Source organism: Micromonospora sp. NPDC005203 (genome assembly GCF_042872705.1).
Taxonomy (GTDB): Bacteria; Actinomycetota; Actinomycetes; order Mycobacteriales; family Micromonosporaceae; genus Micromonospora.
On record NZ_JBIAKV010000004.1, the window covers coordinates 113,949 to 171,619 of the forward strand.

General features: G+C 70.3%; 41 protein-coding genes (2 of these 41 cut by a window edge). 18 read left to right on the forward strand and 23 right to left on the reverse strand.

The features are described 5' to 3' along the window. Together ACFYPM_RS12290 and ACFYPM_RS12295 are read right to left on the reverse strand one after the other, a co-directional pair. On the reverse strand, window positions 1–1,777 hold the 5' portion of the coding sequence (locus ACFYPM_RS12290; protein ID WP_387194703.1) for an FUSC family protein. Its footprint begins 428 nt before the window's first position; only the first 1,777 of its 2,205 coding nucleotides appear in the window; it begins with the start codon at window positions 1,775–1,777; its stop codon lies beyond the left edge, outside the window. An 85-nt stretch (window positions 1,778–1,862) separates the two neighbouring features. Beyond that, entirely contained in the window at window positions 1,863–3,689 is a 1,827-nt protein-coding gene (locus tag ACFYPM_RS12295; RefSeq protein WP_387194705.1) for an alpha-galactosidase, read from the reverse strand. 280 nt (window positions 3,690–3,969) lie between these two features. Between ACFYPM_RS12295 and ACFYPM_RS12300 the strand changes: the two genes are divergently transcribed. Further along, the gene (locus ACFYPM_RS12300) at window positions 3,970–4,392 is read left to right on the forward strand and encodes a hypothetical protein (protein ID WP_387194708.1); all 423 of its coding nucleotides are present in this window, start codon (window positions 3,970–3,972) and stop codon (window positions 4,390–4,392) included. Window positions 4,393–4,406: 14 nt separating this feature from the next. Here ACFYPM_RS12300 and ACFYPM_RS12305 read toward each other — a convergent pair whose 3' ends face one another. Continuing rightward, on the reverse strand, window positions 4,407–4,985 hold the full coding sequence (locus ACFYPM_RS12305) for a helix-turn-helix transcriptional regulator (protein WP_387194711.1): 579 nt from the start codon (window positions 4,983–4,985) through the stop codon (window positions 4,407–4,409). A gap of 53 nt (window positions 4,986–5,038) precedes the next feature. On the opposite strand from ACFYPM_RS12305, the gene ACFYPM_RS12310 reads away from it, so the two are divergent. Both ACFYPM_RS12310 and ACFYPM_RS12315 read left to right on the forward strand, forming a co-directional pair. Next, window positions 5,039–6,181 carry a serine hydrolase domain-containing protein gene (locus ACFYPM_RS12310; RefSeq protein ID WP_387194714.1) on the forward strand — a complete coding sequence of 381 codons (1,143 nt, stop codon included), beginning with the start codon at window positions 5,039–5,041 and terminating at the stop codon, window positions 6,179–6,181. Between the two features lie 112 nt (window positions 6,182–6,293). Then, window positions 6,294–7,289: a helix-turn-helix domain-containing protein gene (locus ACFYPM_RS12315; protein WP_387194717.1), complete on the forward strand. Its 996-nt coding sequence runs from the start codon at window positions 6,294–6,296 to the stop codon at window positions 7,287–7,289. A gap of 9 nt (window positions 7,290–7,298) precedes the next feature. Here ACFYPM_RS12315 and ACFYPM_RS12320 read toward each other — a convergent pair whose 3' ends face one another. After that, the gene (locus ACFYPM_RS12320; RefSeq protein ID WP_387195429.1) at window positions 7,299–7,415 is read right to left on the reverse strand and encodes a DUF6069 family protein; all 117 of its coding nucleotides are present in this window, start codon (window positions 7,413–7,415) and stop codon (window positions 7,299–7,301) included. Between the two features lie 79 nt (window positions 7,416–7,494). Then, window positions 7,495–8,874 carry a cation:dicarboxylate symporter family transporter gene (locus ACFYPM_RS12325; RefSeq protein ID WP_387194720.1) on the reverse strand — a complete coding sequence of 460 codons (1,380 nt, stop codon included), beginning with the start codon at window positions 8,872–8,874 and terminating at the stop codon, window positions 7,495–7,497. Between the two features lie 9 nt (window positions 8,875–8,883). Here ACFYPM_RS12325 and ACFYPM_RS12330 point away from each other — a divergent pair, with 9 nt between their 5' ends. The 3 genes from ACFYPM_RS12330 to abc-f all read left to right on the forward strand — a co-directional run bounded on the left by ACFYPM_RS12330 (window position 8,884) and on the right by abc-f (window position 13,293). Beyond that, the gene (locus ACFYPM_RS12330; protein WP_387194722.1) at window positions 8,884–10,590 is read left to right on the forward strand and encodes an ATP-binding protein; all 1,707 of its coding nucleotides are present in this window, start codon (window positions 8,884–8,886) and stop codon (window positions 10,588–10,590) included. After that, window positions 10,587–11,282: a response regulator gene (locus tag ACFYPM_RS12335; RefSeq protein WP_387194725.1), complete on the forward strand. Its 696-nt coding sequence runs from the start codon at window positions 10,587–10,589 to the stop codon at window positions 11,280–11,282. The genes ACFYPM_RS12330 and ACFYPM_RS12335 overlap by 4 nt, the downstream gene beginning before the upstream one ends. Window positions 11,283–11,655: 373 nt before the next feature. Beyond that, window positions 11,656–13,293 (forward strand): ribosomal protection-like ABC-F family protein, encoded by a 1,638-nt coding sequence (gene abc-f / locus ACFYPM_RS12340; RefSeq protein ID WP_387194728.1) that lies wholly within the window; start codon window positions 11,656–11,658, stop codon window positions 13,291–13,293. A 52-nt stretch (window positions 13,294–13,345) separates the two neighbouring features. Here the strand turns inward: abc-f and dnaE are convergent, their stop codons facing one another. The 5 genes from dnaE to ACFYPM_RS12365 form a co-directional block, all read right to left on the reverse strand. Further along, window positions 13,346–16,876, reverse strand: a complete 3,531-nt coding sequence (gene dnaE / locus ACFYPM_RS12345; protein ID WP_387194731.1) for a DNA polymerase III subunit alpha — start codon at window positions 16,874–16,876, stop codon at window positions 13,346–13,348. A gap of 249 nt (window positions 16,877–17,125) precedes the next feature. Next, window positions 17,126–17,665 carry a hypothetical protein gene (locus tag ACFYPM_RS12350; RefSeq protein ID WP_387194733.1) on the reverse strand — a complete coding sequence of 180 codons (540 nt, stop codon included), beginning with the start codon at window positions 17,663–17,665 and terminating at the stop codon, window positions 17,126–17,128. Window positions 17,666–17,768: 103 nt separating this feature from the next. Further along, the gene (locus ACFYPM_RS12355) at window positions 17,769–24,800 is read right to left on the reverse strand and encodes a polymorphic toxin-type HINT domain-containing protein (protein ID WP_387194736.1); all 7,032 of its coding nucleotides are present in this window, start codon (window positions 24,798–24,800) and stop codon (window positions 17,769–17,771) included. Window positions 24,801–24,913: 113 nt separating this feature from the next. Next, entirely contained in the window at window positions 24,914–28,171 is a 3,258-nt protein-coding gene (locus ACFYPM_RS12360; protein WP_387194739.1) for a LamG-like jellyroll fold domain-containing protein, read from the reverse strand. 369 nt (window positions 28,172–28,540) lie between these two features. Beyond that, window positions 28,541–31,828 (reverse strand): LamG domain-containing protein, encoded by a 3,288-nt coding sequence (locus tag ACFYPM_RS12365; RefSeq protein WP_387194742.1) that lies wholly within the window; start codon window positions 31,826–31,828, stop codon window positions 28,541–28,543. Between the two features lie 1,168 nt (window positions 31,829–32,996). Here ACFYPM_RS12365 and ACFYPM_RS12370 point away from each other — a divergent pair. The 7 genes from ACFYPM_RS12370 (at window position 32,997) to ACFYPM_RS12400 (ending at window position 39,310) form a co-directional block, all read left to right on the forward strand. Beyond that, on the forward strand, window positions 32,997–33,617 hold the full coding sequence (locus ACFYPM_RS12370) for an L-threonylcarbamoyladenylate synthase (protein ID WP_387194744.1): 621 nt from the start codon (window positions 32,997–32,999) through the stop codon (window positions 33,615–33,617). Window positions 33,618–33,819: 202 nt separating this feature from the next. Beyond that, window positions 33,820–34,161, forward strand: coding sequence for a PadR family transcriptional regulator (locus tag ACFYPM_RS12375; RefSeq protein ID WP_357245339.1), 342 nt, complete (start codon window positions 33,820–33,822; stop codon window positions 34,159–34,161). Further along, on the forward strand, window positions 34,158–35,105 hold the full coding sequence (locus ACFYPM_RS12380) for a permease prefix domain 1-containing protein (RefSeq protein ID WP_387194747.1): 948 nt from the start codon (window positions 34,158–34,160) through the stop codon (window positions 35,103–35,105). The genes ACFYPM_RS12375 and ACFYPM_RS12380 overlap by 4 nt, the downstream gene beginning before the upstream one ends. Window positions 35,106–35,227: 122 nt before the next feature. Then, window positions 35,228–36,562 (forward strand): sensor histidine kinase, encoded by a 1,335-nt coding sequence (locus ACFYPM_RS12385; protein WP_387194750.1) that lies wholly within the window; start codon window positions 35,228–35,230, stop codon window positions 36,560–36,562. Further along, window positions 36,559–37,278 (forward strand): response regulator, encoded by a 720-nt coding sequence (locus ACFYPM_RS12390; RefSeq protein WP_387194753.1) that lies wholly within the window; start codon window positions 36,559–36,561, stop codon window positions 37,276–37,278. Before ACFYPM_RS12385 ends, ACFYPM_RS12390 begins: the two co-directional genes overlap by 4 nt. Before the next feature lie 80 nt (window positions 37,279–37,358). Next, window positions 37,359–38,252 (forward strand): ABC transporter ATP-binding protein, encoded by an 894-nt coding sequence (locus ACFYPM_RS12395; RefSeq protein ID WP_387194756.1) that lies wholly within the window; start codon window positions 37,359–37,361, stop codon window positions 38,250–38,252. Further along, a complete protein-coding gene (locus ACFYPM_RS12400; RefSeq protein WP_387194758.1) occupies window positions 38,249–39,310 on the forward strand; it encodes an ABC transporter permease in 1,062 nt (353 codons plus the stop codon). The genes ACFYPM_RS12395 and ACFYPM_RS12400 overlap by 4 nt, the downstream gene beginning before the upstream one ends. 60 nt (window positions 39,311–39,370) lie before the next feature. Here the strand turns inward: ACFYPM_RS12400 and ACFYPM_RS12405 are convergent, their stop codons facing one another. The 3 genes from ACFYPM_RS12405 to ACFYPM_RS12415 form a co-directional block, all read right to left on the reverse strand. Next, window positions 39,371–40,015: a DUF402 domain-containing protein gene (locus tag ACFYPM_RS12405; protein WP_387194761.1), complete on the reverse strand. Its 645-nt coding sequence runs from the start codon at window positions 40,013–40,015 to the stop codon at window positions 39,371–39,373. 134 nt (window positions 40,016–40,149) lie between these two features. Next, the gene (locus ACFYPM_RS12410) at window positions 40,150–40,902 is read right to left on the reverse strand and encodes a YebC/PmpR family DNA-binding transcriptional regulator (RefSeq protein WP_357245360.1); all 753 of its coding nucleotides are present in this window, start codon (window positions 40,900–40,902) and stop codon (window positions 40,150–40,152) included. 234 nt (window positions 40,903–41,136) lie between these two features. Continuing rightward, window positions 41,137–41,775: an NADPH-dependent FMN reductase gene (locus tag ACFYPM_RS12415; protein WP_387194764.1), complete on the reverse strand. Its 639-nt coding sequence runs from the start codon at window positions 41,773–41,775 to the stop codon at window positions 41,137–41,139. Between the two features lie 104 nt (window positions 41,776–41,879). Between ACFYPM_RS12415 and ACFYPM_RS12420 the strand changes: the two genes are divergently transcribed. Then, window positions 41,880–42,731, forward strand: a complete 852-nt coding sequence (locus ACFYPM_RS12420) for a helix-turn-helix transcriptional regulator (protein ID WP_387195433.1) — start codon at window positions 41,880–41,882, stop codon at window positions 42,729–42,731. Between the two features lie 8 nt (window positions 42,732–42,739). Here the strand turns inward: ACFYPM_RS12420 and pdxT are convergent, their stop codons facing one another. The 6 genes from pdxT to pgsA all read right to left on the reverse strand — a co-directional run bounded on the left by pdxT (window position 42,740) and on the right by pgsA (window position 47,884). Then, entirely contained in the window at window positions 42,740–43,348 is a 609-nt protein-coding gene (gene pdxT, locus ACFYPM_RS12425) for a pyridoxal 5'-phosphate synthase glutaminase subunit PdxT (protein WP_387194767.1), read from the reverse strand. A 62-nt stretch (window positions 43,349–43,410) separates the two neighbouring features. After that, a complete protein-coding gene (pdxS, locus tag ACFYPM_RS12430) occupies window positions 43,411–44,328 on the reverse strand; it encodes a pyridoxal 5'-phosphate synthase lyase subunit PdxS (protein ID WP_387194770.1) in 918 nt (305 codons plus the stop codon). 140 nt (window positions 44,329–44,468) lie between these two features. After that, window positions 44,469–44,972, reverse strand: coding sequence for a hypothetical protein (locus tag ACFYPM_RS12435; protein WP_387194773.1), 504 nt, complete (start codon window positions 44,970–44,972; stop codon window positions 44,469–44,471). 84 nt (window positions 44,973–45,056) lie between these two features. Then, window positions 45,057–46,217, reverse strand: coding sequence for a glycosyltransferase family 4 protein (locus ACFYPM_RS12440; RefSeq protein ID WP_387194776.1), 1,161 nt, complete (start codon window positions 46,215–46,217; stop codon window positions 45,057–45,059). A 58-nt stretch (window positions 46,218–46,275) separates the two neighbouring features. Next, window positions 46,276–47,208 carry a phosphatidylinositol mannoside acyltransferase gene (locus ACFYPM_RS12445; RefSeq protein WP_387194779.1) on the reverse strand — a complete coding sequence of 311 codons (933 nt, stop codon included), beginning with the start codon at window positions 47,206–47,208 and terminating at the stop codon, window positions 46,276–46,278. Between the two features lie 46 nt (window positions 47,209–47,254). Then, window positions 47,255–47,884, reverse strand: coding sequence for a phosphatidylinositol phosphate synthase (pgsA, locus tag ACFYPM_RS12450; RefSeq protein WP_387194781.1), 630 nt, complete (start codon window positions 47,882–47,884; stop codon window positions 47,255–47,257). A gap of 250 nt (window positions 47,885–48,134) precedes the next feature. On the opposite strand from pgsA, the gene ACFYPM_RS12455 reads away from it, so the two are divergent. Beyond that, window positions 48,135–50,288 carry an elongation factor G-like protein EF-G2 gene (locus ACFYPM_RS12455; protein ID WP_387194784.1) on the forward strand — a complete coding sequence of 718 codons (2,154 nt, stop codon included), beginning with the start codon at window positions 48,135–48,137 and terminating at the stop codon, window positions 50,286–50,288. Window positions 50,289–50,301: 13 nt separating this feature from the next. On the opposite strand, the gene ACFYPM_RS12460 is transcribed toward ACFYPM_RS12455, so the two are convergent. Further along, complete coding sequence (locus ACFYPM_RS12460) at window positions 50,302–51,360, reverse strand: aldo/keto reductase (protein WP_387194787.1); 1,059 nt, start codon at window positions 51,358–51,360, stop codon at window positions 50,302–50,304. Window positions 51,361–51,457: 97 nt separating this feature from the next. On the opposite strand from ACFYPM_RS12460, the gene ACFYPM_RS12465 reads away from it, so the two are divergent. Then, window positions 51,458–51,940 carry a hypothetical protein gene (locus tag ACFYPM_RS12465; RefSeq protein WP_387194790.1) on the forward strand — a complete coding sequence of 161 codons (483 nt, stop codon included), beginning with the start codon at window positions 51,458–51,460 and terminating at the stop codon, window positions 51,938–51,940. 49 nt (window positions 51,941–51,989) lie between these two features. Here ACFYPM_RS12465 and ACFYPM_RS12470 read toward each other — a convergent pair whose 3' ends face one another. Then, complete coding sequence (locus ACFYPM_RS12470) at window positions 51,990–52,502, reverse strand: HIT domain-containing protein (RefSeq protein ID WP_357570243.1); 513 nt, start codon at window positions 52,500–52,502, stop codon at window positions 51,990–51,992. Between the two features lie 203 nt (window positions 52,503–52,705). Here ACFYPM_RS12470 and ACFYPM_RS12475 point away from each other — a divergent pair, with 203 nt between their 5' ends. Next, on the forward strand, window positions 52,706–53,434 hold the full coding sequence (locus ACFYPM_RS12475; protein WP_387194793.1) for a D-Ala-D-Ala carboxypeptidase family metallohydrolase: 729 nt from the start codon (window positions 52,706–52,708) through the stop codon (window positions 53,432–53,434). A gap of 333 nt (window positions 53,435–53,767) precedes the next feature. Here the strand turns inward: ACFYPM_RS12475 and thrS are convergent, their stop codons facing one another. Next, the gene (thrS, locus tag ACFYPM_RS12480; protein ID WP_387194796.1) at window positions 53,768–55,804 is read right to left on the reverse strand and encodes a threonine--tRNA ligase; all 2,037 of its coding nucleotides are present in this window, start codon (window positions 55,802–55,804) and stop codon (window positions 53,768–53,770) included. A 188-nt stretch (window positions 55,805–55,992) separates the two neighbouring features. Between thrS and ACFYPM_RS12485 the strand changes: the two genes are divergently transcribed. Beyond that, window positions 55,993–57,027 (forward strand): DUF1775 domain-containing protein, encoded by a 1,035-nt coding sequence (locus ACFYPM_RS12485; RefSeq protein ID WP_387194800.1) that lies wholly within the window; start codon window positions 55,993–55,995, stop codon window positions 57,025–57,027. A gap of 333 nt (window positions 57,028–57,360) precedes the next feature. Here the strand turns inward: ACFYPM_RS12485 and ACFYPM_RS12490 are convergent, their stop codons facing one another. Further along, window positions 57,361–57,671, reverse strand: partial view of an ADP-ribosylglycohydrolase family protein gene (locus ACFYPM_RS12490; RefSeq protein WP_387194803.1) — the end only. 610 nt of this gene lie beyond the right edge of the window; the window shows 311 of its 921 coding nt (coding positions 611–921); its start codon lies beyond the right edge, outside the window — the gene reads right to left on this strand; it ends in the stop codon at window positions 57,361–57,363.

Below are 57,671 nucleotides of genomic sequence, written 5' to 3' on the forward strand. Positions count from 1 at the left end.
GGATCATTCGGCGCCGGACCCGGTCGAGGGCACGGTCGGGAGCCGGAGCGTTACCGAGGATCGCCAGCACGGTCTGCTCGACGGCGTCCGCGCTGGCACCCAGATAGCCTGTCGCGTTGTGCCGCAGGTCGTGGCTCGCGCCGCGCGGCCACATCGCCACCCCGGCGAGCACGCCGATCACCGCGCCGAGCAGCACGTCGACGAGGCGGGTCTCGGCGAGCCGCCACCCTTCGGTGCTGAGCTGGGCGAAGACGACGGTCAGCAGCAGGGTGAACAGCGCCTGCTGCCACACCGGACCGAGCAGGCGACCGACGCCGAAGGCCAGCATCAGGGTGACCGGCAAAACGACGGCGTACACGATCGGCTTGTCGACGACGAGCATCAGCCCGCCGCTGACGACGGCACCGGCGATCGTGCCCAGCAGGGCCGGCCGCAGGGCGGTGCGGGTGTCGGCGGCCGAGGTACGCAGGACGGTCAGGGTGGCCAGCAGCACCCAGAAACCGTGGGTCAAATTCAGCACCCCGGCGGCGACCCGGGCGATGGTGAGCGCCACGGCCACCCGGAGAGAGCTGTGCAGGTGGGCTGAGCGGGGTGCCAGGTGGGAGCGGAACTGCCACCAGTACAGCCGCCACGGGCTGTGCCCCGCGTACGCGAAGAGCCCCGTCCGGGCGTCCTCGCCCTCGGGCCGCGACCCGGTGGCCACCCGGACGCCGACGGCGAAGACCCGGGTCTGGTCGGCGAGGGCCAGCGCCGTCGCGTCCCGGCACAACCGGGACACGTCCGGCGGGTGGCGGCCGTCGCCCTCTCCGGCGAGGTACGCCATCTCGGCCCGCCCGATCGCGGCGTCCAGGTCGTCGAGACCCACCACCGGGGCACCCGGTGTCAGGGTCCGGCCGGCGGCGCGGGTCGTGTCCGCGCACGAGCGCAGCAGACGCGCCGCCGCCGGGTCCCCACTCGGTGTGGGCGGCGCGTCCGCCACCAACCGGTCCGCCTCGGCGAGCGCCTCGCGGAGCGCGGACGCACAGATCCGCAACGCTCGATCCTGGGCGCCCGCCGCGCTCGGTGCCCACTCCGGTGGGTTGCGGCCCAGCGCGGTGGCGGCCACCAGGTCGTACGCGCGCTCGCGCCGCGGGTCCCGACCACCCGGACCGGCGTGCGGGTCGGTAAACCTCTCGGCGGCGACGTCGAGGAACGCCGCGACGCCGCCCGCCGCGACGGCGAGGCGCTGCCGGTAGGAGACCGGCACCGGATCGGGCCAGAGGAGCACCTCCGCCGCGGCGAGCAGCACGACGGCGAGCGTGACGCCGCCGAGTCGCTCCGGCAGGGTGCCCGGCTGGTACGGCGGGAAGGATGCCAGGATGTAGAAGAGTTGGAACGCGCTGGCCAACCCCACCAGGCGCGGGTTGCCCACCCCGGCGAACGCCACGACGAACCCGACGACAAGCATCCCGCCGGCCGCCGACCACGTGCTCCACGCCAACAACGAGCCGACGGCGATCAGCGCCCAGGCGGCCGGCAGTGCCGTGACGAGGATCCGCGCCCGTTGCGGCGCCGGCCCGGGCAACTGCGCGAACGACCCGGCGGCGATCGTGCCGAACAGGCCGTAGGTGGCGAGCACCGAGCTGCCCGCGCCGTAGCGGCAGCCGTAGAAGACGACGGACGCGACGAGTGTCAGGCGTGCCGCCCGCCGCAGGACGGCATCGCCCGGGTCACGGCGGCAGAGCCGGCCGAGGACGCCGCTTGCCCGTACGCCTGCTCCCCCGGTTCGTCGCGGCACCCCTCATTCTCGCTCCGGACCTGCTGGTGGCGGCGGGTTTCGCGGACCATTCCCCGCGAGGTGGCGGGCACGCCGCCGCTGAGCGCTACACGGTGGTGCGTCGCCATTGTTGGCTGGTGCCGGTGCCGCAGGTCCACTGCACGGTCTGGGCGCCGTCCGCGGTGGCGGCGTTCAGCACGTCCAGGCACTTCCCGCTGTGGCGGGCGACGAGCCGGACGTAGCCGGTGCCGAGGTCCTCGACGCGCCACTGCTGGTTGGTGCCGCCGTTGCACGCCCACTGGATGACCCGGACGCCGTCGGCGGTGGCACTCGCGCCGCCGTACACGTCGAGGCACTTGCCGCTGCTGACGCCTGTCACCGTGGCGTAGCCGCCACCGGTGTCGGAGAACCGCCACCGCTGGTTGGCCTGCCCGTTCGCGCCCCACTGCACGACGTTCGCGCCGTCCGAGGTGGACGCGTTGAAGACGTCGAGGAGCTTGCCGCTGTGCCGCGCGGCCACGGTGTAGGTGGTCGGCGTGGGGGTCGTGGTCAGCGGCGCCAGTCGGTACAGGCCGCTGCCGTGGGCGGGAATCGACCGGGTGAGCGTGCCGGTGGCGGTGCCGAGGCCGGTGCCGGACCACAGGTCGGTGACGGTGGCGGAGCCGATGCCCAGGTCGGCCAGGTTCACCGAGACGTTCGCGGTGGCGCTCTCGCGGTTGAACAGGGCCACGTACCGGTGGTCGGTGCCCGGCACGTCGGCGGTCCACACCTGCCGGGTGCCACCGACGAGCTGCCGGTTGTTGGCGCTGTTCTGGTCGACGGCGAGCACCGCCGCGTTCGTCATCAGCGCCAACTCGGCGGCGCGGTTCTCGACCAGGTTGCCGCCCCACATCAGCGGCGCCCGGTTGATCGCCCACAGGGTCATCAGCGTGCGCTGCTCATCGGCGGTGAGCGCGGAGTAGCGAGGTGAGCCGACCGGGCCGTACTTCGACAGCCGCCCGATCGGGATCATGTCCGGATCGGGCCAGGCACCAGTCGTCCGGTACGGCGTCCAGTTGCGCAGCTGGTCGAAGAGCGCGTCGAGCGACGACCAGTTGTCCCACAGGTCGTTGACGATCCGCCACATGTGCGCGTTGTCCCGCACGTGCCCGCCGCTGGCCAGCGGCGTCGCGCCGGGCGAGAGGCTCAGCACCATCGGCCGACCGCTGCGCTGGATCGCTGTCCGGTACCCCTCGACCTCGGACTGCCGGTACGTCGGGGCCGCGATGTCGTCCACCTTCACGTAGTCGACACCCCAACTGGCCAGAAGCTGGAACACCGAGTCCAGGTACGCCTGCGCGCAGGCGTTGGACATGTTCAGGCCCCACATCAGGTTGAGCCAGGCCGCGGTGGTGCTGTTGTTGATCTGGTTGGCTCGGCAGTTGGTGCCGAGGATGGGCACGTTGTCGGCCACCGCCTGCCGGGGGATGCCGCGCATCAGGTGGACGCCGAACTTCAACCCCTGCGCGTGCACGTAGTCGGCGAGGGGCTTGAACCCGTTGTCGCCCGCCGCCGAGGGGAACCGCGTGGTGTCCGGCAGCAGCCGCCCGTTGGCGTCCATCCGCAGCCGGGGGTTGAGGCTGGCGTCCTGGTTGGGGCTGTTGTTGTGCTGGCCCGGGTAGTACCAGGCCCAGTCGATGACGACGTACTGCCAACCGTGCTGACGCAGGTTGTCCCGCAGGTAGTCGGCGTTGGCCCGGACGTCGGACTCGGTGACGCGCCAGTTGAACGAGTCGTAGCTGTTCCAGCCCATCGGCGGGGTGTCCGCCGTGCCGTTGTCCCAGGCCGCGGCCGGTTTCGGGGAGATGACGCTGAGGCCGATGGCGAGCAGCACGACCAGAGCCGTGAGCCCGGCCATCCGGCCTGCGGTGGAACGCGCGAGGACGAGCGTCATCGGACCTCCCGACAGACAGTGGTGGTTGTCGATGTTAACGTTCACACCTCACCTGTCAAGTGCGGCGATGGTGAGCCGTGTGCCAACGCCGGATGAGCCCGCGCCGCCCGGCCAACGGACTCACGTCGGGCTCGCACTCTCGTCTGGTACGACGGGTCGCTCCGCGAACTCTGAGCGGACATCGACGCACTCACCCCACGGCTCAGACGTCCATGCGACGCGTCGTCGATGCCCCGAGTGCGGACGAGTCACGCCGAGCGAGAGTGGGTAGGCAGGACCCGTGACCTACTTCGCGGACCTGACGCCGTACACGTACCTGGAGCGGCGTGAGGACGAGCCAGGGTTAGCCGACGAGCCATGGCCGGACCTGCCGCTGCTCAACGTCGGCTGGCTGGACGCCGCGCATCCGTTCCCGACCGGCGCTTCCCCGGACGGGTTGATGCCGGCCCTGACGAAGCTGGCCACGGCGCGGGTCCGCCAGACACGCGGATACCACTTCTGCGAGATCTGCATCCGGGACATCGGCGAGGACGCCAGAGAAGCCGTTCGGCAGGGCCTGATCGCCCGCGAGAGCGCCGAGTTCCAGGTCCAGGGCGACGGCGTCGTGTACGCCGCACCTCAACTCCTGCCCCACTACGTCTCCGCCCACGAATACCTGCCACCGGCCGAGTTCTGCGCGGCGGCCCTGGACGCAGTGAGCTGACACGGGTCGGCGCGTCAGCCGAGGCGTTGGACGCGGACCTTCGGATGCTCGTCGCGCAGGTGGCCCTGAACGTGTCGGTTGGTGTGATCGCGGAACCAGTCGAGCGTGAAGCGGTGTGCGGCGATGCCGTAGTCGAGCGTTGCGCGCTGATGGGTGGCGAGGTCACGGTGCTCCTCGGCGACCTCCAGGTCTTTGAGGTGCGTGGCGAGGGCCGAGAGCCTGGCGAGGTCGTTCTCGATGCGGCCCGTGACCCTGCGGAGCGCCGGTACGCGTTCGTCTGGCTTCAGCAGACCGAGGAAGTAGAGCCGGGACAGCGCTGCGGTTTCCAGATCGGACCCGGTCAGCTCTCCTGTCATCCACGCGTGGAACTCCTGCCGGCCGGCGTCGGTGACGCGGTACACCTTCCGTCCCCGCCCGCCGGCTTCGGTGCTGGCCACCTCGATGAGCCCTCGGGTGAGCAGGGTGTCCAGCGCCCGTTTGATGCTTCCGGAACTTGCGCTGTAGAAGAGCGCGACGCCGGCCTCGAATCCCTTGATGAGGTCGTAGAAGCTTTGCGGGGTGATCAGGAGCAGACCAAGGATCACGTGGGCCATTGGCCGAGTCTAGGTCGTTGCCTCTCACAGACATGTCTAGTAGACATGTGTTGGTGAGATCGCCACCGACCACGATCACCGCTCAGGACAATCACGTTCCCGCCGGTGTCGACGCGCGGCTGACGGGCTTGCTGGAGAATCTCGTCGCGCACCGCGGCGTACACCACGTCAACCTCGCCGTCGCCAGCGGCGACGGGACGCTGCGCTGGTCGGCTGCCCGCGGGCCGGTCGGCACCCACGATCAACCGGTGCGTCCGGAGACCCCGTTCTTCATCGCCAGCGTCACCAAGCGGTTCATCATCGCGCTGGTGTTGCAGGCCCACGAGCGCGGTGAACTCGACCTGTCCGCGCCGATCACCAGCTACCTGCCGGCGGAGACGACCACTGGCCTGCATGTCCTCGGAGGAATCGACCGGACGTCGGCGATCACGGTGCGCCACCTCGCGAGTCACACGTCCGGCCTGCCCGACCACTTCGAGAGGCGTCGGGAAGGCCCCAGCCTGAATGAGCGCCTGGCCACCGGGCAGGATCTGGCCTGGACCTTCGAGGACACCGTGCGGACCACGCGCGAGCAGCAGCGCCCGCACTTCGCGCCGCAGGACCTCACTGCCGTACGGCAGAAGGCCCGCTACTCCGACACCGGCTTCCAGCTGCTGATCCGCATCATGGAGACGGTGACCGGTCGGTCGTTCGCGGACCTGCTGACCGAACGGATCCTCGGCCCGCTCGACCTGACGCACACCTGGCTTCCGGGGGATCCACCGCCACCTGCGGCGTCCGCACCGCCCTCGCGGCTCCACGCGAAGCAGCGCCGCGTGGAGGTGCCTTCGATGATCGGATCCTGCAACGACCTGTTCAGCACCACCGCCGATCTCCTCACCTTTCAGCGAGCGCTTCTTGGTGGAGCCCTCTTCCGGGACACCCGCTCAGCGGGGATGCTCACCGAGCGGCGCAACCGGCTGCGCAACATCCCCGTGCTCAGGTACGGGCTGGGCACCATGTTCTTCACTGTCGGTCGGCTCATGTCGTCGGGGCGCCGCCCGGTCACGCTCGTCGGCCACTCAGGAGTCACCGGGACGTGGCTCTTCCACTGTCCACAGCTCGACCTGCACCTGGTGGGCACCGTCGACCAGACCAGGGGCCAGGCCATCCCCTACCGGGTGATGGCCCGGTGTCTGGGCGCTCTACGAACATGAGGCGACGACGCCGCCGCGCCGAACCTGAGCCGGAGTTAGGGTGATCTTCTCATTCCGGTCGGCGGCGCTGTCGTCACCGGGTCGCCGACATCGACAGAATACGAGGTAGCCAGTGCTCACCGTAGGCTCGGCGGACACGATCTCCGTTCCCGCGAGTGAGCGATTCGGTTACTGGCACGACCTGGTGGCACGTGAGTCGGTCCCGATGCGGATCCACAGTGCCCACGCCGCAAACTTCCAGGCCCGGGCCGAGGTCATCAGTCTGGGTGAGATCGTCCTGTCGTCGTGGCGGTACCCGTCCCTGGACATGCAGCGGACCAGCACGTTCATCCGCCGCAGCGACCCGGAGATGTACGAGTTCGCGCTGCCGTTGTCCGGGCACGGCGGGGTGGAACAGGAGCGGCGGACCAACCTCTTCACGCCGGGGCGGTTCGCCGTCGTCGACACGTCACGACCGCACCAGTCGTCGCACCAGGGGCGGTCGCGGCACGAGGGTCTGTTGACCACCCTGACGATCCTCGTGCCGCACGGTCTCGTACCGCTGCATCCCAACAAGATCGCGCAGCTCCTCGCCACCGACATTCCTGCCACCGAGGGAATGGGCGCACTGCTCAGCAACTTCGTACACCAGGTGTTGGGCCACCCGGAGCAGTACCAGGAGCGCGACGTTCCGCTGCTGGGCATCGTCGCCCGGGACCTCGTCTCCGCGACGCTGGCCCAGCGCCTGGACCTCACCGAAGCCCTGCCGACCGAGGTACGCGGGCATAGCCTGCGCGTGCGCGTCAAGGCGTTCATCGACGAGCACCTCGGCGACCCGGACCTCTCCCCAGGCACGGTGGCGGCCGCGCACCATGTCTCGCTCCGGAGCCTGCACCGGGCGTTCGAGGCCGAGGACCAGACAGTCGCCGAGATCATCCGGACGAGGCGCCTGGACCGGTGCGCGCGCGACCTGCGCGATCCCCTGCACCGCCGGTGGCCCATCCACACCATCGCCGCCCGCTGGGGCTTTCCCTCCCAGGCCCACTTCAGCAGGGTGTTCACCGCCGCCTTCGGCATGTCTGCGCGAGCGTTCCGCAACTCCCCCTCAGCGCCTGATCGGCGTCGCTGACGAGACCGATCAGTCGGTTCGGGTGCGGAGGCTCCGCGTCAGGATGGGGATCATCACCGCCGCAGGCACCAGGTGCAGCCCGAGCAGGGTGGCGATGGTCGCGGCGCTCGCCCCGGAGAGCGATATCGGGGTGTCCTACGCGCTCGGATGCCCCGGTATCGCCGATCCCGTGTCGATCAGCGCCGTGGACCAACAGGCGGGACGGTCAGGCGGGGACGCCGGCCGGCGTGGTTGCTTCGTCGGGGCGTGCCGCCGACTCGTCGTCCTGGTCGTCGAGCATCGTGGCCTCATCGAAGGGGTCGTCGCCGCGCAGCACTCCGGCCGCCCGGTCCCGGTCGAACTCACCCGTCCAGGTGCCGACCAGCACGGTCGCCACCGCGTTGCCGGCGAAGTTGGTGAGCGCGCGGGCCTCCGACATGAACCGGTCGATGCCGACGATCAGGCCGACCCCGTCCACCAGGTCGGGCCGGTGCGACTGGAGCCCGCCGGCCAGGGTCGCGATGCCGGCGCCGGTGACGCCCGCCGCGCCCTTCGAAGCGATGATCATGAACAGCAGCAGCGAGATCTGCTCGCCGATGGAGAGCGGATTGCCCAGCGCGTCGGCGATGAACAGCGACGCCATGGTCAGGTAGATCGCCGTGCCGTCCAGGTTGAAGGAGTATCCGGTCGGCACGGTGATGCCCACGACCGGCTTGCTCACGCCGAAGTGCTCCATCTTCGCGATGAGCCGCGGCAGCGCCGACTCCGACGAGGAGGTCGACAGGATCAGCAGGAACTCCCGGCCCAGGTACCGCAGCAGCGAGAAGATCGAGATCCGGGCCACGAACCAGAGCAGCGCGCCCAGGATGACCAGCACGAAGATCAGACAGGTGGCGTAGAAGCCGAGCATGATCTGCGCAAGGCTCTTGAGGGCGTCCACGCCTGTCGCGCCGACGACGGCGGCCATGGCACCGAACGCGCCGACCGGCGCCAGCCACATGATCATGGCGAGGACCTTGAAGACGACCCGCTGGATGACGGCGATCGCGCCGAGCACGGGCTCACCGCGCCGGCCCATCGCCTGCACGGCGAAGCCGACGAGCAGCGCCACCAGCAGTGTCTGGAGCACCTCCCCCTCGGTGAGCGCGCTGAACAGCGTGGTCGGGATGATCCCGAGCAGGAATTCCGTCGTACCGCCGGCCTCGTCACCGGCGGCGGCCCTGCCCGCGCCCGCGAGGTCCGGGCCGAGGTCCAGGCCGGAACCGGGGTGGATGAGGTTGCCGACGACCAGGCCGATGGCGAGCGCGACCGTCGACATGGTCAGGAAGTAGCCCAGCGCCAGGCCGCCGACCTTGCCGACCTTCGCGGCCTGCCGGACGGAGCCGACGCCGAGCACGATCGTGCAGAAGATGACCGGGCTGATCATCATCTTGATCAGGTTGACGAAACCGGTGCCGACCGGCTTGAGTTCCTTGCCGAAATCGGGGGCGACCAGGCCGACCACGATGCCGGCGAGCACGGCCACGATGACGGCGAGGTACAGGTAACGGGTACGGTCCCGGCGGACCGCCGGTGCCGGTGTGGTGGCGGATGCGGTGGTGTCCATGTTGACAATGTGAACCGTGTCTCACCCGTTGACAGCCTTGCGGTCATTCTGTTCACCGCGAACGCGGCAGCGGCAGCGGCAGCGGCAGCGGCCCGACAACGGCAGCGGCGCGACGAGGAGGTGGTGAAGGTGGCCCGACGGCAGTGGAGCATCGCGGGGCAACTCTTCGCCCTCCAGGCGATGGTGGTGACGCTGCTCGTGCTGGCCGGCGCGACGGGCGCGGTCTGGCTGGCCCGCGTCGACTCTCATCAGGCCGCGCAGGAGGAGGTGCTCGCGGTGGCCCAGACCGTGGCCGGCTCCCCCGACGTCCGCGCGGCCCTCACGACCGCCGACCCGGCCAGCATCCTTCAGCCGTACGCCGAATCGACCCGGAAGGCGACGGGCACCGACTTCGTCGTCGTGATGGCCCCCGACCGCACCCGTTTCTCGCACCCGACCCGGGACCGGATCGGCGAGCCGTTCGTCGGCGAGATCGGTCCGGCCCTGGCGGGCCGGGCGTTCACCACCACGAACGTCGGGACGCTCGGCGAGTCGGTGCGTGCGGTGGTGCCGGTGTACGACGAGCAGAAGCGCATCGTCGGCCTGGTGTCGGTGGGCATCACCACCCGGGCCATCAACCGCAAGCTGCTGCGCCAACTTCCCGTGCTGCTCGGCGTCGCGACGCCGGCGCTCGCGCTCGCCGCGACCGGCTCGTGGCTGCTCAGCCGCCGCCTGCGCCGGCAGACCCACGGCCTGGGACCGGCGCAGATGACCCGGATGTACGAGTACTACGACGCGGTCCTGCACTCGGTGCGCGAGGGTCTCGTGGTGCTGACCACCGATCGACGGGTGGCGCTGATCAACGACGAGGGTCGGCGCCTGCTGGGCCTCGACGCCGACGAGCCGGTCACCGACCGGCCGGTGGCCGGGATCGACCTGCCGCCCGCGGTGGCCGAGCTGCTCGGCGCCGGCCGCGACGCCCTCGACGAGCCCACGCTGGCCGGTGACCGGGTGCTGGTGGCCAACCAGCGGACCGCCAGCTTCGAGGGGGCGCCGCTGGGCACCGTGCTGACCCTGCGCGACCAGACCGAGCTACGCACGCTGGCCAGCGAGCTGGACTCGGTCCGCGCGCTGACCGAGGCGTTGCAGGCGCAGACCCACGAGTCGGCCAACCGGCTGCACACGGTCCTGACGCTTGTGGAGCTGGGCCGGGCCGACGAGGCGGTCCGGCTCGGCACCCGGGACCTGGCCCTGGCGCAACAGCTGACCGACCGGGTGGTCGACGCCGTCACCGAGCCGGCCCTGGCCGCGCTGCTGCTCGGCAAGTCGGCACAGGCCGGCGAGCGCGGGGTGGACCTGGTCATCGAGCCGGACTGCCGCCTCGACGACAGCCCGCTGCCCACCAACGACCTGCTCACCGTCGTCGGCAACCTGATCGACAACGCCCTGGAGGCGGTCGCCGGCACGCCCCCGCCGCGCACGGTACGGGTCTTCGTCGGCGCCCTCGACGACGAACTGGTGGTCCGGGTCGCCGACAGCGGACCCGGGCTGGCCGCGGACCGGGTGGCGGACGCGTTCCGCCGTGGCTGGTCCACGAAGAGCACGGGGCGGGGTCTCGGTCTGGCGCTGATCGGGCAGGTGGTCCGCCGCCACGGTGGCCGCTACGAGGTGACCCGCTCGGCCGACGGCGGCAGCCTGTTCACGGTCCACCTGCCGGTAGGCGGTGCCCCGCGATGACCGACATCCGGGTGCTGGTCGTCGAGGACGAGCCGCTGCTGGCCGAGGCGCACACCGCGTACACCGAACGGGTTCCCGGTTTCGTGGTGGTCGGGGTGGCGCACACCGCGCGGGCGGCGATGGCGGCGCTGCGCGCGGGCGGCGGCGGTGACGTGGACCTCGTACTCCTGGATTTTCGGCTGCCCGACCTGCACGGCCTGGACGTCTGCCGGGCGCTGCGGGCCGCCGGCAGCAACGTCGACGTACTCGCGGTGACCTCCGCCCGGGACCTGGCGGTGGTGCGCACCGCGGTGTCCCTCGGGGTGACCCACTACCTGCTCAAACCGTTCACGTTCGCGGCGTTCCGCGACAAGCTGGAGCGCTACGCCGACTATCGCGCCCAGGCGCTCGCCGTCGGCGAGGTCGCCGCCCAACACGAGGTGGACCAGATGTTCGCCACCCTGCGCGGCACCGCCGGGCACAGCCTGCCCAAGGGCCTCGACGCGCAGACCCTCGATCGGGTCCGCGCCGCCCTCACCGACGGGACCGGCCCACAGGTGGGACTGTCCGCGACCGAGGTGAGCGGGCTGACCGGTATCTCCCGGGTGACCGCCCGCCGCTACCTGGAATACCTGGTGACCGTCGACCGCGCGGTCCGCAGCCCGCGCTACGGCACCCCCGGCCGTCCCGAGGTCGAGTACCGCCCGAGGTGAGCGGCCGTAACGGCTGCCGCTGGCGACCTTCAACGGCAAGGATTTCGCCGAGTACGACGGGCGACGTCTCTTCGACGTCTCCTAGCTCTGGCAGCTCCGAGCCTGGCGGCCCGATGCTGCACAGCATCATCTGGTCGGGAGCCCGGTGGCGGAGTGAAGATCCGTTGTTAGACTTGGCCGAGTTGGGTTGGTGGCACGACCAGGGAGACCAGACATGGCGGGTGACGACGACATCTCCGGGTGAGACCGGACATGTTCGGCCAACGGCTTGGTGCGCGTATCGCGCAGCCGCCGTGGCCATGCCGTCGTTGCACCGGTCCCGTGTCGTCGGGCGGCTGAGGCGCGCCCACCCCACCCCGTTGAGGTCACTCACATGTCTGATGCGTTCATCGTCTGCTCGAACCTTTCCTTCTCCTGGCCGGACGACACCCCGGTCTTCTCGGAGTTGTCCTTCACCGTCCCGGGCGGGCGCACCGGCCTGGTCGCGCCCAACGGCGCCGGCAAGAGCACCCTGCTGCGGCTGATCGCCGGGGAGCTGCCACCCAGCGGTGGCAGCGTCACCGTCGACGGCCTGCTCGGCTACCTTCCGCAGACCCTGCCGATGGTTGGCGACCTGAGGGTGGCGCAGGTGCTCGGCGTCGCCGAGCGGATCGCGGCGCTGCACGCCATCGAGGCCGGCGACGCCAGCGAGGCGCACTTCGCCACCATCGGCGACGACTGGGACATCGAGGAGCGCAGCCGCGCCGAACTGGACCGGCTCGGCCTCGGTGACCTGGCGCTCGACCGGCGGCTGCGCACCCTCAGCGGCGGCCAGGTGGTCTCCCTCGGGCTGGCGGCGCAACTGCTGCGCCGCCCGGACGTGCTGCTGCTCGACGAACCGACGAACAACCTCGACGTAAAGGCGCGGCACAAGCTCTACGACGTGCTGACCGACTGGTCGGGGTGCCTGCTGCTGGTCAGCCACGACCGGGAGCTGCTGGACCGGATGGACCGCATCGCCGAGCTGGACCGCGGCGAGATCACCTGGTACGGGGGCAACTTCACCGCGTACACCGAGGGGGTGCAGGCGGCGCGGGAGGTGGCCGAGGGCAACCTGCGCAACGCCGAGCAGGAGGTCAAGCGGGAGAAGCGAGAGATGCAGCAGGCCCGGGAGCGGGCCGACCGGCGGGCCAGCAACGCCTCCAAGAACCTGAAGAACGCCGGCCTGCCGAAGATCTTCGCCGGCACCATGAAGCGCAACGCGCAGGAGTCCGCCGGGAAGTCTCACGAGACGCACTCCGCCCGACTCGGTCAGGCCAAGGCCCGGCTCGACGAGGCGGGCCGGGCGGTACGTGAGGACGACCGGATCACCGTGGACCTGCCGGACACCACAGTCCCGGGCGGGCGCACCGTCTTCTCCGGCCAGGGGATGCGGGCCCGCTTCGACGGTCGGGAGCTGTTCGGCGGCGACGGCGCCGACCTGGTGATCCGGGGGCCGGAACGGATCGCGCTGACCGGGGCGAACGGCGTCGGCAAGTCGACCCTGCTGCGCCTCGTCGACGGTGACCTGGAACCGGCCGGCGGCGACGTCAAACGGGCGGACGGGCGGATCGCGTACCTGTCGCAGCGGCTGGACCTGCTGGACCTGGACCGCACGGTGGCGGAGAACTTCGCCGCGTACGCGCCGAGCCTGCCGGACGCCAGGCGGATGAACCTGCTGGCCCGGTTCCTGTTCCGGGGCTCCCGGGTGCACCTGCCCGTCGGGGTGCTCTCCGGCGGTGAGCGGCTGCGCGCCACCCTCGCGTGTGTGCTCTGCGCCGAGCCGGCACCGCAACTGCTGCTGCTCGACGAGCCGACCAACAACCTGGATCTGGTCAGCGTCGCCCAGTTGGAGAGCGCGCTGTCCGCGTACCAGGGGGCGTTTGTCGTGGTCAGCCACGACGAACGGTTCCTCGCCGAGATCGGCGTGCAGCGGTGGTTGCGGCTGGCCGACTGCCAGCTGCGGGAGATCGCGGCCCCCGACCGGGACTGAGCCCGACGGCCCGCGGCCCGGCCGGATGTACGCCGGCCGGGCCGCGGACCCGTCAGCTCACGGCGGCTGGGCCGAGGACGCTCTTCAGGTCACCCATCAGCGCGGTCGTCGCCGCCACCCGGAACGGACCCAGCCGCAGGGTCGTGGTGCGGCCGCCGTTCTGGAGTTTGACGTGCACCTCCGTGTCGCCGGGGTGCAGCACCAGGGTTTCCTTCAGTTTCTCCACCAGCGGCGGTGTGCAGCGGTGCACCGGGATGGTGAGGGTGACCGGCTTGTTGGTGGCGCTGGTGCTGACGTCCGGCATGGACATGTCCATCGCCATGATCCGTGGGGTGTCGTCGCGGCGGTCCACCCGGCCCTTGACCACCACGATGGCGTCCTCGGCGATGTACTGCCCGATGACCTCGTAGGTGTTGGGGAAGAACAGCGTCTCCACCCCACCGGCCAGGTCCTCCAGGGTGGCCGAGGCCCAGGCACGGCCCTGCTTGGTGACCCGGCGCTGCACTCCGGACAGGATTCCGGCGAGGGTGACGACCGCCCCGTCGGGGACCGCGCCGTCCTCGGCCAGGGAGGCGATGGTGGTGTCGGCCGCCGCGCCGAGGATGTGCTCCAGACCGAACAGTGGGTGGTCGGAGACGTACAGGCCGAGCATCTCGCGCTCGAACGCCAGCTTGTCGCGCTTGTCCCACTCGCTCTCGCTGATGACCGGCATCACCGTCGTGCTGCCCGTGTCGGCGTCGCCGAAGCCGGCGCCGAACAGGTCGTACTGGCCGACCGCCTCCTTGCGCTTCACGTCGGCGTACGCGTCGATGGCGTCCGCGTGCACCGCGAGCAGGCCCTTGCGGGGGTGGTCCATCGAGTCGAACGCGCCGGCCTTGATCAGGGATTCGATTGTCTTCTTGTTGCAGACCACCGCGTCCACCTTGGACAGGAAGTCGTAGAAGTCGGTGTAGTCGCCCTTCTCCGCGCGGCACCGCATGATCGAGGTCACCACGTTCGCGCCGACGTTGCGCACCGCGGCCAGGCCGAAGCGGATGTCCGAGCCGACCGGGGTGAACGGGCCGGCCGAGATGCTCACGTCCGGTGGCAGCACCTGGATGCGCATCCGGCGACACTCGGACAGGTAGAGCGCCATCTTGTCCTTGTCGTCACCGACCGACGTCAGCAGCCCGGCCATGTACTCGGCCGGATAGTGCGCCTTCAGGTACGCGGTCCAGTAGGACACCAGGCCGTACGCGGCGGAGTGCGCCTTGTTGAAGGCGTACCCGGCGAACGGCACCAGGACGTCCCACACGGCCTGGATCGCCTCGTCGGAGTAGCCGCGCTCGCGGCAGCCGTCCCGGAACGGGATGAACTCCTTGTCGAGGATCTCCTTCTTCTTCTTACCCATGGCCCGGCGCAGCAGGTCCGCCTGACCCAGGGTGTAGCCGGCGAGGATCTGCGCGGCGCGCTGCACCTGCTCCTGGTAGACGATCAGGCCGTGGGTGGGCGCCAGGATCTCCCGCAGCGGCTCCTCCAACTCCGGGTGGATCGGGGTGATCTCCTGGAGGCCGTTCTTGCGCAGCGCGTAGTTGGTGTGTGAGTCGACGCCCATCGGGCCGGGCCGGTACAGGGCCAGGACCGCGGAGATGTCCTCGAAGTTGTCCGGCTTCATCAACCGCAGCAGGGACCGCATCGGCCCACCGTCGAGCTGGAACACGCCGAGGGTGTCACCGCGGGCCAGCAGCTCGTACGCGGCCGGGTCGTCCAGCGGCAGGGCCAGCAGGTCGAGCTTGAGACCGTGGTTGAGCTCGATGTTCTTGACCGCGTCGTCGATGATCGTCAGGTTGCGCAGGCCCAGGAAGTCCATCTTCAGCAGCCCGAGCGACTCGCAGGTCGGGTAGTCGAACTGCGTGATGATCGCCCCGTCGGCGTCGCGGCGCGTCAACGGGATGTGCTCGATGATCGGCTCGGCGGACATGATGACGCCGGCGGCGTGCACGCCTGTCTGCCGGATCAGCCCCTCGATGCCCTTGGCGGTGTCGATCACTTTGCGGACGTCCGGGTCGGAGTCGTACAGGCCGCGGATCTCACCGGCCTCGGCGTAGCGGGGGTGCTTGGTGTCGAAGATGCCGGTGAGCGGGATGTCCTTGCCCATCACGGCCGGCGGCATCGCCTTGGTGATCCGGTCGCCGACCGCGTACGGGAAACCGAGCACCCGGGCGGAGTCCTTGATCGCGGCCTTCGCCTTGATCGTGCCGAAGGTGGCGATCTGGGCGACCTTGTCCTCACCCCACTTGTCGGTGACGTACTTGATCACCTCACCGCGCCGACGCTCGTCGAAGTCGATGTCGACATCCGGCATCGACACGCGCTCGGGGTTGAGGAACCGCTCGAAGATCAGGCCGTGCTGGATCGGATCCAGGTCGGTGATGCCCAGCGCGTACGCGACCAGCGAGCCGGCGGCCGAACCACGACCCGGACCGACCGAGATGCCCTGGCTCTTGGCCCACTGGATGAAGTCGGCGACCACGAGGAAGTACGACGGGAAGCCCATCTGGTTGATGACGCCCAGCTCGTACTCGGCCTGGACGACGTGCCCCTCCGGGATGCCGTTCGGGTAGCGGCGACCCAGGCCGGCGAAGGTCTCCTTGCGGAACCAGGACTCCTCGGTCTCCCCGTCGGGCACCGGGAAACGCGGCATCAGGTTGTGGAACTCGAACATCCCGGTCGGGTCGACCTTCTCGGCCACCAGCAGGGTGTTGCGGCACCCCTGCTGCCACAGCTCGGACGAGTCGACAGCGCGCATCTGGTCGGCGCTCTTGATGAAGTAGCCGCCGCCCTCGAGGCGGAACCGGTTGGGGTCGTCGATGTTGCTTGCCGTCTGCACGCAGAGCAGCACGTCGTGCGCGGTGGCCTGCTCCTCGACGGTGTAGTGCGAGTCGTTGGTGACCACCGGCGGGATGTTCAGCTTGCGGGAGATCTCGGTGAGACCCTCGCGGACCCGGCTCTCGATGGAGAGGCCGTGGTCCATGATCTCGACGAAGTAGTTGTCCTTGCCGAAGATGTCCTGGTAGCTCGCCGCGACCTTGAGCGCCTCGTCGAACTGGCCCAGCCGCAGCCGGGTCTGCACCGCGCCGGACGGGCAGCCGGTGGTGGCCATGATCCCCTCGGCGTGCTCCGCGATCAGCTCCATGTCCATCCGGGGCCACTTGACGTAGTGCCCCTCCATGGACGCCCGCGAGTTGAGGGTGAACAGGTTCTTCAGGCCCTGCGCGTTCTTCGCCCACATGGTCTTGTGGGTGATCGCGCCGTTACCGGAGACGTCGTCGCTCTTCTGCTCCGGCCGACCCCACTTGACCCGCGCCTTGTGATAGCGCGACTCCGGCGCCACGTACGCCTCGACGCCCAGGATCGGGGTGATCCCGGCGGCCACCGCCTGCTTGTAGAAGTCGTTCGCGCCGTGCATGTTGCCGTGGTCGGTGATCGCCACCGCCGACATGCCCAGCCGGTTGGCCTCGGCGAACAGGTCCTTCAGCCGGGCCGCTCCGTCGAGCATCGAGTATTCGGTGTGCACGTGCAGATGCGCGAACGAATCGGCCATGCCTGGCGCCCCCCGGCGGTGTGGATCTTGTTGGTCGGAGCCGACCGGGACCTACCCTACCGAGGTGATCTCGACGGCTCCACCGTCCGCGCCGACGGTCGTGGCCCGCGTCTCGTCCGGCGCCCGATCATGCTCGAACCACCACCTGCCCTCCGCAACTCAAGCACCCCGCTGAGCGACCGCTCGACTGGCAGACGGAATATCACTCGGCATCCCGCACAGGTCGTCACTACCGACACAGGCGCAATATCAGTCGACGAAAGGCACTGGCACGTAACCTAGGCCGCTGATTTTTGCGCCGTCAAGCGAATCCCTGATGGTGTCGCCGATGAACAGCCCCGTATATGAGCCGGGGACCCGGAAGATCCGCGATCCGATGTCAAGATCGGCGCTTCGACGGAACGCCGGAAAATCAACTACCTGGTATGAGCCGTAGTCTTGAATAACCGAAGAGTCCAGGTCAACTATATCCAGCATCGAAACCACCTGAACGATATGCATTGGCGTATCACCCAGCCACCCCCTGCCAATCACCCTAAGGTCGTGCGGCGCCAGGCCGGAGAGAACAGAGTATGCAGCATCATCACACACCCAGTCCCGAATTTCCGGGTGCCGGAAGATGTTGGGCCTTCTTAGGAGGTCGCCGGCTTCCCACCGAAAAGACACCGTCGCCTCGAATTGTGGGTACGGCTTCAGCCAGTCATGCTCAACAACATCTACCGGAAAGGACCGTTCGCCGCCCAAGAGATAGCCGTACTCGTTCACCATCAATTCGGTCATGAATGCCATACAGTCGCTCCAGCAATACGCTATACCAACCGGGAGAGCGAGGGTGGATCTCCGCCGGAGATCCACCCTCGCGACTAGCCGAGGACTAACAAGAACTCATTGATCAGTAAAACTCGTAGCGAGCATGTTGGTCGACAGCGGTCAGATTTTCCTTGGTCTGCTTGAGGAAGTCAAGTACACCTTGCTTTCCACCGAGTCTGTCGGCAGTAGCGACTTCATCATTGATCCAGTCGTAGTAAGAATTTGGGGCTTTCCTGCGGAACGTGGCGGCGTGCCCCTTCTGACTCATCCAAACGCCGTTCACGGCTTCATTGATGCCGATTCCGTGCTTATCAAGGATACGCTGCGCCGGCGCAGCCAGAGCGCATCCACACGGCACAATATGGTGCGCCTGAGCATCGACGCCCACCGGCTTGGAGCTACCGGTCTTCACCAGATTCTTTCCCAGTGCGGCGCTGTCGCAGTTGTGTACGAGCACCGGCGTGTTGCTGGCGACCACATAGTACGTGTGGACGTTGGCGACCGTCAGGTCGCGCATGACCTTGTCGCCGCGGAAGTTGGTCACCTTGGCGACCGACACCAACTCGCCCGATGCGCTCTTCAGCCACTCCGTCAGCTGGAGATCTGCGGCGTCGACCCACTTCTGCCGACTCTCACTCCAGAACGGGTGGTGCTGGGTCGTCTTGAGGGTGGTGAATTTCCCATCCTCGGTCCGGACGGACAGGTCCGTCAGGTCCTCGTCCTGGTTGACGTGCAGCGCCTCCACCGACTCGGCAGAGGTGACCCCCGTTTCCGGGTCGTGCGCCAGGACCTCGTCACCCTCCGCAACCTCGGCGATCGGCCGAGCGGAGCCGTCGGCCATGACGACCTGGGTCGCCGGGTCGAAGCTGTGGAGGCAGCCCTCCTTCTTCGTCGTCGTGCCACTGCTGTTCTTGTTCGGCTTGCCCTTGGTGCCCGGGTCCGGCTTCTTACCGGGCGGGGTCGCCGGCTTCGGCGTGGGCGACAGGTCCTTGGCCCGCGCCTCGGCCTTGATCTGGGCCATCTCTCGGGCTTCAAGTGCCGGGTTGATCTTCGGCGTGCCACCCTTGGTCGCCCGACCGATTGCCGCCTGCGCCTTGTCGGCGAGTTCCTTGCGCGCCTTCTTGCACGTGTTCCGGGCCGCCGCGCAGACCGACGGGCCGGGCATCAACGCCTCAGCGGCACTGCCGTAATCTTCTTCGTAGATGTAGAAGGCAGTGTTCAGACCATCGGCTGCGGATCCGAGACCAGGAATAACCGCGGCGCCATCCAGCGTATCGTGGATGACCTTGTTGTTGAACATCCCCTTGTCGCGGCGGGTCGAGAGCGGCTTCTCACCACCCTCGATGATTTGCTGGCACTGGTATCCACTGATGCCGTGAGCGCAGTCGTAGTTCCACCCCGGAGTAGTGGGGACGTCGACTCCGCCGTATTCGGCGATGATCCTGCCACTGGGATCGCTGTACGTGGTCGGATTGTTCGCCGCGTACGTGTAGGCCGGCATCTGCTGTGGATTACCGGGATCGTTGACGGGGTCGACCGAGATGAACCGACCAGCCGTCGGGTCGTACTCTCGGGCGCCCAGGTGGGTCAGCCCCGTCGGGTCCTGGTAACCGCCCAGGAAACCCTGCTTGTTCGGCCACGAGACCGCCGCGCCACGCGACGCCCCGTACGGTGTCTGCCGCCGTTGGGTGATCGTCTGGTTGGCGTCGGTGGCAACACTGACCTGCGAGGTCCCCTGGTGGTCGCTCGCGAGCCAGGTGATCCCGGTGGTCTTCCGCTGGGCGATCGTCTCACCGTTGAAGGAGTAGTACCGGGTGGCGTCGAGCTGGCCGTTGTTGTTGCGCCGCAGCTCCTGGTCTCCGAGGAACAGCGTGCTGCCGGTCGCATCCTTGGCGATGAGCCGGTTGCCGGAAGCGTCGTAGATATAGGAGTTCGTGCCGGCGCTGTCGGTGAGCGTCGCCAACCGCCCCTCGACGTCCCAGGCCAACGCCTGCTGGCCAGCCGGGCCGGGCCGCGTCTTCGTGTTGCCGGCCTCGTCGTAGGTGTAGGAACCGGTGGTCGTGCCCCCGTTGTCGGTCCTGCTCCAGCCGTCCAGACGGTGCGGCTGGGCGGCCTTCGCGGCGGGGTACGAGTAACTGGTGGTCACCGTGCCGGTCGGGGTGCCCCGCTCGGTCTGCGTCAGCCGGTTACCGATCCGACCCTTGGGGTCGTCCGGCGCGCCGAACGACCACTTCTGCCAGTACGATGCCGGACCACCCAGCTCAGACTCCGCAGCCGGAGCCTTGTTGCAGCTCGAGGACGATGGAGTCCACGCCTCGGTGAGCCGCCGCTGATGGTCGTAGGTGAAGCACTGGGTGTCCCGCGGCCGGGCACCCGAGTTGTCGTCGATCTTGAGAAGGTTGCCACTCTCGTCGTAGTCGTAGAAGACGTTGGCGATGTACGAGGGCGATGCCGACCGGAGGATGGCGCTGTTCTTGACCCGGCCGGTGGCCTCGTCGTAGCGGTCGGTCGTCTGCACGAACTTGGCCCCGGTCAGCTCCGTCGACCGGGTCAGAGTGCTCAGCTCGTACAGGTTGGTATAACCCGACTGGATGGCGTAGTAGCTGACGTCACCGTAGTTGGTTGCCAGCTGGTCGGCCATCGCGTATGTCTGGTCGTACTTGTAGGTCAACACCTCCTGGTCGAGTCCGCCGACCGCCGGAAGAGTGGCCGTATTGGGCGAACCATCGGCCAGGTAGCTGGCCTTTGCGGTGAAACTGCAGGTGGTAGCGACGGCACCGCAGAAACTCGCCTGTGCAGGCGGCAGGGTGAGTTTGGTCTGCGTCGGCCGGTACAGGGCGTCCACGGTGACCGTCTCGGTGCGGTACTCGTCCGTGCCGATCCAGCGGGAAGCCGACTTGGTCAGACCCTTGAGCGGCAGGTCGTAGGTGTTCTCGATGCGCTTCTGGCCCGTCAGACTGGTCTCGCGGACGGTCTCCGGGCGACCCAGACGGTCGTAGGTGTAGTACAGGTCAGGGGTGCTCGGCCGGGAATCGCTGGTCTGCTCCACCTCACCCTGGCTGTTGTAGGTGAGAGTCGTGGTCCCGGCGTCCGGGTCCGTCGACGAGGTCATTCGACCCTGGATGTCGTAGGTGTACGACCAGGAGTTGCCGGAGGCGTCCTGCACCGAGGCCAACTGGCCCACCGGGTGGTAGGTGTACTTGGTCTCGTCGTACGTGCCGGTCGCGGTTCGGCCGTGGTACTGCCACAGCTTCTCCATCCGGCCGTGCGGGTCGGTCCACGCGGTCGTCGCCGACTCACCGGCCGAGGGCACGACGGTCGTGTGATCGCCGTGGAAGGTGGTCGACGTTCGCGCCTTCTCCACCTGCACGCTCGACTCGGACGCCAACAGCAGCGAGTGCGCGGGGCGGCCCGCACCGTCGAACAGCGTCCTGGTCTGGCTCGGGACGTCCTGGTCCAGCCCGGAGTAGAGCGTCGTAACCGGTGCCGCGCTGTTGTGATAGGCGGCATTGGCCTTGTAGATCCGGCCCGCCGCGTCGTAGAAGGTGTCGGTCAGGATGCGACCGCCACCATAACCGGCCTCCTGCGTCTGCCGGGGACGGCCGAGCGCGTCCATCAGCTCATACGAGGTGTTGTACCCGCCTCTGGCGTTCACCGACCGGGAGGTGACCGACGAGGGTGCCGACTTGGACAGGTTGTAGCTGAAGCTGGAGGACGGGTCCGACGGGAAGGTCGCCCTGTCCCGTCCCGGGATCCACACCGCCGTGGTCCGCCCCATGGCGTCGTAGGCCACCTCGGTGACCCGGCTGTTGGCGTCGGTGCTCTTGATCGTCAGCCCGGTGGCCGGGTCGATCTCGGCGGTGTCGGTCCAGAGCAGCGGGTTGGTCGAGACAACCTTGGTGACCGGGCCGCCGGTAGCCGGCGTGTAGGCCGTCGTCGATTTCTCATCGGCGATGTCCGTGGACTCGATGACCCGGCCGAAGGCGTCGTACTTGGCAGTGGAGACCTGCTGGTAGCCACGGACGCCGCCGGTGAAGCTCTTGATCGTCTCTATCGCGGTGATCAGACCGTCGGTCGGGGCGCTGCCGTAGCCGAGCGAGTCGAAGCTGAACCTCGCGTCGGCGGTGATCTGGTTCTCCGCGGTCGGAGCAGTGGCACACTGCCCCGCCCAGCCGTGCGTCCGCTTGACCGGGGTCAACAACCAGTCGGTGGTGTTGCGGGAGTACTCGGTCTGCACGCACCCCTCGTCGCCGGTCGTGGCGTCGTCGCCGCCATCTTGCACGCTCGTCGGCATGCCGTAGCCGTCGAAGGTCGTGGTGGTGGTGGACCGGCGAGTTCCGGTGTCGGTCTTGGTGCGGCTCTTGACAACCGCGACCCGTGCGTAGCGGGCCTCCGCGACCGGCGTTCCGGCGCGGGTCGCGGTCGGCGGGTCAGAGCGCCACATCTCGTTGACCGAGGCGGCGAGGACCGTCGAGCCGAGCCAGGTGATCTGCTCCCGTGGCGTGCCCGAATAGTGGTCGTAGTCGTTGGCCTTACCACCCTCCAGGCCTTCGACCTGGGTTGTACGGGTGCCGCCGGCGGCGAGCTTGTCGCCGTACATGCCGCGGAAGTAGAGCGTCTCGGACTTGACCCGCTCGGTGCCCTCGCCAATGTAGGTGATCACCGTGGGATAGCCCCGCCACTGGGACCAGGTCCTCCGGTCGTCCGGGCTGAGCCCGTCATCGTCGTCGTAGTGCCACAGGGGCTGGCTCTTGGTGTCGTACTCGTAGGCGGTCCGCAGCGGGCGGGCGCCACCGGTGTGGTCGATCTGCTGGACCTCGGTCACCACGTACTTGTGGAAGTAGTCGGTGACCGGGTCGACCTTGCCCGGCGGGATCCACCTCACCGGGTAGCAGCGCAGGCCGTTGTTGTCGAGGGCGGTTGGCATCGTGCCGCCCTTGGCACACTGCCGCGGGCTGTAGGTCACATAGATCTCACCGCCGGTCTCCAACCTGATGGAGTTGACACGCCACCAGTTCATGGCGAGCGCCCAGTCACTACCGGTGGCGTCGACCCGGTTCTGCATCTGCATACCGCTGAAGGTGACCTCCGGAGCCGTCACCGTCGTTCCGTTGAGACCTCGGTGCGTGATCCCGTCCAACCAGAGGCCGGCACGGGTGCCGTCGCCCGGGTCGGGGAAGCTCTGTCGCAACGTCCACGAGTCAACGGGCTGGTACGACGAGGTAGCGGCCTTCCACGCCTTGGTGGTGACCACCGTCGTCCGCTTCGCCGACCAGAAGGTGGGAGCCCCGAACAGGCAGGGGTTGGTCGTCGCCGTGCACTCCTGGTCCCAGGGAGTGTCCGGCCAGGTGGTGGCGTCCTTCGTGGTGCAGTTGGACAGGCACCGATCGACGTTCGTGAACTCCACCCGCCCCGGGGCGTTCTGGACGTACGGGCTGGTCGAGGAGTATTCGGTGCCGTCCCGATTGTCGGTGCCGTAGTCGATTCTCGTGAGGTATCCCGCCCGGTCGTACGACACGGGTGACGTTCGATTCTGGTTCTTGGCGTAGTGGTTGGTCTCCTTGGTCCACCAGAGAGACATCGTGTTGCCGTGGACGTCCTGGACGTAGTCCAGATTCCACCGCCACGCCTGCTTCTTGCCGCCGCAATCGGACGACGCGAAGCTCGCGGCGTGGCACGGTTCGTTGGGGTTGTTGCCAAACACCGGCACGGTCAGGGTGGAGTTGGTGACCGGACGGTCGGTGCTCCAACCGGGCAATTGGTGCCGTCCGAACCAGTACTGCGTCCCGTCGACGGTGGTGACTTTCCAGTACTCGTTGTCGTCGTCGCCGTTGCCGTAGGCGGGCGACTTCAACAACTCGATCTTCGAGCCGTCCTCCTTGCGAGGGTGCCACCTCCCGTCGCTGCCCTTGAGCAGTTCCATGGACGAGCCGCCCAGGGAGAGAACCGCGTTCTCCGGACCCCAGCAGAGATCGCTCGTCTCGGTGGTGTTGTTGGCGTTTCCACCCATGTCGTCGAGGCAGGTCTTGTACCGACGCTCGACGAAGCCCGGCTGGTAGTCGAAGCCTTCGCCGATGGCACCGGGCTGGTTGTTCGTCGCCGCCTGCCGACCGTCCACCGACTGCGACGAGTAGGAGAGGCCGAGGCTCGGAGAGGGACCTCCCGGGCCAGGGGGCACGCTCATCGGATAGGACCATTGGAAGCTGCCGGTGGAGCCACTGTGCTCCCAGGACGAGGCGGGAGCGAGGCTGGATGCGGAGTAGTTGCCCGCACCACCCTTACTGTCCGCGACCAGGGCGACCATGGTGCCGGCCATCGCCGTGGCGGAACCCAGTCCCAGTCGCTTCGCGTCCGTCGTCGACATCGCCGGCCTGATCGCCGACGCCGGCACCGATGCTGACGCCGTCTGGCTTCGCACATCGTTGCGCGACTCCAACGGCGACAGCTCACAACCCTTCGTGCCGGGCGTGGTCAGGGCGCACTCCGGCACCTGCACGAGGCGCAGTCGCGACGACCAGTCCGCGCCGTACGCCGAGGCGAACCCGGAGTAGTCCACGCCCACCTCGACCGGACCGGCCGACGTCTCGCCGTCCGTACGACCGACGCGCAGCAGCAGACCGCCGCGCACACCGGCCGCCTCCGCCTCTGCCTTCGGCAGCACCTCGACGCGTACCCTGCCGGGTGGGGTCGCCCCGGACCGAGCGGAAGCCGCTGTGGTCACCGGCCGGACCGTCACTGGCAGCGCGCCAGCGCGGACGGCCGCGGCGTCCCCGGTGGTGCGGGCACCCGTGGCGGCGGGCAGACTCACCTCGGCGGCACCGGCGGCCGGCCACGCCGGCGCCGGGCGCTGGACCTTGGCCGCCGCCTCCTCCGGCTCGGGGCCGGGCTTGGTGGCCTTGACGGGCTGCACGGGTACGGATTCGTAACGCTGCGCCTCGAGCCGCTTGGCCTCCGCGACCTGCTGTGCCTGTGCGGGCACCTGCCCGATGAGCGTGCTGGCGAGCACCGCGAGCAGGCCGGCGGCGATGATCTTCCGGCCCTTCGCATCCGCGGCGCCGAATGTCGGTCTGGGCCGCCAGGGGCGGCGTGATCGACTGGATCTGACCGTGTTCATCGTTACCTTTCCAGGGGGTGACTACACGCCGCCAGGGGGTTGTGCGGCGTGGTGGACGAGGGGGTGGGTCGGGATGGCGGCGACGCCACGGCACCCCGACCCACCGGCTGCGGTTACGCCTCCGCGAACAACGCCGCGATGTCGGCGTCGGAGAGGGCGCCCTGCCAGGCACGGACCCGGTCGATGTCGCCCGGGAAGTGGTCCGCGAGCACCACGTACTTTCCGCGGCCGACGGTGAAGGCACCTTCGGCGCTCCACGGCGCCGGGACACTGACGGCGCCGGACAGTTGGCCGTTGACATAGAGACTGAGTTTCTGGGCCGTGACGTCCTGGACGGCGGTGAGATGGGCCCAGTTGTTCGCGACGCAGTCGCTGCCGTAGACCGTTCGGGAGGAGCTCGACGTCGAGTCGGCCGTCCGATTCATCAGTGACCACTTGGGACGGCCGGTCGGGTCGTTTCGACACGTCAGGAAGAAACCGGAGATCTGGCCGCCATCCTGGGCGAACACCGTGCGCGGGCCGGCCCCGCCATTCCAGCGCGCCCACCCGGACACCGTGTACGACTGGTCGGTGCGCAGGACCGGAGCGTCGGTAGCCGCGTGGCCGGAAAGTCCATCCACGGCCAGACCGCTGGAGAAGTTGTAGCCGGCGTTGGCCGACCAGTCGGCAGCGGGAGCGTCGGTCAGCGTGAGTGGGCGCTGGTAGCCGGAGCCGTCCGCCTCCTGTCGTGGCGCGTCGTAGTCGAAGTCCTCCATCTCCCACTGGCCCACCAGCACGGGCTCGACCAGCGGTCGAAGATCGATTTCCGGGTCCACGACGCGGTCCCAGATCCGGACCTCGCTGACCAGGCCGTTGAACCAGCCGGTGAGGATGCCGGCGCGGGCGGCGCCGATCAACAACGGACCACCGGAGGACCACACCGGCGCGGTGGATCCCGTGCCCTTGCGGACCCCGTTCACGTAGAGGGACAGCTGGTTGGCCGCGCCGGCGTCGTAGACGCCGGTCAGGTGCACCCAGACTCCGACCTGAACGGGTTCAGCCGTGCAGGCGGGGGCTGCTGTCGCGCCCGCGTTCGAGAGGTCCGACACGTAGGTGACGAAGCACCAGCGTTCCTTCGTCGGGAAATACTGCAGCTCAAAGGGGCTCTTCTTGGTGCCCGGCTGCGACACGACGACTCCGCCGACCGCGTCCGCGCGAACCCAGGCGGAGATCGAGAAACTGCGCGCGGTGTCGACCACCGCAGTGGAGGTGCTGGCGTAGTCCGAGACACCCCGGAACTTGACCGCCCAGTCCTTGCCCCGGTTCTTGTGCGTACCCCGCAGGCGGGAGTCGGACCAGGAGGGGTTGGGGGTCAGGGTGGCCGACTGCCCGCCGTCGACCCTGTTCGTCAGGGTGGTGCCGGTGCCCTCGTCGATCGCCCAGTGTGCCTTCGGTGCCGAGGGGCTGTCGACAAGGAAGACGTAGTCGTACGCCTCGGTGGTGTTGCCGGCCTGGTCGCGGCTCTTGACGCTCAGCACGTTCTCGCCGATCGAGTTCGGTGTGACCCAGACCGTGGCCGTGCCACCCAGCGCCGCGGCCCTCACCACCTGCTCCGCGCCGCCGTCGACCCGATAGAGGTAGTCGTAGACGTCGGCGGCGCCGTTGGCGGAGAAGGTGAACCTTCCGGAGTAGCCGACCGAGCCGCGCACGTCCTGGTTCGTGCCCAGCGGCGGCGACTCCAGGTAGAGAGCATCTTCCGGCGTGACCTTCGGCTTCGACGTGGGCGCGGCGTAGTCGACGTAGAACTCGCACCAGGGCGACTGGCTCGAAATGCCATCGAGGCCGTCCTTGGTCTGCACCTGCCAGCGGTAGACGTCACCGCTGGCGGTCTTGGTGGTCAGCTGCACCTCTGCCTTGGCTCCCGGTGCGACCCCGGCATCGGTCTTGGGAAAGCCGGTCGCCGTGGCCCAGGTGCCGTTCACCTGCTTCTGGAGGGTGAACACGCCGGACAGGCTGCCGCCGTTACTGCCGTCGGGATCGCTCAGGGTTGCCTTCAGCCACGGGTAGTCCGACCGCACCATCGGGCGGGTCGTGCCGCTCACGCACGCCTGGGCCCCGGCGGTGTAGTCAGGGTGGGTGGACAACTGGGCCGCCGTCGCGGTGTTCGGGTTGCTGTTGTATTCGACCGACAGCCTGGTCAGCGCCGGGTCGAACTTCTTCCACCAGGTCGACTCGGATTCCGACGTACCGTCGGCCTGTCGGGCGGCCAGGGCGAGGGTGTACCTGGCATTACCGCGGTTGTCGGAGACGTCGTCCTTCAGCTTGGCGAACTCCATCGGCAGGTCCGGCTGCGGGTCGTTCGAGCAGTTCGGCGTGGCCGGCGGCTTGTGCGCGTGGCCGGACCGCTCCTCCAACCAGGTGATGAGGTTCGGGCCGTCCCACGTCTGCTTGCCGGAGCTGCCCAGCTCGGCGGTTCGGTAGAGGTTCACCGGCGTGGAGCCACACGACCAGGAGTGGGTCATCTCGGTCAGGAACTTGGCCGACCGGATCGTCTTGCCCGACAGCGCCGAGAGGTTGAACCGGAAGAACGACCGGAAGTTCCCGGAACCGTCCGGGTTCCTGCCCACCCGGGCCACCCCGTCATCGCGGGTCGCGTTCGTCGAGCCGGCGTATCCCCACAGCGCCTTGTTGACGGTCGTCCACGGGTCGATGGCCACCGGGTAGACGGTTGTCGGGCCACGAAGCAGCGTGAGATCCGGACGGATGACGAGGTCACCGTCCCGCACGTCGGTCGCCAGCTCGGCCTTGCGCGCCCGGTCCGGCACCGTCCGCAGCGCGTCGTGCTTCTCCTGTGCCGCGAAGGCCGACAATGCCTTGCTGCTCTTCGCCTCGGCCTTCGTCGTGAGGCCGGATGAGTCCCACATCAACGCGTTGCCGGCGGAGAGCACCTCCCGCCCCGAGCCGTTGACGACCTGGAAGCCGCCGCCGGCGCGCTCTTTGCTGGACAGACCGGGGGTGTCGAGGCGGAACCGCAGAGTCTCCAACGCGGGGTTCGTCGCCGCGCTTGCCGACTTCACCACGAGCACCCAGCTGAAACCGTCACGCAGGGCACGCATCCGCAGATCGACGTCGGGTAGCACCGACTCGTAGATCGCCGTGTCGCCCTCCAGGCGGGGGGCGGGCAGGGTGCCGGGCCAGGAGAGGGACACCTCCCCACCCTCGACCGGAAGGCGCACGACCGCGGCGGTGCCGCCGGCGGAGAACGACACGTCCGCCACCGTCGCCACCGGCGCGACAGACCCGTCCGCCCCCGTCACCAGCGACGTGTCGATGGTCCGCCAGCCACCTCCGTCCCGGCGGTCCACCCACTGCGGAACGGGGTACGACTCCATGACCAGAGACCCCTTCGGGGATGCCAGGACCCGGGAGTTCTCCGACTTCAGCGTCGTGACCTCGACGGCGCGACCGGATCGCTTCGCGGCGGCGAGAGCCTCGGCTTCGGACAGTGCGGCGGCCGTCGGGCGACCAGCAGGCCCGGGTTCCGCCGGTTCGGCTCGCACCCGATGCGGAACGGAGGCGACGCCAGCTATGCCAATCGCCGCCGCCAGGAGTGCGTACCCCCATCCTCGCGAACGGGTGCGGACATGCGCACGGGAGAAGGTCACTGCGAACTCCTGTTCTGCGGGGCAGGGAAACGAGAGGGGCCTGTTCCGGGGCCGGCGGACAGGCCGCCGGCCCCGGAGCGGTTCACTCAGGGAGCGCTACACCTCACTGGCGAGGGCGAGGATCTCCGCAGCGGAGAGGGCGCCCTGCCACACCCTGACCCGGCTGATGGCGCCCTTCACGTAGTCCCCGGAGTCGGACGAGCCGATGCGGAGCGACCCGGTGGTGGCGAAGGGCGGCGGGATGGTCTTCTTCTCACCGACGAGAGCACCGTCGACGTAGAGCCTGAGGGTCCTGGTGCCCGACTCGTAGGTCGCGGCGAGGTGGACCCCCTGGTTGAGGACCGGCGTGCCGGTCCACTTGACCGTGGTGTAGGCGACGTTCGGCTCGGATTGGTCCCGGTCCGGCACCACGATGGCCCAACCTGGCGTGGACCCGGCCTGGCGTTGCAGGTAGAAGGCGCAGCGCAACGTCCCGCACTGGGAGACCACCGTGTGGAAGCCGGTGAACGCCGATGGCTTCACCCACGCCGAGACGGTCCATGATCCCTCGGTGCGCAGCACCTGACCCTGCGTCTTCGCGGTGCCGCTGATCCCGTCCAGGCAGAGTGCGTAGGCGCCGTTCGGCCCGGCGTTCTCACAGACGGTCGCGCTCGGGGCAGCGGTGAGGCCGACCGGCCGGTTGTAGCCCGAGGAGTCGCCCTGCTGCTGGGTCGTGGCCAGGTCCGGGTCGTCCAGGAGCCACTCGCCGGTGAGTTTGGGCGTGACGATCTCCTCGAGGTCCCTCTCGTCGACGACCCGGTCCCACAGCCGGACGTCGTCGATGTCGCCGTCGAAGTAGTTGCCCTCGACGGCGTTGTAGCGCACCCGGCCGATCTGCATGATGCCGGTGGACTTCCAGAGCGCGCTCAACGGCTGGGTGCCGACCTTCTCACCGTTGACGAAGATCCGGATCTCCTTCGCGCCCGCGTCGTACACCCCGGCGATGTGCTGCCAGGTGCCGATCGGCGCCCAGTCCTTCGAGACGACCGAGGTACGGGTGTGGGTGGGGCTGTCGCCGGAGAAGGTGTGGAAGTACCAACTGCCCCCCTTGTCCCGCTGCAACTGCCAGGCGCCGTTGTTGGTTCCGCTCACGGCCACCACCGAACCGAAGGTGCTCGTGGTGGTGATGCGTGCCCACGCCGCCACGCTGAAGCTGCGCGACGAATCGATCGGAGGTGCCGTTGAGGTCGCCGCCCAGCCCTTGTTGGTACCGAAACCCAACGCGCGGTCGGTTGTCGTGTTCTTCCGGGTGCCGTACGTCCAGCTCCCCGTCCAGCCCACATTGCTGGTGAGGGTGAGGTTGGGGCCACCCGCCGGGGTGGTGGCGGCCGTGGTGCCCACCCCCTCGTCCATCTTCCAGATGGCCTTCGGCGCCGAGTAGTTGTCGACCAGGAACTTGTAGTCGTAGGGGGCCGACGAGTTGCCGGCCTGGTCCCGACTGCGCACGCTGAGCACGTTCTCGCCCAATACCTTCGGCGTCACCCAGACCTCGGCCTGGCCGCCCAGCGTGGCCGCCCGCACCGTCATCTGCTGTCCGCCCTGGAGCTGGTAGACGTAGTCGTAGACGTCGGCGACACCGTTCGCGGAGAGGGTGAACTTGCCGGACAGGCCGATCGACCCGTGGAAGTCCTGGTTGGTGCCGAAGGGGGGCGACTCCAGGTAGGGCACGTCACCGGCCACCGTCACCTTGGGCTTCTGTGCCGGGGCCGAATAGTCGATGTAGAACTCGCACCACGGTGAGCCCAGGGACGCGCCCCCGAGGGTGTCCTTGGTCTGCACCTGCCACCGGTAGACCTCAGCGTCGGCGGTCTTGGTGGTCAGTTGCACCTCCGCCTTCGCCCCCGTGGCCACGCCGGAATCCGTCCTCGGCCAACCGGACACCCCGGTCCAGGCCCCACTGACCAGCTTCTGGAGGGTGAAGACCCCACTCAGCGACCCGCCGTTGCTGCCATCGGGATCGGTGAGGATCGCCTTCAGCCACGGGTAGTCCGAGCGCACCATGGGCCGCGAGGTTCCCGTGACGCAGGCCTGCGCGGGAGCGGTGAAGTCGGCGTGCGTCGACAACTGGGCCGCCGTGGGCGTGTTCGGGTTGGTGTTGTACTCGACCGACAGCTTGGTGACACCCGGGTCGAACTTCTTCCACCAGTTGCTCGTCGACTCCGAGGATCCGTCCGACTGCCGGGTGGACAGGGCCAGCGTGTAGTTGCTCTCGCCGCGCGCGGCGGACACGTCCGTACCCAGTTTGCTGCCCGAGAACTCCATGGGCAGGTCCGGCTGCGGATCGTTGGAGCAGCCAGCCCCGCCCGACGGCTTGTGCGCGTGCCCGGACCGCTCCTCCAGCCACAGCGCCAGGTTGGGACCGTCCCAGCTCTGCTTGCCGGCGCTGGTCAGGTCGGCCGACCGCCAGAGGTTGACCGGCGTGTTCGCGCAGTCCCAGGAGTGGGTCATCTCGGTCAGGAACTTCGCCGACCGGACGGTCTTCCCCGCGAGCGAGGAGAGGTTGAAGGCAAAGAAGGATCGGAAGGTCCCACTGCCCGCTGGATCGACCCCGACCCGAGCGACGCCGTCGTCCCGGGTCGCGTTCTCCGAGCCGGTGTAACCCCAACGCAGCTTGTTGATCGTCGTCCACGGGTCGATCACGACGGGGAACACGGCGTTCTTGTCGCGCAGCAGCGACAGATCCGGCCGGATCACGAGATCGCTGCCCTGGATCGTCGCCGGCAACTCCGCCTTGCGCGCCAGATCCGGTGCCGACCGTACGACCTCCCGGTTCGCCTGAAGCGCCGACGCCGTGCCGCCCGCCCTCGCCGCCGCTCCGGACGAGGTGACACCGGAGGAGTCCCACATCAGGGCGCTACCGGCGGAGAGCCGGGGCTGGCCCGAGCCGTCCACGACCTCGAAGCCCCCGCCGACGCGCTCCCGCTTGGCCAGCCCCGGCGTGTCGAGGCGGAACCGCAACGCTTCCAGGGCCGGGTTCGCCGCCGCCTGAGGTGACTTCACCACCAGCACCCAGGTGAATCCGTCGACCAGCGCCCGCAGCCGGAGGTCCACCTCCGGCAGCACCGACTCGTAGATCGCGGTGTCGCCCTCGATCTGCGGGGCCGGCAGCGCGCCCGGCCACGTCAGCGAGACCTCACCGGGGCCGACCGGCAGGCGAACCGCGGGAGCCTCCCCGCCCGCCGAGAACCGCACGTCGGCCAACGTCGCCACCGGGGCGACCGTCCCGTCCGCGTTCTGCCGCAGGGCGGTGTCGATGTCCCGCCACCCACCGCCATCGGGCTTTTTCGTCCAGCGCGGAGTGGCGTACGACTCCAGGATCAGCGTTCCCTGGGGCGTCGCCACCACACGGGAACTCTCCGACCTCGACCGGGACGCTTCGACGGCTCGGCCCGACCGCGCGGCAGCCGCGATCGCGTCAGGCTCGGAGAGGCCGGTGATCGCACTGTCGGCCCCCGGCGGGGTGGGTTCCTGCGCGCCGGCCGGCGGAGGCAGGAGGGAGACGGTGGACATGGCCAAAGCGGTGGCCACCACCGTGATCCCCAGCCGGCGCCAAGGGGCGACAGCGGCTGTGTGCGGTTCTTGCACTCGAGTTCTCCTGAGTAAGAGTGATGAGGGCTCGCCGCAGGGTTCACCCACGGAGAAATTGCCTGGAAGCGCGAAGAAGAGGCCGCCTTTCGACGGCGGCCGGAATGCCGACGACACCGGTCGGCGCCTCGGAACAGTCGGACGATTACCTGGCTGAGGCGGCGCTGTCGCATCTCTTCGACACGAGCCGACCACAGCATTTCAGAATTGAGGCGTTCCGAATGGCAACGCGGCCGACAAAAGCCGGGCGCACCACCGCCGACAAACTCAGCGGAATGGCAGCTTGCCGGTCCGCCCATTAGCTGACGACGAAGCCCGACGGCTCACATTCCGCCCGACCTGATCATCACCAGCGCGCCTGAGCCGCTGGTAGATGGCTGTCTGCGCAGCGTTACCCAGCAGGTTCTCCCCCGTCCTCCAAGTGGGATGAAGGTAAGGACCGATGACGGGCGGTGTCAAACGCACCACCCAGCGCTACTTTCGGTAATCCCTGAAAGGAGCCTGAACAGGGCACTCTGCGCTCGACGGGCACCCACCGTCACCACAAACAAGACCGGCCGGGGTGATGGCCGCGTCGCGAGCCCGTCACTTTCCGCGATTATCGGAGCTCGTTCCGGATAATGGCCGAGCGGACGAATTCGCTACCCGGAAGCAACTCGACGAATTATCGAAGGCTTTGACTCCGCCACGTCGGCAACAATTAGCCCGCCGCTGTGCCGGCAACCAAGCATCGGGAACACGTGCCTCCGCCGTCGAACCCGGGCCACCACGACGGCGTCGGCGCACCTGCCCAGACCGGCCCGATCAACGCCCGGGCCGACGGCTCCTGTTCACATACCGATCAAGGAATACGCGTTAGTCCAGGTCATCGCGGACAAGGTGACGGCGCAGACCGGTCCGGCGAGTGGGAGCGCCTAGGCTCATCAGCATGGCGAGGTACTACGACGTGCACCCGGAGAACCCCCAGCCCCGAATCATCGGCCAGGTCGCCGACCTGATCCGAGGTGGTGGGCTGGTCGCCTACCCGACGGACTCCTGCTACGCGCTCGGCGTCCAGCTGGGCAACGCGGACGGGCTGGACCGGATCCGCCAGATCCGCCACCTCGACGACCGGCACCATTTCACGCTGGTCTGCCGGGACTTCGCGCAGCTCGGTCAGTTCGTGCAGATCAGCAACTCGGTCTTCCGTCTGGTGAAGGCGTCCACCCCGGGCAGCTACACCTTCATCCTCCCGGCCACCAGGGAGGTGCCGCGCCGGATGTTGCACCCGAAGAAGCGCACCGTCGGTGTCCGCGTACCCCGGCACACCGTCACCCAGGCGCTGCTGGCCGAGCTGGCCGAACCACTGGTGTCGAGCACCCTGGTCCTGCCCGGCGACGACGAGCCGATGACCCAGGGGTGGGAGATCAAGGAACGGCTCGACCACCAGCTCGACGCGGTCCTCGACGCCGGCGACTGCGGCAAGGAGCCCACGACCGTGATCGACCTGTCCGGCCCCGAGCCGGAGATCCTGCGGCGGGGTGCCGGGGACGTGTCCCGCTTCGAGTAGCGCGCCGGTCCGGGTCGGGTGCCGGACCGTACCGGGCCACGCCGGTGTCACCGGTCGTGCGGTCGGTGAGCGCTGGACGCCCTGCTGGTGGCGGTGCGCCCAGCGGTGCTGCGCCCCGCGTGCTGCCCAGCCCACCAGTCTGCGAGCGACACGATGATGTCTCGGTAGACAATACTGTGTGGCACACAGTATGGTGTGACACATGGTTAGCGAGGACGTTCTACGGACGCACCTACAGGAGTTGCGTCGAGGCACCGTCGTGGTGGCCAGCCTGGTCGCGCTGCGCCGACCGGACTACGGCTACGCACTGCTGCAACGGCTCACCGACCACGGCTTCCCGGTGGACGCCAACACGCTCTACCCGCTACTGCGCCGCCTGGAGGACCAGGGGCTGCTGACCAGCGAGTGGAACACCGAGGAGAGCCGACCGCGCAAGTTCTATCGGACCAGCGACGAGGGCGAGTCGATGCTGAACCGGTTGCTCGACGACCTCGCCGCCGTGCAGGCCTCCATCACCGGGCTGATCCAAGGAGTGGACCGATGAACACCCTGACCAACCGCTACCTCGCCGCCACCCTGCGCTCGGTGCCCGCCCCGCGTCGTGACGAGATCGCCACCGAGCTGCGGGCCTCCATCGACGACATGATCGAGGGCCGGACCGACGGTGGCACGGACCCCGCCACCGCCGAGCGGGAGGTGCTCACCGAGCTGGGCAACCCGGACGTGCTGGCCGCCCGGTACGCCGACCGTCGGCTACAGCTCATCGGCCCGACCTACTACCTGCTCTGGCTGCGGCTGTTGAAGCTGCTGCTCAGCTTCATCCCGGCGCTCGTCGGCACGATCGTCACCGTGGTCGACGCGGCCGAAGGAAAGGGCTTCGGAGCCATCGGGCCCGGCATCGTCGCGGCCATGCAGGTGGCCGTGCAGATCGCCTTCTGGCTCACCCTGACCTTCGCCATCATCGAGCGCACCCAGACGGCCGTGGACCTGCCGGAGTGGACTGTCGACCAACTGCCCGACGCCCCGGTGCACCGGAACATCCCCCTCGCCGACACCATCGCATCGGTGGTCATGTTGGTGCTGACCATCGGCTACCTGCCCTTCCAGCACTACCAGTCCTGGGTGCACGAGACCGACGGCGGCAACATCCCGATCCTCGACCCGGCGCTGTGGTCCTTCTGGCTGCCGGCGCTGATCGTCGTGCTGGTCGCCAGCGTGATCTTCGAGATCGTCAAGTACCGAATCGGTCGCTGGACCTGGGCACTGTTCGGCACGAAGGTGCTGCTCAACCTGGCGTTCGCACTGCCGCTGGTGTGGCTGGCGCTCTCGGACCGCCTGCTCAACCCGGCCCTGGGCGAGCGCCTGAGCTGGGTGGCGGAGGCAGCCAACCGGGACTCTCTCGGTCTGGCCATCGCGGTGGGCGCGGCCGCGATCGTGGTCTGGGACCTGATCGACACCGCGATCAAGACCCGCCGTCAGACGGCGTGAGCGGGAGCCCTACCCGGCGGCCCGGCGCGTACCTCGCGTCGGGCCGCCGCCCGTGGGCCGGGTCCGACGGCACTTCTGCGCCCACTGGACGGGCGTGGCGGGCGACGTGGCATCGTTCCCGGATGACCGTGGCACCGCGAGACGAATGGCGCCGACCGGGTCCGACCACCCAGCAGCGCCGCAACGACCTGTGGCTCGGCCTGGGGATGACCGGGCTGGCGCTGGTCAGCCTCACTCTGGCCCACAGCACCGGGGCGTTCCTGCTGGGCTCGCCGCCGTCCGGGGCGGAGCAACTGTTCTGGACCGTCGCGGTGACGGTGCCGCTGATCTGGCGGCGGCGCTGGCCGGTGACGACCCTGCTGATCGTCTCGGTGGGGTTCATCGCCGCGCAGGCGCGATCCGCCCCGGAGACCCAGTTCTCCTCCTGGGCGTTGTTCTGCGCCCTCTACACCGTCGGCGCCTGGGGGCAGGACCGTCGCCTGGCCCGGCGGCTGCGCATCGGCGTGATCGCCACGATGTTCGCCTGGCTGGGGATCTACTACGCGATCACGATCGACCAGATTCCACCGGGGGCCTTCGACGACGCGGCCGGGCCGGTGCCACCCGTGCTCGCCGCGATGGTCACCGGCGTCCTGCTCAATGTGCTGGTCTTCGGCTTCGCGTACTTCTTCGGTGAGACCGCCTGGGTGGCCGCTCGCCGCGAACACGAGCTGCGGACCCAGGCCGAGGACCTGCGCCGGTCGCAGACCGAGTCCCGGGAACGAGCGGTCCTCGGCGAACGGGTCCGGATCGCCCGGGAACTGCACGACGTGGTCGCCCACCACGTGTCGGTGATGGGAGTGCAGGCGTCCGCCTGCCGCCGGGTGTTCGACCGCGACCCCGCCAAGGCCCGCACCGCGCTGACCGCCATCGAGCAGAGCGCCCGCACCGCGGTCGACGAGCTACGCCGGATGCTGGGCGTGCTGCGGACCACCGGCACGGCCGACGCCGCGCCGCCGGCCGGCGGCGACGTCGACCGGATCGGTGAGCTGGTCGAGCGGGCTCGGGCCGCGGGTCTGACGGCAACCCTCGGGGTGTACGGCGGCCCGGTCGCGCTGCCCGAATCGGTCTCGCAGGCGGTGTACCGGGTGACGCAGGAGGCGGTGACCAACACCCTGAAGCACGCCGGTGCGGACCTGCTGGACGTGCGGGTCCGCTACCTGGCCCGGGAGGTGGAGGTCGACGTGACCGACAACGGGCGAGCCGGCGGCCGGGTCGACGCCGTCGGGCTGGGCCTGATCGGGATGCGCGAACGGGTCACCGCGCACGACGGCGACCTGGAGGCCGGACCGCGTGCCGGCGGCGGATGGCGGGTACGCGCCCGCTTCCCGCTGGCGGTGGCCGACCCGCCGGTCGGCGCGCAGCGGGCGCCGCACGACGAACACCAGCCGGCAGTCGACACGGAGGTGACGACATGAGTGCCGCGCCAGCCCACGAGAGGTCGGGACCGGATCGGAGCATCCGGGTGCTGCTCGCCGACGACCAGCACCTCGTCCGCACCGGCTTCCGGGTCATCCTGGAGGTGGAGGACGACATCGAGGTGGTCGGCGAGGCCGCCGACGGCGAACGGGCCGTCGCGATGACCCGGGCCACCCGCCCCGACGTCGTCCTCATGGACGTGGAGATGCCCGGGATGGACGGACTGGAGGCCACCCGGCAGATCACCGCCGACGGACCCGGTGGGCCGGCCGTGCTGATCCTCACGACCTTCGACCGCGACGACTACCTGTTCGCCGCGCTGCGTGCCGGGGCGAGCGGTTTCCTGTTGAAGAACGGCACACCGGAGGAGCTGATCGAGGCGATCCAGGTGCTGGCCAGGGGCGACGGCCTGCTCGCCCCGGAGATCACCCGCCGGGTGATCTCCACGTTCGCTCGTCCCGGAGACCCGGCGGGCACCGCCCACCGGGGGCCGGAGGCGGACGCCGCGCTGGCCGGGCTGACCCCACGGGAACGGGAGGTGCTGGTGCTGCTCGCCGCCGGATCGAGCAACGCGGAGATCGCCGCCGCCATCCACCTGGGCGAGGCGACCGTGAAGACCCACGTCAGTCGGGTGCTGGCCAAACTCGGTCTGCGCGACCGGGTGCAGGCGGTGGTGTTCGCGTACGAGAACGGGGTGGTCCGGCCCGGCGGGTGACCGCCATCCACCGCGCGACGGACGGCCCGCTCACCCACCGGGCGGACGGCGGGGCGGGGTGTTCGATCTAGCGTGGACGAGTGACCAGAACGCTTCGCCTCGACGGCGTCGACCGCAGCTTCGGCGACCGGCAGGTGCTCAAGAACGTGTCCTTCGAGGTGGCCGCCGGCCGGATGACCGGCTTCGTGGGTGCCAACGGCGCCGGCAAGACCACCACCATGCGCATCATCCTGGGTGTGCTCGCCCCCGACGCCGGTGAGGTGAGCTGGGGCGGCAGCACGTTGACCCCGCGGGACCGGCGGCGCTTCGGCTACATGCCGGAGGAGCGGGGCCTGTACCCCAAGATGACCACCCGGGAGCAGGTGACGTACCTGGGCCGGCTGCACGGCCTGGACGCGCCCGCCGCCCGGCGGGCCACCGACGCGCTGCTGGACCGGGTCGGCCTCGGTGAACGCGGTGACGACCTGCTGGAGACGCTGTCGCTGGGCAACCAGCAACGCGCGCAGATCGCGGCCGCCCTGGTGCACGACCCCGAGGTGCTGGTGCTCGACGAGCCGTTCTCCGGCCTCGACCCCCTCGCCGTCGACACCGTCGTCACCGTGCTGCGGGAACGGGCTTCGGCCGGCGCGCCGGTGCTCTTCTCCAGCCACCAGCTCGACGTCGTGGAACGTCTCTGCGACGACCTGGTGATCATTGGGGACGGGACGATCCGGGCCGCCGGCAGCCGACAGCAGCTGCGCGAGTCCTACACCGTGCCCCGCTACGAGTTGGTGGTGGCGACCGACGCCGGTTGGGTACGCGACCAACCCGGGGTGACCCTGGTCGAGCTGGACGGCCCGCGGGTGGTCTTCGACCTGCCGGCCGACGCCGACGAACAGCCCGTGTTGCAGGCAGCCCTCGCGCGCGGCCCGGTGCGCGCCTTCCGCCCGGTCAGCCCCTCGCTCACCGAGATCTTCCGAGAGGTCACCCAGTGAACATCGCCCAGGCCACCCGGCTGGTCGCCGAACGGGAGATCCGCGTCAAGCTGCGCGACCGTACCTTCCTGTTCGGCACGCTCTTCTTCCTGCTGATCGCCGCGGCGGGCACCATCCTGCCGCCGCTGCTCTCCGGCGGTCCGGACACTGTGGCCGTCACCCGGGAGGCGGCCGGGCCGCTGCGGGACGCCGGACTCGACGTCCGCGTGGTGGCCGACGACCGGGCCGCCGAGCAGGCCGTCCGCGACGGTGACGTGGACGCGGCGGTGGTCGCCGGTCCGAAGGTTCTCGCGATGGACGAGTCCCCCACCGACGTGGTCCAGGCGCTGAGCAGCTCGCCGCCGGTGCAGTTGCTCGACCCGGACGCGGTCGACCCGGTGGTGGCGTTCCTGGTGCCGTTCGTCTTCGCGTTCGTCTTCTTCATCACCTCGCAGACCTTCGGCCTGCAGATCGCGCAGAGCGTCACCGAGGAGAAGCAGACCCGCATCGTGGAGATCCTCGTCGCGGCGGTGCCGGTACGAGCGTTGCTGGCCGGCAAGGTGGTGGCCGGCGGCATCCTGGCGTTCGCACAGATCGCGCTCATCGCCGTGGTGGCGGTGATCGGCATGCAGATCGGCGACAGCGGCGGCCTGCTCAGCCTGCTCGCCCCGGCGATCGGCTGGTTCGTGCCGTTCTTCCTGTTCGGTTTCGTGCTGCTCGCCGCGATGTGGGCGGCAGCCGGAGCGCTGGCCAACCGCCAGGAGGACATCGCCGCCGTGTCGACACCGGTGCAGCTCGCCGTCATGCTGCCGTTCTTCGCGGTGATCTTCCTGAACGACAACGCCACCGCGATGCGGGTGCTGTCGTACCTGCCGTTCTCGTCGCCCACGGCCATGCCGTTGCGGCTGTTCACCGGCGACGCGGCCGGCTGGGAACCGTTCGTCTCGCTTGTCGTCCTGCTGCTCGCCACCGGCGCGTTCCTGCTCGCCGGCGCCCGGGTGTACGAGGGATCGCTGCTGCGCACCAACGGCCGCACCTCCCTGCGGACCGCGTGGCGGGAGCGGGAGACGATCGGCTGAGCCGAGGGTTCGCCATCCGGGCGTCGGTGTCCTGATCGGACGCCGACGCCCGTTCGGGGCTCAGCGGGCCGGCGGCACCCGATCCCAGCCGGCGGGCAGCGGCGACGCCGACCAGGCCGGGTCGGGCTGCCAGGTCGCCCACGCCGGATCCCACCAGCGCTCGCCCGCGTCGAGCAGCGCCGCGATCCGGTCACCCTCGGCCCGGATGGCATTCCCCATGCCCGGGTAGCGGCCCTCGACGAGACGCTGGGCGAAGATCTCCACGTCCTTCCAGACGTAGGAATCGGCGTCTGCGCCCCACCACAGGTCCAACTCGTGGTCCAGCGTGTCCACCCCGATCGGCGTACGCCGGACCGGGTCCTGGAGGTTGAAGTACCAGCCGGCGAAATCGCGCCCGGGGCCGGTCCAGAAGACGTCGACGGAGTGCGCCTCACCGGGGCGTTGCAGCATCAGCTTGCCGTGCCCCGACCAGGAGCGGTGCCCGGCGGTCTCCCACGGGTGACGCCCGCACGGGAAGACGCCGGCGGTGGGAAAGCCGAACTCGGCACCCGGCGGAAGGTAGAGGGCGAGCAGGTCGGGTGAATCCTCGACGACGATCGTCGGGCAGCCGAACCACACCTCGCCGCGCAGGATCTCACGCCGCACGACCACGTCGCCCGGCGCGAACCGGTCCAGCACCAACTCCGCCAGCACGTCCTCGCTCACCGACGGATCGTACCGACTCGCGGGGTGCCGGCCGACGCCGACGCTCCGCCCGGGTCGGCGGCGAAGCAGGTCGGGCCGCTGACTCCCGCCGGGCGACGGGTGGCCCGGCGGGAATCAGCGCGACCGCGTGTGGGTCAGGCGTCGACCGCGGCCATCACGTCGTCGCTGACGTCGAAGTTCGCGTAGACGTTCTGCACGTCGTCGCAGTCTTCCAGGACGTCGATCAGCTTGAAGATCTTGCGGGCGCCGTCCTCGTCCAGCGGCACGTTCATGCTGGGGACGAGAGAGGACTCGGCCGACTCGTACTCGATGCCGGCGTCCTGCAACGCGGTGCGCACTCCGACCAGGTCGGTCGGCTCGGAGACCACCTCGTACGCCTCACCGAGGTCGTTGACCTCCTCGGCGCCGGCGTCGAGGACGGCCATCATCACGTCCTCCTCGGACGTCGCCTCCTTCGGCACGATCACCACGCCCTTGCGGGAGAACATGTAGGACACCGAGCCGGCGTCGGCGAGCGAGCCGCCGTTGCGGGTCAGCGCGGTGCGCACCTCGGTCGCCGCCCGGTTGCGGTTGTCGGTGAGGCACTCGATCAGCAGGGCGACGCCGTTGGGCCCGTAGCCCTCATACATGATCGTCTGCCAGTCGGCGCCGCCTGCCTCCAGGCCGGAGCCGCGCTTGACCGCGCGGTCGATGTTGTCGTTCGGCACCGAACTCTTTTTCGCCTTCTGGATGGCGTCGAAGAGCGTCGGGTTGCCGGTGGGGTCGCCGCCGCCGATCCGTGCGGCCACCTCGACGTTCTTGATCAGCTTGGCGAACATCTTGCCGCGCTTGGCGTCGATGACGGCCTTCTTGTGCTTGGTCGTCGCCCACTTTGAGTGGCCGGACATCTTCTACCTCCGTTGCTAGCCGCCGGCTGCATCGACCGCACCGCTCACGCCCCGCTCCCGCCGGCGCACGCGGAGGTGCCGGTCAGCTCTGGTGGAAGCCGTGGCGGGCAGATGGCCCTGCCGAATCTCCGCAATCCTACCGACGTCCCCCCGGTTGCTGTCACATGCACCGCGCGCGGCCACGCCGTCCGGCCCGCCCGGACCAGAGCAGACGGGACAAAAGGCTCCGGACCGCTACGACCCCAGCAGCGCCCGGTCCGCCGGACGCCGCGCTCGGGACCAGCTCACGACCTCGGCGAGCATGCTGGCCAGTTCCGCCTCCCGGCCGTCGCTCGGCGCGAACCGGCCGGCGGTCACGTCACCCGGGTCGACCCCGGTGAGGTCGAAGTCGGTGAAGATCGACAGTGCCACCCCGGTCGGCACCACCACCGTCCGTACCTCGGTCAGAATCGCCCGCAGGTGGTCGGCTGCCCGGTTACCGCCCTGCACGCCGTAGCTCAGCACCCCGGCCACCTTGTCGGTCCACTCCGCGTACAGGTAGTCGATGCCGTTCTTGAGCGCGGCCGGGATCGAGCGGTTGTAGTCCGGGGTGACGAAAACGAAGGCGTCGCAGGCGTCCACCACCGCCGCCCACCGCCGGGTGTGCGGGTGCCGGTAGTCGCCGAACAGCGCCGGCACCGGCTCGTCGAGCAGTGGCAACTCCTGCTCGGCGAGGTCGACGAGCGTGCAGACGGCGTCGCCGGCGCGGACCGCCTCGTGCCGCTCGGCGACCTCCATCGCCCACCGGGCGATCGCCGCGCCGCGCCGGCCGGGACGGGTGCTGCCCACGATCAGACCGATCCGCAGCGGTCCTGGGCTCTGTGCGTTTGTCATGACCACGATCCTGTCCGCGACGGGACGGGCCGGGGAGACCGCCGCGAGGATGGCCCTGCCAGGGCCACCCACCGGCCAGCGCCGGCTGCCAGACTGGGTCGGTGATGGACGGAGAGCTGGGCGCGTTCCTGCGCAGTCGCCGCGAGGCGCGGCAACCGGCCGAGGTCGGTCTCGCCGAGGGGCCGCGCCGACGCACCCCGGGGCTGCGCCGGGCCGAGCTGGCGACGTTGGCGCAGGTCAGCGTGGAGTACCTGACTCGGCTGGAGCAGGGCCGCGACACCCGGCCGTCGCCGGAGATCCTCGCCGCGCTCGCCGACGCGCTCCGCCTGGACAGCGCCGACCGGGAACACCTGCGGCAGCTCGCCTCGGCCCAGCACGCCCGACACCTGTGCTCGGGCGACCGGCCGAGGGTCTCCCGCACCGTACGGCCAACGGTCCGCGCCATGCTCGACGCGCTGCGCGACACCCCGGCGTACGTGCTCAACCGACTCGGCGACGTGCTGGCCTGGAACGAACCGTTCGACCGGCTGGCCCGCCCGCTCGGCCTGCTGGACGGGTCGCAACCGAACCTGGTGTGGTTCGTGCTGACCGACGAGCGGGCCCGCGAGCACTACCCGCAGTGGTCGGCGGTGGCCGACCAACAGGTCGCGCAGCTGCACCTGCTGCGCCAGGGCGACCCGGCCAGCGACGCGTTCGCCGAGCGGCTGGCCCGGACCGTGGGAGCGCCGTTCACCGACCGCTGGCGGCGGCGACCGGTGACCGCCGCACGGGCCGGCCTGCTGACAGTGCGCCACCCGGAGGCGGGGCTGCTCCGCCTCGACGTCGAGACGCTGGAGCTGGCCGAGGCCGACCCGCAGCGACTGGTGGTGCAGTTGCCCGCCGACGCCGCCACGGCGACCGCGCTCGACGAGTTGGCCGGCCGCCGCCCGGGGCACCTGCGCGCGGTGGCCGGCTGAGCGACGGGTCACGCCGAAGCGGCGCGGACCAGATCCACGAAGTACGCGTGCACGCGCAGGTCACCGGTCAGCTCCGGATGGAACGAGGTGGCCAGCAGGTTGCCCTGGCGGACCGCCACGATCCGGTCGGCCGCCGGCCCACCGGTCACCGACCCGATCACCTGCACGCCGACGCCGACCCGCTCGACCCACGGCGCCCGGATGAAGACCGCGTGGAACGGCGCACCCGCCACCCCGGTGATCCTCACCGGCGCCTCGAACGAGTCGACCTGCCGGCCGAACGCGTTACGCCGCACGGTCATGTCGATACCGGCGAAGCCCCGCTGGTCGGGTCGACCGTCGAGCACCTCGGTCGCCAGCATGATCATGCCCGCGCAGGAGCCGTAGACCGGCATGCCGTCGGCGATGCGCTTGTCGATCGGCTCGCGCATCTCGAAGATGTCGGCCAGTTTGCTGATGGTGGTGGACTCACCGCCGGGGACGACCAGGCCGTCCACCGCGTCCAGTTCCGTCGGACGGCGGACCGGGCGGGCGTCCGCGCCCGCCGCGGCCAGCGCCGTCAGGTGCTCCCGGACATCGCCCTGGAGCGCGAGCACACCGATGGTGGGCGCGCCCATGCCTACCAACCCTTCTTTCGCTCGCGACTGCGGGGCTCGCAAGAACGGCTCACTCCTCGCGCTCACCAACCCCGCTCGGCCAGGCGGTGCGGCTGCGGGATCTCGTCGACGTTGATGCCGACCATGGCCTCACCCAGACCACGGGAGACCTTCGCCAGCACGTCCGGGTCGTCGTGGAAGGTGGTGGCCTTGACGATCGCGGCGGCCCGCTGAGCCGGGTTGCCCGCCTTGAAGATGCCGGAACCGACGAACACGCCCTCCGCGCCGAGCTGCATCATCATCGCCGCGTCGGCCGGGGTGGCGATCCCGCCGGCGGTGAACAGCACCACCGGCAGCTTGCCGCTCTCGGCGACCTCCTTGACCAGCTCGTACGGGGCCTGCAACTCCTTGGCCGCGACGTACAGCTCGTCGGCCGGCAGCGACGACAGCCGGGCGATCTCCTGACGGATCTTCCGCATGTGGGTGGTGGCGTTGGAGACGTCGCCGGTGCCCGCCTCACCCTTGGAGCGGATCATGGCCGCCCCCTCGGTGATCCGCCGCAGCGCCTCGCCCAGGTTGGTCGCGCCACAGACGAAGGGCACCGTGAACGCCCACTTGTCGATGTGGTTGGCGTAGTCGGCCGGGGTCAGCACCTCGGACTCGTCGACGTAGTCCACCCCGAGCGACTGGAGGATCCGCGCCTCCACGAAGTGGCCGATGCGGGCCTTGGCCATCACCGGGATGGAGACCGCCCCGATGATCCCGTCGATCATGTCGGGGTCGCTCATCCGGGACACCCCGCCCTGCGCGCGGATGTCGGCGGGCACCCGCTCCAGGGCCATCACCGCGACCGCGCCGGCGTCCTCAGCGATCTTGGCCTGCTCGGCGTTGACCACATCCATGATCACGCCGCCCTTGAGCATCTCGGCCATGCCACGCTTCACGCGGGCCGTTCCGAGGACGGGGGCGGTACCGGTGTTCGACGCGGTGTTCTCGGGCACGGGTCATCGCTCCTTGGGGACGGGCTCCGGCGGGGGGCAGCGAGAAGGCTACGCGCGGGTCAACGCCGTACCGACAGCCAATCAGACCCCCGGTGGCCTGCCCTGTGGCCCTGGTCACCGGCCCGGAGTGCGGCGTCAGATCAGGTGGCGGGGACGTCCGCGGGGACGGTGAGGGTCGGGTCGTCGATGTCGAAGTAGCGCGGCCACTCCCGGCCCCGTCCCATCCGCAACAACCGCACCAACGGGCGGCTCCGCGCCGAGCGGGCGTCCCGGACCAGGTCGGTGTGCACCTGCCGGGACAGCGCGAGCCGGCGACTGGCGGCGATGACCGACCCGCAGTCCGGATCACCCGGATCCAACTGGACACCCCGCAACTGCCGGGTCAGGTCGTTCTCCGCCGCCTCCCGCTCGTCCGGGCCGGCGTCCAGGGCGACCCGGGCCGCCGCGTACAGCTCGACACCGAAGCGCCGCTCGGCCAGCACGGCGGCCGCCGCGGCCCGGCGCAGCAGGTGGGCGTCGAGTGCCCGAGCCGCCAGCTCCGCGCGGCCCTGCAACCGCTGCACCCGACCGGCGGTCCAGACGAGGTACGCCACGACCAGCCCCAGGACCACGATCGCGGCCACCACCCACCACATGTGCGGCATCGTAGTGCTGCTCCGTTTCGCCTCCGATTGGGCGCGGCCACACCGGTCACCCCGGTCGTCGTCCGCACCATCCGTCCCACCGGCTCAGCCCAGCCCCACCCATTCCTGGTCGATGACCCGCCCGTCGGTTGCCTCGATCGCCGCTGCGTATACCTCCACAACGCGGCGAGCAACCACCGGCCAGTCGAAATTCGCCACGACCTGATCGCCGCACGCGCTCAACGCGGCCCGTGCGGCCTGGTCGTCCAGCAGCTCGGTCACCGCGTCGCGCAACCCCACCGAGTCACCCGTGGAAAAGAGCCGACCGGCCCGCCCGCCGTCGAGCACCCGCCGGAACGCGTCCAGGTCGCTGGCCACCACCGTGGTACCCGCAGCCAGCGCCTCGGTGAGGATCATGCCGAACGACTCGCCGCCGGTGTTCGGTGCCACGTAGAGGTGCGCACTGCGCAACATCCGCGCCTTGTCCGGTTCGGTGACCAGCCCCAGGAACGTGACCCGCTCGTGCAGGTCGGCCGGGAACTGGTCGTACAGGTCGTCGGGGTCGCCCGGGCCGGCGACCAGCAACCGCAGCCCCGGCCGGGTCGCGGCCAACGCCACGAACGCGTCGCGCAGCACCGGGAAGCCCTTGCGCGCCTCGGTGAACCGGCCCAGGAAGCCCAGGGTGCCGCCGGTGCCCGGGGCGCACTCCCCCGGCCAGCCCGGCAACGGCTCGACGTCGGCGAACTTCGCCACGGCCACCCCGTTGGGGATCTCCACCGCCCCGCCGTCCATGTGCTCGACCTGCACCTTGCGGGCCAGCGCACTGACCGCGATCCGGGCGGTGATCCGCTCCAACACGATCTGCAACACACCCTGCGCGGCGGCCAGCACCCGGGACCGGGTCATCGCGGTGTGAAAGGTCGCCACCACCGGGCCGCGCGCGGAGAGCACGGCCAGCAGCGACAGGCTCAGCGTGAGCGGCTCGTGCACGTGCAGCACGTCGAAGTCGCCGTTGATGATCCAACGCCGGACCCGGGCGGTGGAGACCGGGCCGAAGGCGATCCGGGCCACCGAACCGTTGTACGGCAGCGGCACGGCACGACCGGCGGACACCACGTACTCCGGCAGCGGCGAATCCTCGTCGGCCGGGGCGAGCACGCTGACCTCGTGGCCGAGCGTGATCAACGCCTCGGCCAGGTCCATCACGTGGTTCTGCACCCCGCCGGGGACGTCGAAGGAGTACGGGCACACGATGCCGATCCGCATGCGTCAGCGCCCCCCGCCCACGACCGCGGCACACCGTCCCACCGTGCCCACCACCTCCTCAGGCCGGACCGGCGGCCGAGGAGGGCAGCGCCGTGCCGTCCCCCGACCCCCGCTGGTCCAGCCACATCCGCTGCAACATGTGCCAGTCTTCCGGATGCCGGGCGATACCCGCCGCCAGACCGTCGGCGATCAGCTGGGTCAGCGACCGGACCCGCTGGTCCAGGGGCCCCGCCTCGGGCCCCGGCACCGGCAGCGGGCCGGCCAGCGACGCGCACGCCGCATCCGATTCGTACCACATCGAGGCCACGTACAGCGGCGCTCCGGTGTGCAGAGCGAGCAGCGCCGGCCCGGCCGGCATCCGGGTCTTCCCGCCGAAGAAGTCCACCTCCACCCCCCGGGCGGAGAGGTCCCGGTCGGCGAGCAACGGCACCACGGCACCGGCACGCACCCGGTCCAGCAGCACGTCGAACGCCGGACGCGACCCCCCGTGGGTGGGCAGGATCTCCATGCCCACGCTCCCCCGGAAGGCCACGAAACGCTTGTACACGCCCTCCGGCTTGAGCCGTTCCATCACCGTGGTGATCGGCCAGCCGGTGGCCGCCACCCAGGCGCCCGCGGCGTCGTAGTTGCCGGCGTGGGGAAGGGCCACCACGGCGCCCCGGCCCGCGGCGACATCGGCGGCGAGCAGCTCGGCGCCGTCGAGTCGAAAGCCGGACAGGATCTGCGCCCGACTCAACGCGGGCAGCCGGAACGCCTCCATCCAGTACCTGGCGTACGAGCGGAGCCCGCGCTTCACAAGATCGTCCAGCTCGGCCTCGGGCAGCTCCGGACCGACCACCCGGCGCAGGTTCGTGCGCAGTCGGGCCGTACCCCCGCCGCCGCGGCGGTGGGCGCGGTCCGCGCCCGCCTGGAACGCCGCCGCCACCAGCGGCCGGGGTAGCGCGCGGACCACCCGCCAGCCGGCGACGTAGCCCAGCTCGGTGAGGTTCACGCGACCCGGCCGCCGGTCGCCCGGCGCGGGGCCGTGGACGCGCCGCTCACGCCTGGCCGTCCGGCTGGAGCTGCTGGGCCTGGCGGTAGACGTGTGCCATCCGCTGCCCCACCGTGAAGATCGACACCGCGGCCAGCAGCCAGAGCGAGATCTCCAACGCCGGCTTCACGTTCAGGCCGGTGAGGATCCCGCCGACCCCGACGATCAGCAGCCGTTCGGTGCGCTCGGCGATGCCCACGTTGCAGGTCATGCCGAGTCCTTCGGCGCGTGCCTTGACGTAGGAGACCAGACTGCCCGCGGCCAGACAGACCAACGCGGCGGCCACCCCGGAGTAGTTGCCCTCCGTGGCCAGCCAGTACGCGACCGCGCCGAAGACGGCACTGTCGGCGACCCGGTCCATGCTCGAGTCGAGGAACGCGCCGAACCTGGTGGACCCGCCGCTCATCCGGGCCATCGTCCCGTCGAGCAGGTCGGTGAGCGCGAACAGGGTGACGATCAACGCGCCCGCGACCAGATGGCCGCGGGCACCGAAGCCGAGCGCGCCGACGAGCACACCAACGGTGCCCGCGACGGTGACGGCATTGGGGGTGACGCCCGCGCGCAGCAGGGCGCGGGCAATCGGCTCGACGACGCGGGTCATCCCCGCGCGGGCCGACACTTGGAAGATCTTCGCCATGGCGGTCCCCACGATAACGGTCCGCCCAGGTCCGCCGATACGGCCGCCCCTCCGACCCGCCCGGGAGAGGCTTGTGCCTACCCGGCAACGGGTGTGAGATCGAGGCGGAGGGTGAGCCAGCTCACCCGCCCACCCGTCCCGTTCCCGCTGTGCACGAGACCACCGGAGGATACTGCCGCGCACTCGCCCCGGGCCGCTTACACCTCGCGCGGCGGTCGCCACCCACCACCGGCTGAGGGAGGTGCGCCCCATGGCGCAGAAGCATGAGAAGGGTTCCACCGGCGGCGCGCCGGTGGTGACCGAGCCCGAGCGGGTTCGCAACGTGGTGCTCGTCGGGCACTCCGGCGCGGGCAAGACGACGCTGGTCGAGGCCCTGCTCGCGGCCACCGGCACGATCGGCCGGGCCGGCGCCGTGGTCGACGGCACGACGGTCGGCGACCACGACCCCGCCGCCGTCCGCCAACAGCGGTCGGTCAGCCTGTCCTGCGCGCCGCTGCTGCACAACGGCATCAAGGTCAACCTGCTGGACACCCCCGGGTACGCCGACTTCGTGGGCGAACTGCGCGCCGGGCTGCGGGCCGCCGACGCCGCCCTCTTCGTCGTCTCCGCGGCGGGCGGCATGGACGCGGCCACCGTCGCGCTGTGGGAGGAGTGCGCGGCGGTCGACCTGCCCCGCGCGGTCGCGGTCTCCCGACTGGACCAGCCCCGCGCCGACGTCGACGAGACGGTGGCGCTCTGCCAGCGCCTCTTCGGCGACAACGTGATGCCCCTCTACCTGCCGATGCTCGGCGACGACGGCGTGTCCACCGAGGGTCTGCTCGGCCTGATCACCCGCCGGGTCTTCGACTACTCCGCCGGACTGCCCGCCGACGTCCGCGACCCGGACCCGGAGCACCAGCGGGCCATCGACGAGTCCCGCGACGAGCTGATCGAGGGGATCATCGCCGAGAGCGAGGACGAGACCCTCATGGACCGCTACCTCGACGGCGAGGAGATCAGCACCGAGGTGCTCATCGACGACCTGGAGAAGGCCGTCACCCGGGGGCACTTCTACCCGGTGGTACCGGTCTGCGCCGAGACCGGGGTGGGGCTGGACGTGCTGCTGGAGGTGCTCACCGCCGCGTTCCCGTCGCCGTTGGAGCACGAGTTGCCGGCGGTGACCGGCGTCGACGGCTCGCCGCGTCCGCCGCTGACCTGCGACCCGGCCGGGCCGCTCGTCGCGGAGGTCGTCAAGACCACCATCGACCGCCACGTCGGCCGGGTCTCGCTGGTCCGGGTCTTCTCCGGCACGCTGCGCCCCGAGGTGACCATGCACGTGTCCGGTCACGGCATGGCCGAACGCGGGCACCCCGACCACGACGCCGACGAGCGGGTCGGGCACATCTTCACCCCGCTGGGCGCCACCCTGCGGGAGGTGCCGCTCTGCGTGGCCGGCGACCTCTGCGCGATCACCAAGTCGGGCAGCGCCGAGACCGGCGACACCATCTCCGCCCGGGACGAACCGCTGCTGATCGCCCCCTGGGAGATGCCCGAGCCGCTGCTGCCGGTGGCGGTCGTCGCCCACCGCCGCGCCGACGAGGACGCCCTGGCCCGCAACCTCGCCCGCCTGGTCGCCGGCGACCCCACCCTGCGGCTGGAGCGCAACCCGGAGACCCACCAGTTGGTGCTCTGGTGCATGGGCGAGGCCCACGCCGACGTGGTGCTCGACCGGCTGCGCGCCGGCGGCGTCGAGCTGGACACCGAGCCGGTCACGGTGTCGCTGCGCGAGACGCTCACCGTGCCCGCGACGGGGCACGGCCGCCACGTCAAGCAGTCCGGTGGCCACGGCCAGTACGCGGTCTGCGACATCGAGGTCGAGCCCCTGCCCCCGGGCAGCGGCAACGATTTCGTCGACCGGGTCGTCGGCGGCGCGGTGCCGCACAACTACATCCCGTCGGTGGAGAAGGGCGTCCGCGCCCAACTGGAGCGCGGCCTGGTCGCCGGCCACCCGGTGGTGGACCTGCGGGTGACCCTGGTCGACGGCAAGGCGCACAGCGTCGACTCCTCCGACGCGGCCTTCCAGACCGCCGGCGCGCTGGCCCTGCGGGACGCCGCCGACCGTGGTCAGCCCGCGCTACTGGAGCCGATCGACGAGGTCACCATCCGGGTGCCGGACGGTTCGATGGGCGCGGTGCTGGGCGACCTGTCCAGCCGGCGCGGCCGGGTACTCGGCACCGAACCGGACCCGGACACCGAGGGCCGCACCCTCGTGCGCGCCGAGGTGCCGGGCACCGAGTTGCTGCGCTACGCCGTCGAGTTGCGTTCCCTGACGGCTGGCACCGGCACCTTCCGCCGTCAGTACGTCCGCCACGACCCCATGCCCGCCCACCTGGCCGACCAGATCCGCAAGGAACACACTCCCTGACCCTCGCCCCGCTTCAGGGGTGGACGGTGGGGTGCGCGGGAGGGGGCCAGTGGGGGCGGTCGGCGTCCACCAGGGCGGCGGTGCGCAGGGCCGCCAACTGGCGCTCCACCTCGACGAACTGGTCCGCCGGCAGGGGACCCCGGTGTAGCGCGGCGGCGTTCTCCTCGACCTGGGCGACCGTACGGCAGCCGGGGATCGGGATGGTGCGGCCGCTGCGCGCCCAGATCCAGCCCAGCGCCCCCTGGGCGAGGGTGCGCCCATCGGCGGTGAGCGCCGCGCGGACCGCCCCGACCCGGCGCAGCCACTCCGGCGCGGGCCGGCCACCGCGGAACCACTCCGACCAGCCGGGGGTCAACCCGCGTACGTCGTCGCGGGGCAGCACCGACCCGGCCGAGTACTTGCCGGTGAGCAGGCCCATCCCCAGCGGTCCCCGGTTGACGCTGGCCAGGTCGTACTTGTCGCAGACCGCGAGCAACTCGGGGGCGTCCCGCAGCACCGACAGGGTGTGCTGCACGGCGGTGGCACCGGCGGCGCCGTGACCGAAGGCGGTGGCCCGGTCGACCCGGTCGGTGCTCCACCCGTACGCCCGGATCAGGCCCTCGGCGACCAGGTCCTCGCAGGTGCCGACCAGCACCTGCGCCCGCGGCACCGACAGGTCGGCCAGGTGCAGCTGGTAGAGGTCGATCCGGTCGGTGCCCAACCGCCGCAGCGAGTCCGTCACGGCCCGACGCAGGTACGTCGGCGACGCGTCCTCCCCGGTGGCCTGTCGGCTCGCCTCGTCGAAGGTGTAACCCCACTTGGTGGCGATCACCGCCTCGTCCCGGCGGCCCGCGAGCGCTCGGCCGAGGACCCGCTCGCCGTGCCCGGCGCCGTACGTGTCGGCGGTGTCGAAGAGGGTGATGCCCTCCTCGAGTGCCCGGCGGACCGCCCGCACGGACTCGTCGTCGTCGACCGCGCCCCAGCCCAGCGGTCGGGCCCCCGCCGCCCACGGTCCGCCGATCGCCCAGCACCCCATGCCGAGGGCGCTGACCTCGATGCCGCTGCGCCCCAACGTCCGCGTCGTGACTGCCATCGGCCGATCGTGCCATCTTCACCTGGTCGGGACGAGCAGATCCGCGGGCGGATACGCGGTCGCACGGAGACGGTCAGGGTGCGGCATGATCGGCGCCATGCGGCGACTCGGGGTGGACATCGGCGGAGTGATCATCGAGCCGGCCGACGAGGACGCCGACACGTCGTTCTTCGGCGCGCACTACCTGCGTACCCCCGCAGTCGCCGGGTCGTTCGACGCGCTCGCGGCACTCGGCCCGGCGTTCGACGAGGTGCACCTGGTGTCCAAGTGTGGCGAGGCCACCGAGCGGCGCACCCGGGAGTGGCTGGCCCACCACGACGTCCCGGCGCGCACCGGCATCCCGGTGGAGCGCGTGCACTTCTGCCGCACCCGACCGGACAAGGCTCCGATCGCGCGGCGGCTCGGGTTGACCCACTTCGTGGACGACAAGTTGGAGGTGCTCGGCTACCTCGAATCGGTGCCGTACCGCTTCCTGTTCCGGCCCCGGCCGGCGCAGGTCGCCGCCCACGCGGCGCTGCTGCCGCGCGTTCACCGGGTGGAGAGCTGGCCGGAGCTGACCCCGCTGCTGCGCGGCGACTGACCGCGCCCGGCGCGGACGGCCGCGGCGCTGGCCGGCGCGCGGCCGGCGGTCAGGACGGCCAGGCGCGGGCCAGGAGGTCGCGGGTGTCGCCGAGCAGTTGCGGCAGGACCTTGGTACGGCCGATCACCGGCATGAAGTTGGCGTCGCCGCCCCAGCGCGGCACCACGTGCTGGTGCAGGTGCGCAGCGATGCCGGCGCCGGCCACCCCGCCCTGGTTCATGCCCAGGTTGAAGCCGTGCGCGTTGCTCACCTTGCGGATCACCCGCATGGCGGTCTGGGTGTACGACGCCAACTCGGTGGTCTCCGGCAGGTCCAGGTCGGTGTAGTCGGCGACGTGCCGGTAGGGGCAGACCAGCAGGTGCCCTGGATTGTACGGATAGAGGTTGAGCACCACGAACACGTGCTCACCACGGGCCACCACCAGGCTGTCCTCCGGCGGCAGCTTGGGCGCCCGGCAGAAGGGGCAGCCGGTGGGCTTCTCGTAGCCCTCGGCCGGACGGTCCTCGCCGGAGATGTAGGTCATCCGGTGCGGCGTCCAGAGCCGATCCAGGCCGTCCGCCATGCCGTCCGCCAGGCCGTCCGCCATGCCGTCGATGTCCGTGTGCCGTTCCGCCCCTGTCACGAGCCGATCCTACGGAGCCGTCCCGTCGGACCGCGACACCCGTCGCCGGGAAAACCGGGTGCTGCACATTCTTGACGGATCAATGCCAAGACCTGAAGATTCTACGCATCCAGATCCACGCATGTATCGATGGAGGGTCACCCATGATCCGACGGCTCGGCCGGCTCCTCGCGGCACTCGCCCTGACCGCCGCCACCACAGTGGCCGGCATCACCCTCACCGCCGGCGCCGCACAGGCGGACGGCTGTTACACCTGGGGTCGCACCCTGTCCCAGGGGGCGTCCGGCGACGATGTCCGGCAACTCCAGATCCGGGTCGCCGGCTACCCCGGCTACGGTGCGGTGCTCACCATCGACGGCGCGTTCGGCCCCGGCACCCGGTCGGCGGTGATCCGCTTCCAGCAGGCGTACGGGCTGCCCGCGGACGGGATCGCCGGCCCACAGACGTTCAACCGGCTCTACGCCCTGCAGGACGACGACTGCACACCCGCCAACTTCAGCTATCCCGAGCTGAACAGGTGCAACAGCGACTGGTCCGGCGGTGCGGTCGCGGCGAGCACCGCGCGAGCCAACGCGCTCGTCTCGATGTGGAAGCTCCAAGCCCTGCGGCACGCCCTCGGCGACGTGGCCATCTCGATCAGCAGCAGCTTCCGCAGCTACGCCTGCAACAGCGCGGTCGGCGGGGCGTCCAACAGCCGGCACCTGTACGGGGACGCGGTCGACCTGGTCGGGTCACCGTCGCTCTGCCGACTGGCCCAGCAGGCCCGCTACCACGGCTTCGGGCAGATCCTCGGCCCCGGCTACCCGGACCACAACGACCACACCCACGTGGCAGCCGTCGGCGGCTGGTCGGCACCAACCTGCGGTATCTGAGACCCAGCACCGCCCCCGGGCACGGCGTCCCGGGCACGGCGTCCCGGGCACGGCCTCCGGGCACGGCCTCCGGGCGCCGCCGCCGGGCGAAGATCGCGCTCGAACATGGATGTAGTGGCCTCCTCCGCGAGGGAGGCCACTACATCCCGGATCGAGCGCGATCATGCGGGATGCGGGCGGGCCGCGAGCAGGAACCGGGCGGGCCGCGAGCAGGAACCGGGCGGGCCGCGAGCAGGACGCGGGCCGCGAGCAGGAACCGGGCGGGCCGCGAGCAGGACGCGGGCCGCGAGCAGGACGCGGGCCGCGAGCAGGACGCGGGCCGCGGCGGTTCCGTTACTCCGCGGCGGCGGACGGGCCGATGTTCGTTCGCGAGCTGACCACGTCCAGGATGTGGGTCACCGCCTCGGCGACCGGCACCCCGTTGCGCTGGGAGCCGTCGCGGTAGCGGAAGGAGACCGTGCCGGCGGCCACGTCGTCGTCACCGGCGATCACCATGAACGGGATCTTCTGCTGCTGCGCCGTACGGATCTTCTTCTGCATCCGGTCGTCGCCCGCGTCCACCTGCGCCCGGATGCCCTCGGCGCGCAGCGCCGCGACGAAGCCGTGCAGGTAGTCGGTGTGGTCCTCGCGGATCGGGATGCCGACCACCTGCACCGGGGCCAGCCAGGCCGGGAACGCGCCCGCGTAGTGCTCGGTGAGCACCCCGAAGAACCGCTCGATCGACCCGAACAGCGCTCGGTGGATCATCACGGGCCGCTGCCGGGTGCCGTCGGCGGCCTGGTACTCCAACCCGAACCGCTCCGGCTGGTTGAAGTCGACCTGGATGGTCGACATCTGCCACGTGCGGCCGATCGCGTCCCGCGCCTGCACGGAGATCTTCGGTCCGTAGAACGCCGCGCCGCCCGGGTCGGGCACCAGCTCCAGGCCGGAGGTCGCCGCGGCGGTCCGCAGCGCCTCGGTCGCCTCCGCCCAGTCCTCCTCGGCCCCGATGAACTTGGGCGAGTCGTCGCGGGTCGACAGCTCCAGGTAGAAGTCGTCCAGGCCGTAGTCGCGCAACAGGTCCAGCACGAAGCTGAGCAGCGCGGACAGCTCCCCGGCCATCTGCTCGCGGGTGCAGTAGATGTGCGAGTCGTCCTGGGTCAGACCGCGGACCCGGGTGAGGCCGTGCACGACGCCGGACTTCTCGTACCGGTAGACCGTGCCGAACTCGAACATCCGCAGCGGCAGTTCCCGGTACGACCGCCCGCGCGACCTGAAGATCAGGTTGTGCATCGGGCAGTTCATCGCCTTGAGGTAGTAGTCCGCGCCCTCCAGCTGCATGGGCGGGAACATGGTGTCCGCGTAGTACGGCAGGTGCCCGGAGGTCTGGAACAGCTGCGCCTTGGTGATGTGTGGGGTGTTGACGAACTCGTACCCCGCCGCCTCGTGGCGCTGACGCGAGTAGTGCTCCATCTCGCGGCGGATGATGCCACCCTTGGGGTGGAAGACCGCCAGGCCGGAGCCGATCTCGTCGGGGAAGCTGAACAGGTCGAGGTCCGCGCCGAGCTTGCGGTGGTCGCGCCGGGCGGCCTCCTCCAACAGCTTCAGGTACGCCTTGAGCTCGTCGCGGGTCGGCCACGCCGTGCCGTACACCCGCTGTAGTTGGGGGTTCTTCTCCGACCCCCGCCAGTACGCGGCGGCCGAGCGCATCAGCTTGAACGCGCCGATCAGGCGGGTGGTCGGCAGGTGCGGGCCCCGGCACAGGTCCGACCAGCAGACCTTGTCCTCCTTGGCGTCGAGGTTGTCGTAGATGGTCAGCTCGCCGCCGCCCACCTCCATCACCTCGTTGGTGTCCAGGCCCTCGCCCTTGACCTCGCCCTGCTCCTGCTCGCTCTTGAGAGCGACGAGCTCCAGCTTGAACGGCTCGTCGGCCAGCTCGGAGCGCGCCTCGTCCAGGCTGCCGAAGCGGCGGCGACGGAATCGCTGCCCGGACTTGATGATCTCCTGCATGCGCTTCTCGAGCTTGCTGAGGTCGTCGGGCTGGAACGGCTTGTCGACGTCGAAGTCGTAGTAGAAGCCGTTCTCGATGGGCGGGCCGATGCCCAGCTTGGCCTCGGGGAAGATGTCCTGCACGGCCTGGGCGAGCACGTGCGCGGTGGAGTGACGCAGCACGTTCAGCCCGTCGGGCGAGTCCAAACTGACCGGCTCGACAACGGTCTCCTCGGCCGGCGCCCAGTCCAGGTCGCGGAGCTGACCCTGCGGGTCGCGGACCACGACGATCGCCTTGGGGCCGTTCGCGGGCAGTCCGGCCGCGGCCACCGCGTCGGCCGCCGTGGTCCCGGCGGCGACGACGACGGGGTCGGCCACGGCGGGGGTACGGGGTGCGGACACGGTGACTCCTCCAAGTGGTACGAAACGGTGCCGATCCTCGGCTCCTGCCGATGCTATCGGTCGCCTCGCCCCCGAACGGGAACGGCACCTCCTTGGCACCGACGTTGAACCTTTCGCGCCTCGCAGCCGAACTAGAAGGTGTGGCCGGAAACCGGTGCCGGCCGCGTCGACACGGATGGGGGCACGAGATGGCGAGCACGTACGGCGGTGGCCGTCGGCGGCGGATCGTGGCGGCGACAGCGGTGACCGCCGCTGGGCTGCTGTTCTGGCCTGGCACGGCGTACGCGGCGGACGTGACGACCACCCCGACCGAGGCCCGGCAGGGCGACGCGGTACGGCTGGAGTTCAGCGTTCCGGAGGAGCGGGCCGGCACGAAGACCAACCAGATCGAGGTCCGGTTGCCGGCCGACGCGCCGATCGCCGAGGTCTACCCGATGTCGGTGAACGGTTGGGCGCCACGGATCAGCTCCCGCACCCTGGACAAGCCGGTGGCCGGCATCCACTCCTCCGGAGTGAGCACGGTGACCACGGCGGTGACCTGGGTCCGGGTGGGCCAGAGCGAGCCCGGCCCGGCCCGACTGGCGCTGTCGATGGGGCCGATGCCGCAGGCGGAGCGGCTCACCTTCGAGGTCGTCCAGACGTACGCCGACGGCACGGTGGTCCGGTGGGCGGACGCCGCCGGCCCGCACCGGGCGCCGACGCTCGCCCTGCTGCCGGCGGCGCCCGGCGCGGCGGGTCCGGCCACACACGGCGGGCACGGCGGCCCGGCTGCGGGCGGCCCGGCTGCGGGCGGCCCGGCTGCCGCGGACAAGGGTGCCGACGCCGCGCCGCCGGCCCGGTCGGGCGGTGCCGACGAGGGCAGCGCCGACGGAATGTTGGCCGCCGGTCTGCTGGCCGGGCTGGGTGGTGGGGCGGCGATCGGTTGGCTGGTCAGCCGGTGGCGCCGACGCGACCCGGACGAGGCCACGGCGCTCGCCGAGGTGACCGGCGACCCGGACGAGGCCGCGAAGCCCGACGAGGCCGCGACCCTGGCCGAGATCACCGGCCGCGCCGCCACGCCCGCCAAGATCACCGGCCGCGCGGACGAGACCGCGACCTCGGCCGAGATCACCGGCCGCGCGGACGACACTGCCGCCGCCACGGACCTCCAGCCCGCCGACCTACAGGCCGCCGACCTCCAGCCCGCCGATCCCCAGGCCGCTGTGCCGGCAGCGTCGCGGTGATCCACTCGGGTTCCCGGAAACCGCGCCATCCAGGCCGCACGGACAGCCCGATTTGGCGGTGATCCACTCGGGTTCCCGGAAACCGCGCCAACCAGGCCGCACGGACAGCCCGATTTGGCGGTGATCCACTCGGGTTCCCGGAAACCGCGCCAACCAGGCCGCACGGACAGCCCGAGTTACAGAAAGCCGAGTTGACCGTGCGCAGGCCAGCCCACGCCGACGCAGGCCAACCCACAGGCGCAGGCCAGCCCACGCCGACGCCGGCCAACCCACAGGCGCAGGCCAGCCCACGCCGACGCAGGCCAACCCACAGGCGCAGGGCAACGCCGGTGGTCAGGGGAGCCAGGTAGGTAGCGGCTCGCGGGCGGCCAGCCACGACTCGGGCACCCCGCCCGGGGTGCCGACACCCGTGTACGCGGCCACGATCGCCCCGACGATGGCGGCCGTGGTGTCCAGGTCACCGCCGGCCCGGACACACGCCCGGATCGCCGTCGGGTAGTCGTCGAGGTGGGTCGCGGCGACCCAGAGGGTGAATCCGACGGTGTCCTGCGCCGTCACCCGGGAGCCGTTGCCGAGTTCCGCCACCACCCGTTCCGCCGGTCGGCCGAGCAGCCCGGCCGCCCGGCTCACGCTCCGGTGCACCT

Coding starts and splice junctions, on each gene's coding strand:
- ACFYPM_RS12305 (WP_387194711.1), bottom strand. CDS start 4,985: ATGGCCCACGTGATCCTTGGTCTGCTCCTGATCACCCCGCAAAGCTTC.
- ACFYPM_RS12355 (WP_387194736.1), bottom strand. CDS start 24,800: ATGAACACGGTCAGATCCAGTCGATCACGCCGCCCCTGGCGGCCCAGA.
- ACFYPM_RS12415 (WP_387194764.1), bottom strand. CDS start 41,775: ATGACAAACGCACAGAGCCCAGGACCGCTGCGGATCGGTCTGATCGTG.
- ACFYPM_RS12485 (WP_387194800.1), top strand. CDS start 55,993: ATGGCGAGCACGTACGGCGGTGGCCGTCGGCGGCGGATCGTGGCGGCG.
- ACFYPM_RS12350 (WP_387194733.1), bottom strand. CDS start 17,665: ATGGCATTCATGACCGAATTGATGGTGAACGAGTACGGCTATCTCTTG.
- dnaE (WP_387194731.1), bottom strand. CDS start 16,876: ATGGCCGATTCGTTCGCGCATCTGCACGTGCACACCGAATACTCGATG.
- pgsA (WP_387194781.1), bottom strand. CDS start 47,884: ATGGCGAAGATCTTCCAAGTGTCGGCCCGCGCGGGGATGACCCGCGTC.
- ACFYPM_RS12295 (WP_387194705.1), bottom strand. CDS start 3,689: ATGACGCTCGTCCTCGCGCGTTCCACCGCAGGCCGGATGGCCGGGCTC.
- ACFYPM_RS12470 (WP_357570243.1), bottom strand. CDS start 52,502: ATGGCGGACGGCCTGGATCGGCTCTGGACGCCGCACCGGATGACCTAC.
- ACFYPM_RS12435 (WP_387194773.1), bottom strand. CDS start 44,972: ATGCCGCACATGTGGTGGGTGGTGGCCGCGATCGTGGTCCTGGGGCTG.
- ACFYPM_RS12440 (WP_387194776.1), bottom strand. CDS start 46,217: ATGCGGATCGGCATCGTGTGCCCGTACTCCTTCGACGTCCCCGGCGGG.
- ACFYPM_RS12325 (WP_387194720.1), bottom strand. CDS start 8,874: ATGGACACCACCGCATCCGCCACCACACCGGCACCGGCGGTCCGCCGG.
- ACFYPM_RS12410 (WP_357245360.1), bottom strand. CDS start 40,902: ATGTCCGGCCACTCAAAGTGGGCGACGACCAAGCACAAGAAGGCCGTC.
- ACFYPM_RS12360 (WP_387194739.1), bottom strand. CDS start 28,171: ATGGAGTCGTACCCCGTTCCGCAGTGGGTGGACCGCCGGGACGGAGGT.
- ACFYPM_RS12335 (WP_387194725.1), top strand. CDS start 10,587: ATGACCGACATCCGGGTGCTGGTCGTCGAGGACGAGCCGCTGCTGGCC.
- ACFYPM_RS12460 (WP_387194787.1), bottom strand. CDS start 51,360: ATGGCAGTCACGACGCGGACGTTGGGGCGCAGCGGCATCGAGGTCAGC.
- abc-f (WP_387194728.1), top strand. CDS start 11,656: ATGTCTGATGCGTTCATCGTCTGCTCGAACCTTTCCTTCTCCTGGCCG.
- pdxT (WP_387194767.1), bottom strand. CDS start 43,348: ATGGGCGCGCCCACCATCGGTGTGCTCGCGCTCCAGGGCGATGTCCGG.
- ACFYPM_RS12475 (WP_387194793.1), top strand. CDS start 52,706: ATGATCCGACGGCTCGGCCGGCTCCTCGCGGCACTCGCCCTGACCGCC.
- ACFYPM_RS12465 (WP_387194790.1), top strand. CDS start 51,458: ATGCGGCGACTCGGGGTGGACATCGGCGGAGTGATCATCGAGCCGGCC.
- ACFYPM_RS12380 (WP_387194747.1), top strand. CDS start 34,158: ATGAACACCCTGACCAACCGCTACCTCGCCGCCACCCTGCGCTCGGTG.
- ACFYPM_RS12385 (WP_387194750.1), top strand. CDS start 35,228: ATGACCGTGGCACCGCGAGACGAATGGCGCCGACCGGGTCCGACCACC.
- ACFYPM_RS12375 (WP_357245339.1), top strand. CDS start 33,820: ATGGTTAGCGAGGACGTTCTACGGACGCACCTACAGGAGTTGCGTCGA.
- ACFYPM_RS12420 (WP_387195433.1), top strand. CDS start 41,880: ATGGACGGAGAGCTGGGCGCGTTCCTGCGCAGTCGCCGCGAGGCGCGG.
- ACFYPM_RS12455 (WP_387194784.1), top strand. CDS start 48,135: ATGGCGCAGAAGCATGAGAAGGGTTCCACCGGCGGCGCGCCGGTGGTG.
- ACFYPM_RS12370 (WP_387194744.1), top strand. CDS start 32,997: ATGGCGAGGTACTACGACGTGCACCCGGAGAACCCCCAGCCCCGAATC.
- ACFYPM_RS12390 (WP_387194753.1), top strand. CDS start 36,559: ATGAGTGCCGCGCCAGCCCACGAGAGGTCGGGACCGGATCGGAGCATC.